Raw genomic sequence first — 57,359 nt, forward strand, 5'->3', positions numbered from 1 at the left:
GGAGGTGGCCGCGGCGTCGTCGCTGACCCGCAGCATCCTGCCCAGCAGCGCGAGGTCGCGCCGGGGGACGTCGCGGTGCGACTCCAGATAGTCGATCGCGATCAGGATCTTCACCACCGACGCGGAGCGGAACCTCCGGTGCGCGTCGTGCTGGACGGTGACGCGGCCTGTCTTCCGGTCGAGGACGACGTAGCCGGCGCGCACCCCGGCCGGCACGTCCGGCTGGGCGGGTGCCGCCGAGGCGGGGGAGGCGAGGCTCAGCAGGAGCAGGGCGGTCGCGACGATCGTCAGGGGGCGTCTCACCCGCACATGCCTACCAGATCACCGCTCTTCCCGGGCGGTCTCGGGAGACCTCGCCAGCCTGGGGGTTATCTCCCACCCTAAATGCAACTAAACCTGTAGGAATTACTGGTTTTGGTGTTATCGTCATGACATGTCGGCAGATCATCTCCATCTCGCCGTCGCGCTGGACGGCGCGGGATGGCATCCGGCGGCCTGGCGCGATCCAGCCGCCTCTCCGAAAGAACTGTTCACCGCCGCCTACTGGGCCGGGCTCGTGGCCGAAGCCGAACGAGGACTACTCGACTTCGTCACCATCGAGGACACCCTCGCCCTGCAGACCACCCGCCTCGACGGCCCCGACGGCCGTACCGACCAGGTGCGGGGCCGTTTCGACGCCGTCCTGCTGGCGTCGCGGATCGCCCCGCTGAGCCGGAGCATCGGGCTGGTGCCCACGGCCACGACCACCCACACCGAGCCCTTCCACGTCGCCAGTTCCCTGGCCACCCTCGATTACGTCAGCGGCGGCAGGGCCGGATGGCGGGTGCAGCTGTCGGGCAGGCGCACCGAGGCCGCCCACTTCGGCCGCCGCGACGTCCCGGAGCTCGGGCCCGCGCAGGCCGTCGCGCTTGAGGACCACGCCATCTACCACGAGCTGTTCGGCGAGGCCGGGGACGTCGTGGAGGTCGTGCGCCGCCTCTGGGACAGCTGGGAGGACGACGCGGTGATCCGCGACGTCGGGACCGGCCGCTTCGTCGACCGCGACAAGCTCCACTACGTCGACTACGAGGGGCCCCACTTCAGCGTCAGGGGACCCTCGATCGTCCCGCGACCGCCGCAGGGACAGCCGCCGGTCACCGCGCTGGCCCACTCGCGGCTGCCGTACGAGTTCGCCGCGCGCGGGGTGGACGTCGAGTACATCACGCCGCACGACGGCGACCAGGCGCGCGCCATCGTGGCGGAGATCCGCGAGATCGGCGGCGTCCAGCCGAAGGTCTTCGCCGACCTGGTCGTCTTCCTGGGCGAGACCCCCCAGGCGGCCAAGGACCGCAGGGCCAGGCTGGACGAGCTCGACGGCTCCGAGTACGTCTCGGACGCCGCGATCTTCGCCGGAACCCCGGAGCAACTCGCCGACCTCCTGTTCGACTGGCGCGAGGCCGGCCTTGAGGGCTACCGGCTGCGCCCCGCCGTACTGCCGACGGACCTGAACGCGATCACCCGCGCCCTGGTGCCGGAACTGCGCCGCCGCGGCGCGTTCCGCGACGGGTACGAGGCGGCCACGCTCCGCGGTCACCTCGGGCTCGACCGTCCCGCCAGCCGCTACGCAGGGAGCAGCCGATGAAGCAGGTCATCCTCGCCGCCCACTTCCCGGGGGTGAACAACCAGACGGTCTGGAGCGATCCAGCGGCGGGCAGTCAGATCGACTTCTCCTCCTTCGTCCATCTCGCGCGCACCGCCGAGCGCGGCCGGTTCGACTTCTTCTTCCTCGCCGACGGCCAGCGGCTGCGCGAGCAGCGCGGCAGGATCCACGATCTCGACGTGGTCGGCCGTCCCGACTCGCTCACCGTGCTCGCCGGTCTGGCCGCGGTCACCGACCACCTGGGCCTGGCCGGGACGATCAACGCCACCTTCAACGAGCCCTACGAACTCGCCAGAAAGCTCGCCACCCTCGACCACCTGTCCGGCGGAAGGGCCGCGTGGAACGTGGTCACCTCCTCCGACGCCTTCACGGGGGAGAACTTCCGCAGGGGCGGTTACCTGGACCACTCCGAGCGCTACGCGCGGGCCGCGGAGTTCGTGCGGACCGTGCGCGAGCTGTGGGACTCCTGGACGGCCGAGGACCTCGTCGCCGACCCCGCGACCGGGTTCTTCTCCTCGGCGAACGCGGGCGAGTTCGCCCACCACGGCGAGTTCTTCGACATCGAGGGCCGGTTCAACGTGCCGCGTGCCCCGCAGGGGCACCCGCTGACCATCCAGGCGGGGGACTCCGGCGAAGGCAGGGAGTTCGCCGCGGCCCACGCCGACGCCATCTTCTCCAGGCACGGCACCCTTGAGGACGGCAAGGCCTTCTACCGCGACGTCAAGGCCAGGGTCGTCGCCAACGGCAGGTCGCCCGACTCGCTGAAGGTCCTGCCGGGGGTCACGTTCGCGCTCGGCGACACCGACGCCGAGGCCCAGGAGAACGCCGACCACATCCGGCGCCAGCAGGTCAGCCCGCAGACCGCGATCCTGCTGCTGGAACAGGTCTGGAACCGCGACCTGTCGTCGTACGACCCGGAGGGGCCGCTGCCGGAGATCGACCCGCTCGTCTCCGAGGAGACCATCAGCAGGGGCCGCACCCGGCTGACCAGGGACCCGCTGGAGACGGCCGCGCGGTGGCGGGCACTGGCCGAGGAGAAACGGCTCGGCATCCGTGACCTGATCATCGAGGTCACCGGCAGGCAGTCCTTCATCGGCTCGCCCGCCACGGTCGCCGAGCAGATCAACGCGTTCGTGCAGCAGGACGCCGCCGACGGCTTCATCCTGGTGCCGCACCTCACGCCGACCGGGCTGGACGGCTTCGTCGACGAGGTCGTCCCGTTGCTGCAGGAACGCGGCGTGCTGCGTACCGAGTACCGCACGACCACCCTGCGCGGGCACCTCGGGCTGGAGGGCGGAGCGTGAGGTTCCTCGCCATCACGCTGATCGTCCACGGTCCCCACCCGGTCACCGGTGAGCTGAAGCCGACCAACGCGCGCCTGCGTGAGGTCGTGGACAACGCCGTCCTGGCCGAGGAACTCGGTTTCGACGGCTTCGGCGTCGGCGAACGGCACGAGCGCCCGTTCATCTCCTCCTCCCCGCCGGTCGTGCTGAGCCACATCGCCGCGCGGACGTCCAGGATCAGGCTGTTCACCGCGGTCACCACGCTGAGCCTGCTCGACCCGGTCAGGGCCTTCGAGGACTACTCGACGCTCGACCACCTGTCGGACGGGCGCCTCGAACTGATCATCGGTAAGGGGAACGGCGCCGCGCAGGCCAAGCTCTTCCACGTCACCCCCGAGGACCAGTGGGAACGCAACCGCGAGGGCTACGAGCTGTTCCGCCGCCTGTGGCGGGAGGACAAGGTGACCTGGTCGGGCACCTTCCGGCCGCCGCTGGAGGAGGCCGAGACGTGGCCGCGCCCGCTGCAACGGCCCATCCGCGTCTGGCACGGCAGCGCGACCAGCAAGGAGTCGGTCGAGCTGGCCGCCCTGTACGGTGACCCGCTCTTCTCCGCCAACGTCACCAACCCCGTCGAGCCGTACGCCGAACTGGTCCGCCACTACCGGGAGCGGTGGGAGTTCCACGGTCACGACCCCGCCGACGCCCTCGTCGGGGCGGGCAGCGCGGGTCTCTACGTGGCGAAGAACTCCCAGGAGGCGGTCGAGACCTACCGGCCGATCTTCGACGCCAGGCTGGCCCTGTTCGAGAAGGCCGGGGTCGACCCGGTCTTCCGCACGATCGAGGACGCCGTGGAGCGCAGTTCCATCCTGGTCGGCAGCCCCCAGCAGATCATCGACAAGGTCCACCGCTACCACGAACGGCTCGGGCACGAGGTCATGCACCTGTCCGCCGACGCCGACGGTCTGACGGACGAACAGCACCGGGCCAGCCTTGAGCTCTTCCAGAGCGACGTGGCCCCCGTGCTGCGCAGGGAGATCCCCAGCAGGTCCTTCCCCGGGCACGAGAACCAGCACGAGAGCCGGCACGAAAGGCAGTCATGACCTCGCTGTCCATCCTCGACCTGTCCCCCGTCACCTCAGGAGGCACGGTCGCCGACGCCCTCCGCAACACCGTGGACCTGGCCAGGCGCGCCGAGGAGTTCGGCTACCGGCGTTACTGGCTGGCCGAGCACCACTTCGCCCCGGGAGTGGCAAGCGCGGCGCCCGCCGTGCTCATCGCCCTGGTGGCCGCGGCGACCAGCACGATCAGGGTCGGCTCAGGGGCCGTGCAGCTCGGTCACCAGACGGCGCTGGCCGTGGTCGAGCAGTTCGGCCTGATCGACGCGCTGTACCCGGGCCGGATCGACCTCGGACTCGGCCGTTCCGGGCAGCGCAGGACAGAACTCCTGGCCGAGGCGGGCAGGCCGCCCGCCCCGTCGCGGCCTGCCCGCCTCGTGGACGGGCTGCTCATCCCGGAACCGTTCTCCTTCGCGGCCCTGGCCACCTCCCCGGTCTTCGCGCTGCAGTCCTCGCTGCTGCAGCAGCCGGGGGCGCGGAGCCCGGACTTCGCCGACCAGGTGGACGACATCGCGGCCCTCATCGCCGGGACCTACCGCTCGGAGGACGGCCTGGCCGCGCACGCCGTACCGGGGGAGGGGGCGGGGGTCGAGCTGTGGATCCTGGGCAGCAGCGGCGGCCAGAGCGCCCAGGTCGCCGGGGAAAGGGGTCTGCCGTTCGCGGCCAACTACCACGTCAGCCCGTCCAACGTGCTGGAGGCGGTGCAGGCCTACCGGGAGGCGTTCAAACCGTCCCGTGCCCTGCCCGCGCCGCGTCTGGTCGTCTCCGCGGACGTGGTCGTCGCCGAGGACGACGAGACGGCCCGTGAGCTGGCCTCGCCGTACGGGCTGTGGGTGCGCGGCATCCGCAGGGGCGACGGGGCGATGCCGTTCCCGACGCCCGAGCAGGCCGCGGCCCACGAGTGGACGCAGGAGGACCGTGCCCTGGTCGCGGACCGGGTCACGACGCAGTTCGTCGGCTCGCCGCGGACCGTCGCCGAGCGGCTGCGTGTCCTGCGCGACGTCACCGGCGCCGACGAACTGCTCGTGACCACCATCACCCACGACCACGCCGACCGGGTGCGTTCCTACGAGCTTCTGGCCGAGGAGTGGGCGGCGTCCGGCGGCTGACGATGCGACCCCGCCGGGTCCGCGAGGGAACCGGCGGGGCGCCCGCCGCCCGGCCTCAGCCGAAGAAGCCCGTCAGATGTCCGATGACCGCGGCGGGCCGTTCCTCGACGAAGTAGTGGCCCGTCCCGGTCAGCTCGGCGACGCGGACGTCGGTCGCCTGGGTGGGCAGCACCTGGTTCATGTGGGGGTGGAAGGCGCTGTGCGCCAGCCCGAGCGTCGGCGCCGTCACCTTCCCGTACGTCCGGTGGTCCTCGATGTCCTGGCCGAACGCCTGATACCAGCTGTTTCCGCCGCGAACGGCGTCGGGAGAGGAATAGGCCTTGGCGTACACGGCGCGGTCACGGTCGCCGATCGCCGACTTGTCCACCAGGAGGTGGTCGAATATCCAGTCGACGAGATATCGGGACCTGCCGGAGACGAGCTGCTCGGGCAGTCCCTGAACCTGGTTGAACGCGAACCACCAGGGAAAGAATGCCTGCCCCGGCTGGGGCAGCATGCGGAACTCGTAGTAGGAGTCGTCGGGGTGGGTGACGTCGAGCAGCGCCAGTCTCCGGGTCGCCTCGGGGTGGTTCACGGCGAAGCTGAAGGCGATCATGGCGCCGACGTCGTGCCCGGCGATGTTCACCCTGTCGTGGCCGAGCGCGCGCACCAGCTCGCGCACGTCCCGCGCCATGGTCTTCTTGTCGTATCCGGAGGCGGGTTTGCCGGAACCCCCCATGCCGCGCAGGTCCACGACGATGACCCGGTAGCGGGCGGCGAGCGCGGGCATGACCTTGCGGTACTCCCACCAGGTCTGCGGCCAGCCGGGCAGCAGGACCAGCGGCTCCCCGCTGCCTCCTGACACGTAGTGCAGCCGGACGCCGTTCACCTCGGCGTGCCGGCTGGTGAAGCCGCCGGGCAGGGAACGCGCCAGCTCCGCGTCCGAGGGGACCGCCGGTCCCCGCTCCGCCTGCCCGGTCTCCGCCGCGGACGCCGGGGGTACGGCGCCGCCCGTCGCGGCCAGTGCGATCGCCCCGGCACCCAGCGCCATCGCGTTGCGTCTTCCTAGCGACACCTCGGGAAATCCTCTCCTCGGCCGTTCGATGAATCCCCGATTCAGGCGGACCTTTCGGTTCCGCTGAACGCTTGGGCAGATCATCTCGTATTCGGCCGAGAAGAACACCCCCTAATCCGGGGTATTGTCCTACCCATTTAAGGGTGATACCCGGATAAATGCTGCCATTTATCCTTAAACCCTGATAACGGGGTTGTCGGGTGGAATTTCGTGACGAATGAAACAGGGTACGGCCGCGCCGTGTGGCGTGGCCGTACCCTGTTTCAGGGTTTCAGGGTCAGGTGCGGCTGGCGACGGCGGTGATGAGGGGCTGGACCAGGCGAGCGGCCAGCGGGCCGAACGCGGCGAGGATGAGGACGTAGGCGGCGGCCAGCGGGCCGAGGTCGGGGTGCACCCCGGCCGCGACGGCGAGTCCGGCGATCACGATGTTGAACTCGCCTCTCGGGATGAGCGCGATGCCCGCCCGGGCCTGGCCCGTCTTGGCGATCCCGGCCCTGCGGGCGGCGTACGCGCCGGTGAGCAGCTTGGTGACCATGCTGACCAGGGCGAGCAGCGCGGCCAGCCCGGCGACCGGGGCGATCTTGGTCGGGTCGGTCTGCAGGCCGAAGAAGACGAAGAACACCGCGGCGAACAGGTCGCGCAGCGGTGTCAGCAGCGCGTGGGTGTCCTCGGCCAGCTTCCCGGACAGCGCGATGCCGACCAGGAAGGCTCCGACGGCGGCGGAGACCTGCAGCTGCTGGGCGACCCCGGCGACCAGCAGTGCCAGCCCGACCACCTTCAGCAGCAGCACCTCCGAGTTGGGGCTGGCCACGAAGCTCTCGATGAACCGGCCGAAGCGCAGCGCGATCAGCAGTACGACGCTCACCGTGCCGAGCGCGATCGCCACGGTGACCGCGCCGCCGATGAAGCTCAGCCCGGCCAGCAGCGCGGTGAGGATCGGCAGGTAGATCGCCATGGTCAGGTCCTCGAACACCAGCAGGGAGAGCACCACCGGCGTCTCCCTGTTGCCGATCCATCCCAGGTCGGAAAGGACCTTGGCGGTGATGCCCGAGGAGGTGGCGTAGGTGACCCCGGCCATCGCCACGGCGGCGACCGGGCCCCAGCCGAGCAGCAGCGCCGCGATCGCGCCGGGCGCCGCGTTGAGCGCCAGGTCGACGAACCCGGCGCGCGCGTTGCCCTTCAGGCTGGTCACGAGTTCGTCGGCGTTGTACTCCAGGCCGAGGGTGAGCAACAGGAGGATGACGCCCAGCTCCGCGCCGACGGAGATGAACTCCTCGCTGGTCGCCAGGGGGATGATGCCGCCGGTGCCGAAGGCGAGACCGGCCAGCAGGTACAGGGGGATGGGGGAGATGCCGACACGCAGTGCCAGCGCGCCCAGGACGCCCAGTCCGAGCAGGACGGCGCCGAGCTCAAGCAGAAGGATCGCTGTGTGCACCCGCTGCCCTAACCGTGGGCCAGGATCTCGGAGACCGCGGACGTGCTCTCCGGGCTGCCGACCACGACCACCACGTCCCCGCCGTCGAGCGTGAAGTCGGGGCCGGGGCTGGCGAACACCTGGCCCGCGCGGACCACGGCGACGATGGAGGCGCCGGTGCGGGTGCGGACCCGGGCGTCGCCCATCGGCCTTCCCGCGTACGGCGTGCCCGGCGAGATCGGCAGCTGCAGGCTGACCAGGCCCTCGACCTCCCGGTGCAGGGCGTTGAGGCGCTGCACGATGCGCGGGGCGCCGAGCAACTCGACCAGCGCGTCGGCCTCCTCGTCGTTCAGCTTCACGGTCTCGCAGGCCCGGTCCGGATCGGCGGGGTCGTAGATCACCAGGTCGCGGCGGCCCGTGCGGTGGGAGACGACTCCGATGCGCCGGCCTGCCCGTGTGGTGAACTCGTGCCGTAGCCCTATCCCCGGCAGCGCCGTCTGTTCGACGTCCACTGTGCCCTTCCTCCACTTTCGCGTAAATCGACGAAATCCTGAACCTATCAACGAACGACATCGGCTCCGGTTCCACGCATAACCCCTATTACCGATTGACTTTGTGGGTTATGTGGCCGACGATGGGCGAAACCCCGCCTGCGTGACCGTGGAGGAGACCCCGTGAAGTTCCACTGGTTCCTGCCGACCGCGGGCGACAGCCGGGTCCTCACCGGCGGCGGGCACGGTCTCGGCAGAGGCCATGGCCGCCCGGAAAGCGCGGCCTTCCGCCCGCCGGACATCGAGTACCTCGCCCAGATCGCCCGCTCGGCGGAACAGCTCGGGTTCGAGGCCGTACTGACCCCGACCGGTTCCTGGTGCGAGGACGCCTGGCTGGTCACGGCCGCGCTGACCCGGGAGACCGAACGGCTGAAGTTCCTGGTCGCCTTCCGTCCCGGCCTGCTGTCGCCCACACTGGCCGCGCAGATGGCCGCGACCTACCAGCGCCTTTCCCGTGGCAGGCTGCTGCTCAACGTGGTGACCGGGGGAGAGTCGGCGGAACAGGTCAGGTTCGGCGACCACCTGCCGAAGGACGAGCGCTACGAGCGCACCGGCGAGTTCCTCTCGGTCGTGCGCGGGGCATGGAGCGGCACGCCGTACGACTTCGCGGGCAGGCACTATCAGGTCGAGGGGGCGACCGTCGCCGAGGTGCCCGACCCGGTCCCGGAGATCTACTTCGGCGGTTCGTCGTCGGCGGCGGGGCCCGTCGCGGCCGGGCACGTGGACGTCTACCTGACCTGGGGCGAGCCGCCGGACCAGGTGGCGGGGAAGATCGAGTGGATCCGCGGGCTCGCCGAGGAGCGGGGGCGCACGCTCAGGTTCGGCGTACGGCTGCACGTGATCACCAGGGACACCGAGCGGGAGGCCTGGGCGGAGGCCGAGCGGCTGCTGGCCGCGCTCGACCCGGAGGACATCAGGGCCGCCAGGCGGGCGCTCGGCCGCAGCGAGTCGGTCGGCCAGCAGCGGATGCTCGCCCTGCACGAGGGCTTCGCCGGAGGTACGGCCCGCGACCTGGAGATCCATCCCAACCTGTGGGCCGGGGTCGGCCTGGTCAGGGGAGGCGCGGGGACGGCACTGGTCGGCAGCCACGCCCAGGTGGCCGAACGGATCGAGGAGTACGCGGCGCTGGGCGTCGAGGAGTTCGTGCTGTCCGGCTATCCGCACCTGGAGGAGGCCTACTGGTTCGGCGAGGGGGTGCTTCCCCGGCTGCGCCCGGCTCTGGACGACCTGACGGCGGCCCCGGCCCGCCGCGCCCGCGTCCCCGCCCTGTGACACCCCGCCTCACGGCACTCGGCCTCACCGCCGTGGGCGGCTCGCGGAGGGCCGTGTCCGCCGTGTCCCGGAGCGTGCCCCCTGCCGGCCCCGCGACGAGGCCCGCGGTGACGGCCGCCCCGGAGGGCGTGACCTGCGGTCGGCGAGCACGTCGGCGACCGCGACCACCAGGGCGGCCAGCACGAAGCCGATGGTGACCAGCAGCGCCGTCCTGAACGCCGTGGCGTGGTCGCCGTGTGAGGAGGCGGTCACGGCGAAGAACACCGAACCGATCGCCGCGATGCCCAGGGCCGTGCCGATCCGCTGACCGGTCTGCAGCACCCCGCCCGCGGTGCCCGCCTCGGCGACCGGGACCTGGGCCAGGGTGAGCGTCTGGTTCGGTGAGATCACCAGCCCGCTGCCCAGCCCCGCCAGCAGCAGCGGCGCCGCGATCGCCCAGGCGACCCCGGGCCCGGCGTTCAGCCGTACGGCCAGCTCGGTGACGGCCAGCCCGATCACCACCATCACCAGCCCCGCGACCACCAGCGGCCTGCCGAACCTGACGGTGACCCGTCCCCCCAGCATGGAGGCGACCGCCGAGCCCGCGGCGAACGAGGTGCTGGCCAGGCCCGCCTCAAGCGGGGAGTACCCGAGCCCGTTCTGCAGGTAGATGGTGAGGATGAAGAAGATCGAGGTGAACCCGGCGAAGTAGAGCGCCGCGATCAGGGCGCCGAAGGTGTAGGACCGTCTGCCGAACAGCGACAGGTTGACCATCGGTTCGCGGCTCCGCCCGTACCGGCGCTCCCAGAGGGCGAAGAGCCCGATCGTCGCCAGTCCGGCCACGGGCAGCAGCCACCTGCCCGCGCCCCGCCACTGCTGGCCCTCCACGAGCGGCAGCAGGATGAGCACGAGCCCGGCGGCCAGCAGCAGCACCCCGACGGGGTCCATGCTCTTGCGCGAACGTCTCTCCGGCGGGCGGCGCGGGATGTAGCGGTAGGCCAGGGCGATGGCGAGCAGGCCGATCGGCACGTTGACGTAGAAGACGAGGCGCCAGCCGTCGTGTTCGCCGCCCAGGCGGATGAGCAACCCGCCCAGCAGCGGGCCGACCGCGGTCGAGATGCCGATGGTCGCGCCGAGCATGCCGAACGCCCTGCCTCGCTCGGCTCCTCTGAACAGCTGCTGGATCAGCCCGCTGACCTGCGGGTTGACGATGCCGCCCGCCACTCCCTGCACGAGCCTGGCCAGGACCAGCCAGGTCGAGGTCCTGGCGATGCCGGCCGCCGCGCTGGCCAGGGTGAACAGGGCGACGCCGAAGACGAAGACGTTGCGCCTGCCGCGCATGTCGCCGAATCGCCCAGCGGGCACCAGCACCAGGCCGAAGGTGAGCGCGTACCCGGAGACCACCCACTGCAGGTCGCTCTGCGGCGCGCCGAGGCCCGTGCGGATCGCGGGCAGCGCGACGTTGACGATGCTGACGTCGAGCAGGGTCATGAACCCGGAGACCAGGCAGACGGTCAGCGCCTTCCAGCGGCGCGGGTCGGCCTCCTCCTCCCGCCACCGGGTGGCCGGTGTCCCGCCGGACCGGGCCTTGGCGCTCATACGCCCCTGTCCCGGCCCGGCGCGGGAGTTCTGCTGCGGAGCATCATGACCGCCTTGGTTCTTGGCCTACCGTGATGGACTTTCCCCACTTAGTGCGACATACCTACCCTTTTCGGGTGGGCCAACCCGCTACCGCGCCCGGCGCGCCTGGGCCCGGTAACGGTCGAGGATGTCCTGGCGGAGGAGATGGCCGAAACCCGCGCCCTCGATGCGCAGGGCGAGTTCGTGCTCGGTCATGCCGAGCGCGGCCGCGGTCTCGGCCAGGTTCCAGCCGCAGGCGGCCAGCCGGGTCAGCAGATGACCGCGCCGGACCTGGTTCTCCGACAGGCGGAACGTCTTGAGGTAGGCGAGCCGGCCCGCGCCGTCGGTGATGAGCTCTCCGATGTGGTTCTCCTGCCGCCGCTCGAAGGACGGCAGGAAGCGGGACAGGCGGTAGCCGTCCATCTCGTAGACGCGCTGGTAGGTGTGGTCCGTCCGCAGCAGCCCGTTCGCCATGACCCCGTCGTGGAAGGACGCCCACTCCTCCTGCCGCTCACGGGCCCGCGCCCGCAGGTCGGCGAGGGAGCCGACCTGCGCGTCCACGATGCGGGCGCGGAAGTCGGGCACCGCCACGCTGTACATCGCGTAGTGGTGGATCAGCTCGCCGTACAGGTCGTGCAGGAGGGTGGTGTGCAGGGCGCGGTAGTCGTCGGGATGCGGCACCACGAACGCGGAGGCGAGGGCGTCGGCGACGTAGACCAGGACGCCGCACTGGCCGGGGTGGATCTCGAAGATGCGCAGGGCGTCCCGCAGGCCCCTGACCTCGGCGCCGGAGTAGCTCTCCTCGACGCGCGGGGAGAGCCCCTGGTCGATCGCGCGGCGCGACCACTCCTCCCACGCGATCTCCGGCCCGCCGAAGTGCAGCGACAGGTAGCCCTCAAGGGCCAGGTGCAGGGGCAGGAAGCGCAGCCGGTTCCTGCCGGTCCTGCGGGCCATGCGGCGGTGGAAGTGCAGCGGCATCCCGCTGGGCACGTGGTCGCGCTCCGCCGGTCCCCGCAGCTGGGTGCCGTACGCCGCGGCGGGGGAGCCGTCGCGTGTCCAGTCCGCCACGAACCCGTGCGGGATGTAGGAGAGGTACGCGGCCCGCGGGGTCACCTCGACGAGGCCGAACTCCTCCTCGTATATCTGGGCGGACAGCCGCAGGTCCTCGATCGGCTCCTGACGGACCAGCGGGACGAGCCGTACGCCGCCCCAGACCTGCGCGGGGCGGGTGGACAACCCGGTGAGGGTGAGAGCCGTCATGTGTCCCCCAGGAGGAAGCCTTCGACACGGCGTGCCAGGTGGGCGCGCAGCTCGGGGAGCCCGGTGCGTCCGTCCGCGAACTGGGCCAGCTCCACCAGGGCGAGGAGGTTCTCGGCGTCGCGGATCCCGGCGGTCGGGACGGTCGGCGCCAGCCGCCGCACGTCGAAGTCGGCGGCGTCGTAGACCGGGTTGAGATGCGTGACGGCGCAGGTGTGATGCGGGTCGAGCCGGGTGCGCCAGATCCGCAGCACCTCCTCCGCGAGTCCCGGCGGTGAGTTGTCCCATCCGTCGGAGACGACGATGAGGCGTTCCGGCCGGAGTTCGAGGCCGTCGAGGACGCGCTCGCCGAGGGGCGTGGCCCCGTGCGGATGGACGAGCAGCGCGTCTTGGCGGCCGGAGAGCCACAGGGGCGTGTACTCGCGGGCCAGCGCCTCCAGCAGGAAGTGACAGGCGAGCGCGACGGCGAGCGGACGCCGGCGCTTGTGACCCGACCCGTAGGTGGAGAAGCTGTCGTCGAGGACGGCGGCCACCGTCCCCCAGCTCCCGGCCTGCCCGCCCGCGGTCCGGCGGGCCGCCGCGCGCAGTGCCCCGGTCAGCTCGGTACGGCGGCGCGCGCGCTCGTCCAGGGAGAGGGAGAGCACGTACGACGCCAGCCGGGTCAGCGGCATCGTGGTCAGGTCGGCCCGCACCGCCTCGGCTCCCAGGCCGCGTGCCGACTCCTGAAGCCGCAGGCGCTCCAGCCGGGTGAGCCGGGGCGCGATGCGCTCAAGGAAGGCGGCACGCGGGATGCGGTGCTTCGCCGCGAACCCCTCCGCCACCGTGTAGGGCAGCCCGTACAGCGCGGCCTGCTCGTAGTGGGCCCTGCGCCACGTCTCCAGGATCGGCGTCGCGTAGGCGGCCCTCCTGCGCGGGGTGAACAGGAACGGCCCCAGTTCCCCCTCCGGCCGCAGGTGGGCGTGCCGGACCACGTCCTTGACGGCGCCGCGGTACTTCACCGCGTCGAACGCGAGGTCGGGGCGGGCGGCCAGCCAGTCCCGCATGATCGCCCTGGTGCGCCGGTTGTTGACCTTGGCGCGGCGCAGCGCGCGGAACAGCCCGTAGACCCGGGGCGGCGGCAGCAGGGCCAGCCGCCGGGCGATCAGCCGTCCCTCTGCGCGGCGCTGTTCCGGATCCGCCTCCGCCGCCGTGGTCAGCAGGTTTTTTGCGATCATCACGGCGTTGTGGTCGTTGACGTCCAGGGCGAGGGCGGCGGTGTACAGATCGCGGTAGTTGCCCAGCAGGTAACGGTGCAGGAAGTCGAGCGAGAGGCTCTGTTCCTCCGCGCCGGAGTGGAACTCACGCTGGCCGGTCGAGGTGATCGCCGCGTTCACGAACAGCAGGACGTCGTCGGCGGCGATCAGGTCCGCGCTGGTTTCGACGTGGGTGTCGATCGTCGCCTCCGGGTCCGATGCCGAGGCCGGCCGGGGAATGAGGGCGCGAACTGCGAATCATCGCTTCAAATGCGGGTTCCGGAAGTCGCGCCGGAGTCCCACGGCCGGCGCTGGAAGCGTAACAGCGTAATTAACGATCTATCAGCTCATTTTTCAGGGCATCTCCGGACACAGATACGGCGGGCGGTTGTGGCCGCCCGCCGTACTGTCACCCGGTTTCCTGGTTGGTTCCGGTGGATCGATCAGAACCGTTCAGCCGGTTCGGATCCTCTGCTCAGATCTTCTGCCAGAGAGCGGGGACGTTCGGCGGCTCCCAGCCGGGGTAGGCCGTGTGTCCCTGGATGCAGCGGTAGCTGGAGCCGCCGTAGGTGACGACGTCACCGGTCGCGTAGGTCTTCCAGGCCGCCCACTCGGTGCCACTCTGGCCGCCGTTCACGGTCAGGGAGATGGTGGCCGTGTGGGTCACGTTTCCGCTGCCGGTGATCGTGATGGTGTAGGTGCCGGTCGGGGTCGTGGACGAGGTGGCCACGTTGACCGTCGAGCTGCCGGGCACGGAGACCGTGGACGGGCTGAAGGACACGGTGGTGCCCGCGGGGGCGCCGGAGGCGCTCAGCGAGACCGACTGCGAGTTGCCGGAGACGAGCTGGGTGTTCAGCGTCGTCGAGGCCGAGGCGCCGGGCTGGACGGTCAGCGAGCTCGGGTTGACCGAGATCGAGTAGTCGTCCGTCGGAGGCTGGCCGCCGACCGTGAGCCTGAAGGTGGCCGACTTGGCGCCACTGGCCGCGTTGCCGTTCAGGGTGATGGTGTAGGTACCCGACGGGGTCGAGGGGGAGGTGGAGATGGTGACCGTCGAGTTGCCGGGGACGGAGACCGTGGACGGGCTGAAGGACACGGTGGTGCCCGCGGGGGCGCCGGAGGCGCTCAGCGAGACCGACTGCGAGCTGCCGGAGACGAGCTGGGTGCTCAGCGTCGCCGTGGTCGAGGAACCCGCCTGCACGGTGGCCGAGGAGGGGCTGACCGACAGCGAGTAGTCGTTGGAGGGAGCGTCGCTGACGCCCAGCTTCCACACGGCGTTCGCGATCGCGTCGGCGTTGACGTCCAGCGCGGTCACGTTGATGTTGCTGGTGGTGTCGCAGGAGGAGTGGTAGCAGCGGTCGAAGGCCTGGCCCGCCTGGCCGCCCCACTTGGCCGCCTGCGCCGAGGACTTGCGGGTCTCGGCACCGGTGAAGACGCCGCCGACCTTCACGCCCGCGTTCTTGAAGGCGGTGTGGTCGCTGCGGCCGTCGCCCTCGGTCTCGATCTCGGTCGGGATGTTCTTGCTGGCGTAGAAGTCGTTGAAGACCTTCTGGATCGCCGGAACGTCGTCGTAGACGAAGTAGCCCGGGTTGGGCGAGGCGGTCATGTCGAAGTTGAGGTAGGTGTCTACCCCGTTCGCGCCGCCGTTCTGCACGTAGTACCTGGAGCCGACCAGGCCGAGCTCCTCGGCACCCCACCACGCCAGGCGCAGGTGCTTGTTGAGGTTGGGCTTGAGGCTGGCCACGTTCAGGGCCAGCTCAAGCAGGGTGGCCGAACCGGAGCCGTTGTCGTTGATGCCGGGTCCGGCCGTCACGCTGTCCAGGTGGCTGCCCAGCATGAGGGTGGGGCTGGCAGGACCGGACGGCCAGTTGGCGATCAGGTTGTAGTGGGTCCGGCCGTTGTAGCTGAAGCTCTGGGTCTGCGTGGTGTAACCCACCGCCTCCAGCTTGTTCTTCACGTAGTTCAGCGACGCCGTGTAGCCGGAGGAACCGGACGAGCGGTTTCCGCCGTTGCTGTTGGCGATCGACTGGAACTGCTGCAGGTGCGCCTGGATGTTGCTCACGGACAGATCAGGTGCCGCGAGTGCGGCGCTGTTGCCCGCCGCGGGGGCCGCGACGGCGGTTGTGGCGCTCGCCACGGACGATGCGGCCATGGCGACGGCGGCCAGTACGGCGACCGCGCCTAACTTGACCTTGGGATTCACGCGGGGTGACTCCTCTCGGTGTCCCTTGGGGGGTTTGAGGGATGCAAGGAGCCCTGACGGTTTGGGCTGGACCAAAGCTCACACTCCGGGGACCAGGTGGAGTACCCCACGAATGTGGATAACTTGGAGATATGGTCGGCCAAACCTGGCAGGAAAGGGATATGGTCGTCTAGACCGGCGGAGAAAGCGGCACGTGGCGCCTCAGCCAGGAGGCATAGACCGGTGCGCGCCGTACCTCGGACCAGTAGGTCTTGGTCACCGCCTGAACCAGGTCGGGCCCGTGCCTGGCGATGGGGCCGTGTTCGGTCCAGCCGATCATGTGCCGGAACCGCAGCGGGGTTCCGGCGAGCGGCCGGATGACGATACCCGGATAGCCCTTGCTGGTCGCCTGGAACATGCCCACACAGCGTCCCGCGGCGATCAGGTCGATGGCGAGGCTGAGGTCGGCGGAGTAGGCGATCTTCGGTGCGAAGCCCTGCCGGGCGCAGGCCGCCCAGAAGTGCTCCCTGTGACCGGATTCGGCCAGCGCGTGCAGGGTCCAGTCCTCGCAGGCCAGATCGCGCAACTCCACCTCCTCCCGCTGGGCGAGCGGGTGGGTGGCGGCCAGGCCGACGAAGATCGGCTCGACGGCGACACCCGCGTACACCACTCCCGGGGGCGGGGTGAGCTCGTGCCCCGGATAATCTCCGAGCGTGGCGAGTTCGAGCCGCTCGGACTCCAGCAGTCCGGGCAGCAGGTCCATGGCCTCCTCGGTGCGGACGGTGATGTCCGCTCCGGCCAGCAGTTCATGGAGGCACTTGATGACATTTATCGCGAGATGGCTGGACATACAGCCCACTCGGATTTTGAGCTTCTCCGCGGCCTGTTCGGCGTAGCGCATGCCGTCACGCCGGAGCTCGTCGAAGGCCGGCAGCAGGGAGCGTGAACGGACCAGCACCCACATGCCGAGCTGTGTGGGCCGTGCTCCTTCCCGGCCCCGCTCGAACAGCGGTCCACCGAACATGCGTTCGATGCGTCGCAGCTGTGTGGCGAGCGCAGGCTGCGACATCTTGAGGGCTGCCGCCGCCTTGGAAATGCTGCCCGAGTCGGCGATCGCACAGATCGCCCGTAAATGACGCACTTCTAGGTCCACACCGGAAGGTTAATAGTAAAGAACCTTTCCGGTAAGGCCCAACTTTGTTGCGCGCCGTTTTCGTGGGCCGTATATCGGCGTCTGTGCAGCGTGTGGCGTCGGGGGGCCGCATACCAAATCGCATATGACGGCTCGATATGGAGTCCCTGTAAGGAACAAAAGGGACATTTTCACAGCCTGTCAGGCTGGTGAACGGCGTTGGACCCCGCCCCGGGGACGGATGGGACCGGATGAGGGACGGGCGTCTCGGTGAGGCCGATCCTACGGTGCAGGCGGCGAAGAGGCGCGGGCGCCCACCAGTTGGCTCTTCCCGTCAGCCGCATCAGGGCGGGCACCAGAACCGCGCGGATCACCGTGGCGTCGACCGCGACGGTCAGCGCCATGCCGATGCCGAGCTCCTTGAGGAAGACGACCCCGCTCGTCGCGTAGGTGGCGAACGACAGCGCGAGGATCACCGCGGCCGCGGTCACCAGCGGGGCGCCGCGGGAGACACCGGCCACGACCGAGCCGCGCGGGTCGCCGGTGCGCTCGTACTCCTCCTTGATCCGGGCCAGCAGGAGGATCTCGTAGTCCATCGACAGGCCGTAGGCGACGCAGAACATCAGGATGGGGATGCTCGGCTCGATCGAACCGGTCGGGGTGAAGGCGAGCGGGCCCGCCAGGTGGCCGTCCTGGAAGACCCACACCAGTGCGCCGAACATCACCGACAGGCTCACCAGGTTGAGCAGCGAGGTCTTCAGCGGGGCGACGACGCTGCCGGTCATCAGGAAGAGCACGACGAGGGTCACCAGCACGATCAGCGCCGCGACCAGCGGAAGACGGCCCGCGACGCCGTCGTGGTAGTCGGTCATCTCGGCGGGTGAGCCGCCGACGAGCACCTCGAAGGGCGCGGGCACCGCGCGTACGGCCCGAATCAGGTCGCCCGCGCCGGACTCCAGCCGCGCGGAGGAGGCCACGACGGAAAGCCAGGTTCCGCCACGGCCGTCGTGCGCGGTGAACCGCGCCGGGGCGGGGTCACCGGTCCTGCGCCCGCCGCCGAAGGTCCCGGCGGCCGAGTCGACGCGCACCACGCCCTCAAGCCGCGACAGGGCCGCGGCGTACGGCCCGGCCGCCGCGGCGTCGCCGGTGGGGGCGACGACCCGCAGGGCGTCGGCGTCCTCGGCGGTGAACCCCGTGCGGACCTGGTCGTACAGCAGGCGCGCCGGGGCCGAGGCGGGCAGCACCCGGTCGTCGGGCGCTCCGAAGCGCAGGCCGAGGAACGGCGCGCCGAGCAGGCCGAGGACGAGCAGCGCGGCGCCGCCGGAGATCAGGGGGCGCCGGGTCACCGCCAGCGCGGCGCCGTACCAGAGGGAGGAGGAAGAGGGGGCCGGTCGGCGGCGCTCGACGCGGGAGCCGAGCAGGACGAGCGCGGCGGGCAGCACGACCAGCGCGGCGGCCACGGCGGCGAGGACGACCGCGATCCCGGCGTAGCCGAAGGAGGCGAGGAAGGGAAAGGGGAAGACCAGCAGCACCGCCAGGGAGGCCGCGACGGTCAGGCCGCTGAACAGCACCGTACGGCCCGCGGTGCGCACGGTCGTGGCGACGGCGGCGCGGACCGGCGCGCCGCCGAGCCGCTCCTCCCGGAACCGGAAGATCATGAACAGGCCGTAGTCGACGCCCAGGCCCATGCCCATGACCAGGCAGACGTTGGCGGCGAAGGTGGAGACCTCGGCGAAGCCGAGCACCCCGCGCAGCAGCGCCAGCGATCCGGCCACGGCGAGCAGCCCGGCGCCGAGGGTGAGCAGCGCGGCGGCCAGGCGCCGGTAGACCCACCACAGCGCCAGCAGCACCATCGGCACGATGATCAGCTCGGCACGGGTGAAGTCGCTCCGCGACTCCTCCATCACCTGGCGGAACACCTCGTCGCCGCCGCCGACCTCGACCCTGACCGGGCCGGACGGGCCGGTGAAGGCCCGCGCCAGGCCGGGCAGGACGTCACGACGCACGTGGTCGGCGCTGCCGGGCACCCAGGCGAGGACGAGCGCGCCACGGGCGTCGCGGCTGCGCAGGGTGTCCTGGCCCGTGGTCCAGTACGACCAGACGTCACCGGCGCCGGGGTGGGCGGCGAGCCTTCGGGTGAGGTCGCGGCCGGCCGCGGCGACGCGGGAGTCGTCAACGGTGCCCTCGCGGGCGGTCACCAGGAGCGTGACGTTCGGCACCCCGGTTCCGAAGCGCTCGGCCAGGACGTCGCGGGCTCGCGTCGACTCCGAATCGGGTGCCTCGAACCGGTTGAGGGACAGCCGCGTCATGGTCCCCGAGGCCAGGAGGGCCGCCACGACGGCGGCGATCACCCCGGCCGCGACCAGCCATGCCGGGCGCCTGGTCACGAGACCGGCGAGTCTGCTGAGCATGGATTCCCCCGTTGAAGTATTTTTACGAGTAGTCGCTCGCATCAAGCGAAGATTACGAGTGATTGCTCGTGTTTTTCAAGCGGGGTTCGAGAGAAAGGAGGCCGATGGCCGAGACGACGGAGGATCCACGGCCGCGCAGACGGCAGGCACGCGGGGAACGGCGCATGGCGGAGATCCTCGCCGCGGCGGCCACGGTGTTCGCCCGGCTGGGGTACGAGGCCGCGACCACCAACAAGATCGCGGCGGAGGCCGGGATCTCACCGGGCTCGCTGTACCAGTTCTTCACCAACAAGGAGGCCATCGCGCGGGCCCTCGTCCAGGACTACCTCCTGGAGCTGGGACGGGCTCACCGTGGCGCGCTCGACCTCACCGACCCCGCGGGGCTCGGTCTCGTGGAGCTGGTCGACCGGGCCGTCGATCCGATCGTGGCCTTCAACCTCGCCCATCCCGGCTTCAAGGCGCTGTTCGCGCGCCCCGACATGCCGCCCGAGCTGGCCGCCGCGCTCGCGCCGCTCCAGACGGCGTTGCGGGCACGCGTCGAGCAGATCATCGGGGAGCTGGCGCCGCACCGGGACGGTACCGAGCGCGCCCGTGCCGCGCTGACCTGCGTGCACATCGTGCAGGGGGTGATCCCGCTGATCACCTCGGCGGACCCGGCCGAGCGTCCCCCGCTGACCGGGGAACTGAAACGGGCGCTGTGCGGCTACCTGGAGTCGCTGGTCGCGCGCCCGTGACCGCTCACTCCGTGGCGTGCCGGTCCGCCGGGCGTTTCACAGCGGGGTCGGCGCTCAACGGTGATCGGTGGGCCGAGCCTGTTCCACAGACGGTTGCGGTAGGAGGGGCGCAGCGGCCGTACGCTCCGTCCGCTCAGGTGGAGATCCAGCTCCGCCGACACGTATATCTTGTCGGCGTTCGCCGTACCGGTGCCGCCGGATGCGTCAGGAGAGTGATGCCTCGCCGGTAGCCGGGCTGTCCCCGTGTGGCCCCGATCCACGCCAGTGAGGATCGGAGCCGCGCCCACGCCGTCATGCGCGGGCGGCGCGGATCGGCCGCGGAGCGACTTGTTCCTGGTCACTCGCCGTTCTTGGCGAGAACCGCGCTCGCGTTGGCCGTCCACTTCTGCGTGGTCTGCTGAGCGGCGGCCAACTTCTCCTTGTTCTTGGCCACGATGAGCTCCTCGTAGGCGATCCGCACGGTCTTGTAGACGCCGGTGAGATTGACCTCCTTCTGGCAGGTCGCGTCGATGCCGGCCACTCGCTTCTCCTCCGCGTCAGCCGGGGTGGAGGCATTGCGGCTGGCCCACCGGACGTCGTGCCGCGGGACCACGGGGCTTTCGTACCGCAGACCGTTTCTGGACATACACGTCTTCCAGGCGGAGACGGCCTGCCTCACCCTGCTGTCACCCATGGCCGAGATGCGCGAGTCCACAGCGAGCGCACGCGAGTCGACAGGAAGTTCGGCGGTGTCGCCGTAGATCTTCGACTTCGCCTCCCCGGCGCAACCGCCTGCGGGAACGGTGTGGCCTGACTTCGTCCTCGGGTCGCGACCGTCATAGGCGGCCATCTGTTCCTTCGACGGCCCGTGCTTGGGCCTGACCTTGCTGAGCCTGGCGATCTCGGGTGCGACTTCCGGTCGTGGATATCCCTTGTCGGCCGCGGTGGCAGGGTCGAGATAGTCGAAATAGTCATATTCGTTGAAGGAGGTCTCGTCCCACGAGCGTACGATTCCATCCTCCCAGTCCGTGAAACCGATCGCCCGCATACATGAGTTCGCTGCGGCGTCTCTGGCCAGGCTGAGGTTCCTGAGTTCCTCCATTGACGGCAGATACGGATCCAGCGGCATGGGGATCCGCTTCCCGTTGGTGACCTGGAGAACGGATCCTATCGTCGGCTCCGGGGTCTTCTCCGGAGGAGAGGGGAGAGGTGAGCCTTCCGAGGAGGCCGGGCCGGGAAGCGTCGCCGACGGAGAGGACGATGATGTCGTGACGCTCGATACCGAGGTGTACTGCTGTGCGCGTTCCACACCACAGCCGGCGACAGTGAGACCGACGATCACCCCGAGAGAAACGACGCTGGTTCTCTTTCCGATGGGAGAGGTGGTGAAATTTCTCATTGTCCGTTCCTCTTCCAGTAGCAGTTGATGTGCTCGGACATGTAGCCCGAGTAGCCTGTAGGGGTGCAGGTGTCTTCTGTGTAAAGGGTGGTTTGATCGTATCTGGCCACCACCAACACGTCGTGATAGGGGTTCCCCTGGCAGCCGGCTCTGTTTATCCAGGCTGAGAAGTAGCGGTTGTATACCGGAGACCAGATCGAGCGGTAGTCCCACATCTGATAGTAAGTGTCGACCCTGTTGTACTGGTCGGGGAAACCACATGCGAGCCCGAAATCGTCATTGTAGGGCCTGTCGGCATGTCCTAAAACTTTGCTGCTGTTGTTGTTGACTATCAAATAGTAAGGGTTCCACAGTTTGAAGTCCGACCAGAGCTGGTTCTGGGAGGCCGCGTCGTAGGGCCATACGATCACCCGCGCCCCGTTGTCCAGGGATGAGCCAAGAACCTCCAGATAGGTTCCGGTGGAGTTACTTTGCCATCGATACGTGCCATCGGCATGGGCAGGTGATGACGGAACCGCGGAGGACGCGAGCATGGCTGCGAGCGTTGCCTTCGTCAAGAGCCCGACGACCCTTCGGGCGCGTGCGAACCTACTTCCCACATGAACTCCTTCTGTATCCGCCCAACGATCGGCGGCTGGCGCTCGGCGGTGAATGTGAAAGCTCTCGAACAGTGATCTATGTCATGGACGCACATCCATACTTCGATGTGCCACGAAATTTCCACCCGGATCTGGCGTGAAATTTCAGTCCTATGGGACTGGTCGGAGGGCGGAAAACGGCCGCCGGTCCGGGAGGGGCGACGGGCAGGCGCCGGCGCGAAGACCCGGGGCGGCATGCCGGAAGGCCGCGCCATGGCAGATCCAGGTCGTCCGATCCATCTGCTGGGCAGGGGCCGGAGATGATTTCGGTGCACCGGACTCCTGTAGTGACGCCCGGCCGGAGTCGATCTGATTCTCAAAAAGTCACAACCTTGTGAATCAAGGTCGGTGGTCGAGAACGTTTTGTCGGTCCGTCGGGGTTTCTTCTGGTGACGTTTTTGTGTCGGAGGCCGATGTGCGACCTGTTCCGCTCCTCTTCCCGAGGGTTGATGGATCCACTCCTGTTCGCCTTTTTGGCAATTACCGAGAACACGGTCGAACGTTGCCCTAGTCGGAGCGATGCGGCTCGGCGATGATCATCTTTATGATGCATCACGGAGTTTGTGGACGCAAGATATTTTTCTAGTCAAGTCCTGTTGATCTAGGGTTGTCCGTGTGATAGCTGTGATCGTCGGGGTGATTTTCCGTGACCCCCATCCCCTTACTCTGGCGGTATTAAATGTTGCGGACCGTGTTCAACGGGATTGCTCTCAACATGTTTTTGGCCGCGGCTCTAACTCTTCAGGCGATGTCTCCACTGAATGGTGCCGCGGCTGAAACGTTAGAAAATCGAAATCCAGAAAGAACGATTTCCCAATCGACCCCCGACTCCTCCGCCGAGCTCGCGTATGTGACGCCTGAGCAGCGGGATCGTGTTCTGCCGAAGGGGTGGCAGGAGTCGAAGGACGTCGCCTTGGCCACGGCGGGCGACTCCACCGGGTTCCATGTGCTGGTCGCGAAGGAGAGCGATGGCTATCAGTGGCGTACGGTCGCCACACTCAGCGAACCCGGAATGGACACCGATCAGTGGATCGGCAACGCCTGCCTGACCGGTGCGGGAACCCGGGTGATGGCCGTCTACGCTCCACGGCATTTCACCAACCGGCCCGAACTCTTCGCGAGGGGAGCCTTCGCCGCGGTCGTCGACATCGGCACCGGCGAGGTCACCAAGCTCAGAGACCAGGTGACCCTGGCGTATTTCAACCCGGGCTGTGGCGCGGGTGACGCCGTCGCGCTCACCCAGGGGGCCGACGAGAATCACCGCACCAGCAGGTTGCTCCGCGTGGAGACAGGAGCGGGTAAGTCCACCGATCCAGTGGTGGTCCCGGGACAGGTCACCTCAGCGGTCCCCTACGGGGACGGGTACGTGGCTGCCAGGAACGCGGCTCTCGTCTCGGTCTCCAGGGCGGGGAAGACGAGGACACTGACCAAGGCCGGTTCTGTCCCGTTCGACATCCGGGTGGACGACCAAGGAGGTGTCGTCTTCGCCGAGGCGGACGCGGGCCGTATGACGGTCCGCTATCACCGCGACGGCACGACCCAGACCCTGGCCACAGGCGACCTCGGACGGTTGTCGGTCCACGCGGGAGGCGGCGGCAGGGTCTTCCTCGTCGGTGAAGCGGACAAGGTCCGGAGCCTGCCCGGCACGGTGACCGTCCTTGACGCCCCGGCTGACGGCCAGGTCTCCTCCCGGGGAGGACTCGTGGTCACCGCCGCCGCCCGGCGTGGCCTGCGTGGAGGACTTCGCGGAGACCCGAAGGACACCGGAATCGACGGGGTCGGCGGGAACAGCGCGGCCCCCGAGCCCATCGACGTGAAGGCGGAGGTTCCCGCGACACAGGCGAAGCTCGACTTCGAGGTGGCACCGGAGGCGAGGACGACACCGAAGATCAGCACGGGAAGGCTGGCGAATCCCAGGCTCGCTCAGGCCATGGGGCAGAAGGCGACCAGAAGAGCAGGTGCGCCCCTGGCCGCGGAGGACCCGGTTGACGTAGGTCACACGTGCTCGGTGCCGCGGAACGATCCGAAGCTCCAGACGTATCAGCCTCACTGGCGTCAGGTGGAGTGGGCGGTCGACCAGCTGGTGCAGAAACGGCTGACGCTGACCCGGCCGGCGAACTGGAAGGGGTCGGGGCTGCCGGCCTGGTCGCCGCAGGCGATGTTCCCCGCCGAGGACCTCCAAGGCGGCGGACGGGTCCCGACGAACATCATGCTTGGCATCCTGGCGCAGGAGTCGAACCTCTGGCAGGCGCAGCGGCGCGTTTCCGAGGGCGAGACAGGAAACCCACTGGTGGGCAACTACTACGGGGTCAACATCTACGACACCGACCCCGCCAACGACTGGACGATCGACTTCTCCGATGCGGACTGCGGGTACGGCATCTCCCAGCAAACCGACGGGATGCGTAAAGCCGGTTCGGAGCGAACCGGTGAGGTCGCCTGGCCGCCGGACAAACAGAAAGCCGTGGCCCTCGACTATGTCACCAACATCGCAGCCGGCCTGCGCACGCTGACCCAGAAGTGGAACCAGATCCGCACTGACACCGGCGGGCAGATGATCGCCAACGACGGCAGCTCCTCGAAGCTGGAGAACTGGTACTTCGCGATCTGGGCATACAACTCCGGCTGGCATCCGAAGGCGGATGCCAATGGCAACGACGACAAAGGTAAGCCGAACAACGGTGCCTGGGGTCTCGGCTGGACCAACAACCCTTCCAACGCCTTCTGGAAACCGGGTCGGCATCCGTTTCTGGACGGCAATGCTTATGCAGATGCGTCCACTCCGCAGTACTGGCCCTACCAGGAGAAGGTGCTGGGCTGGGCGGCCTGGCCCATCACCAAGACCTACTGGGACACCGCCGCGGGCAAGTATCAGGACCAGGCCGGATACAACCCCTCCTGGTGGAATCACACCGATTACCGTTCCGCGATAATTCCGGTGATCCAGAAAGCGAACCTCTTCGTCGTCGACTTGAGTGCGTTCTGCGTCGCACCGGGCGGCTCGGGCGCGGAACACAACAACTGTCAGCCCGGTACCGTCAACCAGGAGAATCCAGCCGCCACTCCGGCCGGTACGTGTCTGCGCGCGGACCTCAAATGCTGGTGGCATATTCCGAAAGCATGGAAGAGCTGCCCGGCCCAGTGCGGGAACGAGGGCACCATCCGCTACTCGGACGCCTCCTGGGCATCCACTGAGCGCGAAGAACCACGAGACTTCTGGTATCCGTGCCTGACCCCCGGGCTGCCGTCCGGCGCTCTCATCGTTGATGACGTCCCCCGTACGGCTCCCGCCGTACGTGGTGGCTGTGACAACAGCGGCTGGACCAACTCGGGAACCTTCACCCTCGAATTCGGCAGGGACGCCAAAGGAAAGGCACCCGCGAAGGCGGACTTCCAGCAACTCGGTAACGGTTTCGGCGGCCACGAGTGGTTCGCCTACACCCGCAACGCGGCCCACAACGGAGCGGTGATGCGGGTCACCGGCACCTGGACGCTCGACCAGCCGGTAACCGGACTCAGGCAGATCTTCGTCCACCTGCCCGACCATTACGGGTACACCCGCCAGGCACGCTACGACGTGCACACCGCACAGGGCATCAGAGCCCGGGTGATCACACAGCGTCCAGTCAAGGCGAACCCAGGACAGCAGGCCAACCGTTGGGTCTCGCTCGGTGTCTTCAACTTCTCCGGTACGCCCAAGGTCTCGCTGAGCACCCTCAACGGCAACGGCACCGGGGACGAGAGCGTCGTCTTCGACGCCGTCGCCTTCGCTCCGGCCTCCTGCCCCTGACGCCCTTTGGAGACGGTGTAAATCATGAGATTTTTCCGCGCCCCCCGGCGGAAAGCGGCCGCCATCGCGCTGGCCGCGGTTCTGTCGGCCGTGTTCCTTCCCTCGGCCTCGCCACAGGCCAATGCCACGACCGGCGCGCGCTCCGGCCCGGGAAGCGCTCCGGCGAAGACGTCGCCGGCCCCTGACGACCCGAAGCCCTATCACCGTGTTGAACGCAAGGAGAGCGCGCTCCACAAGGAACTGACCGGGAAACGGGCCGACTTCGGTCCTGCTGACCCGCTCTCCCAGGCATGGGCCAAGCACAAGATATCCACCGAGGAGTACATCGACCTCTCCCTGAAACGCGTCGCGAGACCGGGAGACCTCCCGAAGGAGTACCGTCCTGCGGCCGAACTGCCCTCCTCGGCGGGACTCGCGCTCGGCTACGCGCTCTCGATGCATGACAAGAAGCGGGAGAACGCGAACAGACTGATCGATGCATCAGGCCTGTCGGTGACGTCCGAACCACCTCAGGAAAACGCATCGGCGTCCGCCCGGAACGCCGCCTCCGCGTGGCCGGACTGCGACGCGGGGGACTACTCGTACCTGTTCCACAATTTCGACTGTAAGAGAACGCTCAATCTGTCGAGGCAGATCAACGTCTACTACAGCGTGGACGGGCTCAAGCCGCTCGATGGCGTCCCGGCCGTCGACCTCAACACGAACGGCGTGCCGGACGCCATAGACACTTTCGTGGGATCCCTTTCCACGGCATGGGCCGCGTACGAGTCCTGGGGATATGGCTGGCCGTCGAAGCCAGTTCACATATTCTTCGGCTTCGACGAGAACAACAACCCGGGACTGACACTCCCCTTCGGCGACAGCCTCGAAGACGGCGTGATCATGATCCTTCCCTCAGATCCCGGGCCTGACAGATACACCTACCTCGCCTACCACGAGCTTTTCCACGCGACTCAGTACTACTACCTGCCTCTCCTCAGCGTTATCGTCGACCTGCCCTCGGTCAACTGGTGGATGGAGGCGACGGCGGAATGGGCCACGCACCGGATGTACAACCTGGTCAATCCGTCCGCGCCGGGCTGGGACATATACAGCTACGCGCTCGATGAGTTCCTCGGCAACCCGGAACGAGCCGTCAACGCGAGTACCTGGCCCTGGCAGGCGCACAAACGGCAGTACGGTGCCTTCCTCCTGGCCCAGTACCTGACGGAACAAACCGACATGGATTTCGTCCGCCACACATGGGAGGAGATCCCCTTCGACCTTCCCATCAGTTCGATAGCCCAGGTCGTGGAGGGCTACAACCTTCAACTACCGATCTTGCTCCAAGGGTTCGCTCTGGCGAACTACCGGCTGACTGCCGACGTGCCCGATCTAAACCGTTTCATCGGCTCCCCGGTGGGATACCGCGACCCCCACGCGACAAGTCGGTGGAGCTCTGAGCTCGCGCCTTGGCTTGGACGGCCGAAACGGTCCAGCGAGCAGGCTCTGGCCTGGGGAAGATCCGCCAACGGATCGGTCGAGGTCTACCCCGGCGGAACGACCTACCTGGAGTTCACCGGCCCCTCCAGCGGGCAGAGCAGGCTGACCCTGCAGTTCGGGGCGCAGTCGATCCCGCAGATTCAGTTCCGATACTTCCTCGTGACCTGGCCCGCCACGGCCGGAAAGCCATCCGCGACGCCGTCCCGGTGGAGTCGTCTGGACCCCAGGGAGGACACCAGCGGACAAGTGAGCATTGCGGTCGCCCCCGGCGAGGTCGCGACGCTGATCGCGACACGCACCGACCTGGCCCCCGAATCCGGCACCGCTGACTCCTACGTGAACGTGGCACAGCTCGACTGGAACGCGACCATGACCGCCGAAACCGCGGCCCAGCCCAATAACGCGCTCAACACCATGTGGACGAACCAGGCGACTTCCGCCAAATGCGCCGACTGGAGCGGTGGGGATGCGGTGCAGTCCACTCGCTTGCCCAGCGGCAAACGGGCCTGGTTCTTCTCTGACACCTTCCTCGGGGACCCGGCCAAGCGAGGTGCCGGGAACGAGACCAGCTACATTCGCAACTCCATGGTCGTTCAGGACGGATCCACCCTGCGTACCGTCACCGGAGGAAGCACCTGCAAGGAAACCGACCCCAGCACGGACTTCTGGTCACGTTACGCGAAGACCCCGGTGGGCGAGGGCGGCCAGTACTGGACGGGAGACTCGAAGGTCCTTCCCACCACCGACTCAAAACACGAGGTGGTCAAGTTCTACTACGAGGGAACAGGAGACCAGGACACCCGCGGTGCCTACGCGCGGCTCCCGGTCGACGCCCTGGAGACAGACAATGTTCTCCAGGTCACTCCCGCCAATCTCGATGACTGCTCGGTCAGACCCCCGTACCCCATTGTCTGGGGAGCGTCGCTCGTCGACGATGGTGGCTACACCTACATCTACGGCTGGGAAGCCGACGGGACCAACGCCGAGAAGTCGCTGTTCCTCGCCCGCACCTCGCAGACGACCGCCTCGGCCTTCACCAACCAGGCCAACTGGAATTACTACGCCGGGACCGGAAGTGGCGGAGCCGCCCAGTGGGTGGAGTCGTGTTCCGCCGCCAAACCATTGGTCCCGAAGACCGAGGTGGACTTCAGTGTGATCCGGCTCAACGGCCGATTCTGGCTGGTGCACCACACCCCCGCGGCCCAGACGCCCGGAAAGATCGTCGCGGTTCCCTCCTCGACCGCATGGGGTTTCGGATCGGCCCAGGTGGACCTGTACACGCCGCCGGAGACACAGACGAACCCCAAGTACGCCGCGGTGTATGGAGCCAGGGTCCATCAGAACATCCTGTCCGACACGGGCAAGGTCTCCATCTCCTACACCGTCAGCACGAGCGCGACGAACGTCGCGTGCTGGGCTCGCGGCTACTACTTCCCCGACAACCAGTACCCGCGTTTCGTCGATGTCCCGACGACCGCGTTCTTCTCCACGACGGTGCCCTGACATCCTGACTCGATACGATCGCGGGGCGACCGGTCGGACCCGTGAGGGCCTTCCGGCCGCCCCTGGGAAGGAGAACGAGGTGAGGACATCGGCATCTGGCGCTCGAAGACGTGCCCTGACGGGCGTCGGGCTGATCATCCTGGTATGTCTCCAACTGAGCGCCTGCCAGATCGGGCGGGATGAGCTTTTCACGATCACTAATGGGACCGGGGAAACGGTCGTCGTGACATGGAACGGAATCGTGTACGCGACGCTCTCTCCGGGAGAAAGGAAGCAGAGCGCGTTGCCCGGCGACTGCCCGGCTGGGCCCTCGCCGCGTAACGACCTCTCGGCCGTATCGGCCAGTGGCAGGCGCTACGACTACGAAGGGCCGGTCTGCAACGGGCGCACCTGGTCGGTGGGCTCGGCGGAGAGCCGCTCCCCGAGCGTGTTCCCCACCTGAGGCAGGCCTCGGCACAACGCCGGCCTGGCGCACGGGCGCGGGAGAAAAACTGGACGGGCCGCTCCTGTTTAACCCGGTGACGAGAGCGCCGGACCGCTCCGATTGATCGTTTTGACGGAGTACGGCGCGGAGCACGGGCGGAATTTTCTGTCTCCCGCCCATGCTGTGAGTGCTCCGGTCACCAGGGCCCCTCGGCCGGATTCGCCGGGGACACGATAGGCGGAGGACGGCCCGTAGGTTCTCCGGCTGTCGATTCCGCGTTTCGCGCCGCTCACTCCGTGGCGTGCTGCCAGTAGGGGTCGCGGTAGAGGACGACGGTGGTGCCGCGCAGGAGTTCGTCGGGGGCGGAGACCAGGACGAGTTCGCCGTTGGCCTCAAGCCCGCGCAGGACGTCGCGGACGCGGGGGCCGACCGGCAGCCGGCCGACGGGCAGTTCGAGGGTCGCGCGTACGGCGTCCGCGACCTGGGAGAGCCGGAAGGGCTCGGTCAGCGGGGTGATCAGCTTGCGGACGAGCTCCACGGTGATCACGGCTTCGGCCTCGGCGTAGGCGAGTTCCCAGCTGAGCTGCGCCTTGCGTTTGCCGGTTCCCGCGCACGAGGTGCAGGGCTGGGAGAAGTTCGGGGTGATCTGCTCCGTCGTGGTGCCCAGGCAGGTAGTGCACTGGTTGGTTTCCATGGCGTGCAGTTCGGCGGCGTCGCGGTCGGCCAGGTGTTTGCCGCACAGGCACAGGTAGCGTCTGAACCCGCCACGAACCACGAGGAGATCGTCGGCGTCGTCCGGAATCTCGTCCCACAGCGTGGTCATGGTGTGTTTTTTCATGATTTTGTGACTCTATCCACCTCAGCTCGTCTGACGCAGTTCAACGGGGACCACCCGCGTGGGCGTGTTCCACAGCCATTCCTCGGTGATGTAGGTCGCGGTCAGCAGCGTCATCAGGGCCAGGGCCCGCTCCGTCGAGGTGGACGGGTGCGCCCCGCAGTCGCCGAACCGGCACATCCACAGCTCGACCGGACTGTCGTCGCCGAGCTGCTCGTGCACCGACGGCCTGGCCACGCTGACGCCGTCCCGCCATATGTCGATCGAGCCGCTGGTCAGCGGAAAGCCCCCGGCGAGGACTCCGCCGCCCGAGGTGACGCGGCGGGCGACGGCGTCGTGCACCGGCAGTATGCCCTCGGCCTGGAAGAGCACGACGCCACCGCCGGGAGGGCTCGCGATCCGCACGGTCTCAAGGGGGGACTCGCGCTCGGCCAGCCGCAGCTCCCCGCCCCTGATCGGCGGGCACCACTCGGGCACCGCCCCCAGGCGGCGGACCACCTCCTCCTCGGTGACGCCGCCGACGAACGCGATGCAGAACTCCTCGTGGTAGTCCTCGTAGGAGAACATCATCTCGTCCACGGTCTCCTGGATCTCCCGCAGGTTCGGGCCGATCCGGGGAGCGCCGGGCAGGTGGGCGAAGAGGTCGGCCAGTTCGGTGAAGAGCGCCTGGAGGCCGGGGGAACGTCCGGCGATGCACGGCCTCCACGGGTCGGCGCCCGCCGCCAGCAGCAGCCTGACCGCCTCGTCCTGGCCGTGCCGTACGGCCTCCCAGAGGGGGGTCACCCCGTCGCCGTCGGTCGCGTCGACCCGCGCCCCCGCGGCCAGCAGCAGCCCGATCACCCGGACCGCGCCCTCCTGGGCGGCCTGGTGCAGGGGTGTCGAGTCCAGCCAGGGAAGCCGTTGCCCGGGGTCGAAACCCTCGGCCAGCCGTTCGCGGATCTCCTTCAGGTTCGTGTCGCTCCACGCGCCGGTGATCTCACTCCACTCGATGTCGCCCACTGTCACCCCATCTCTTCGCGATGACAGGATCAAATCACTCGAAGGCGACATTTTCGATCAAACCCATACGTGACAACCGGTCAGAGATCCGAGTCGTCTCCGGCAGGCGGTGCCGGGGGGTCAGGGCGAGAACGTTGTGACAGGCGGTTTCGAGGTCCACGCGGTGGCCGACCGAGACGAAGACCGGTTTGACGCCGTCCCGGGTGCGCAGCACGCGTCCGACCACCTCGCCGTCGAGGACCAGGTCGCTCCACGATCCCCGCGTGGTGCCCGGAGCCGAGTACGAGCCGACGAAGGCGGTCTTCCCGACGCCGATCGTGGGCAGGCCGGTCAGCACCCCCAGGTGACAGGCCAGGCCGAACCTGCGGGGATGGGCCAGGCCGTACCCGTCGCAGACGACGAGGTCGGGCGGAGCGCTCAGCCGTCCGAGTGCCTCGACGAGCGCGGGCATCTCCCGGAAGGCGAGCAGCCCCGGCACGTAGTCGAAGGCCACCCGGCCGCCGACGACGACCTGCTCGACGACCTCCAGCGTCGTCCCGTCCAGTACGGCCACGGCCGCCGAGAGCCGTTCTCCCTCGTAGGCCACGTCCACCCCGGCGACCCTGGCGGGCCGCAGCGGGCCGGGACCCGTCAGGTCGACCAGTGGCCGCAGCTCGTCCTGGATCGCCTCGGCTTCGGCGATGGTGCGGGGCGTTCGTGCCTTCATATACACATGATCGCTATTTTTGACGCGTGACGCCGTACTCCAGGGCGGGACATCCCAGGACGCGAGGGAGAGTGACATGTCAGTTCTTGTGGCGTTCAGCGTGACTCCGATCGGCACCGGGGAGGACGTCGGGGAGCTCGTCGCCGAGGCCGTACGGGTCGTACGCGCCTCGGGACTGCCGAACCGGACGGACGCGATGTTCACCACCGTCGAGGGGGCGAACTGGGAGGAGGTCATGGCCGTGGTGCGGGACGCGGTCGCCGCGGTCGAGGCCCGGTGCGGACGGGTCAGCCTCGTGCTCAAGGCCGACATCCGCCGGGGCCGGGACGGCGGTCTCGACGCCAAGGTCGCCACCGTCGAGGACTATCTCGCCTGACACCCCGCGGGGGAGGAGTGGCGCCGGACCGTCGAGCGGACCGTGGTCACCGTCAGCAGCAGGGTCACCAGCGAGGCCACCGCGAGCAGGGCCAGGCTCAGGCCGTAGGAGCCGAGCCTGCCGTAGTCGAGTCCCATCACCAGTGGCGGGACGAACCCGCCCAGGCCGCCCGCCGCGCCGACCAGGCCGGTGATCGAGCCGACCAGATCGGCCGGGGCGACCAGGGTGACCAGGGCGAAGGTGGCCCCGCTGCCCGTGCCGAAGGCCGCGGCCATGGTCAGGAAGGCGACCGTGCCGGTGAGGGCGAGGGACGGGGTGAACGCCTGCGCCGTGGCGCAGACGGCGAGCACGGCGAAGACCGTGACCAGGACGGGAAGCGGTCCCGAACGGTCGGACAGCCAGCCGCCCAGGGGACGCGCCAGAACCGCGACGAGCACGAACCCGGCCATCCTGCGGGCGGCGTCCGCCTGTTCGAGGCCGTAGGCCGTCTGCAGGTAGACCGAGAACGCGACGTATCCGCCGAAGGCCACCGCGTACAGGACGGACGCCTGCCAGGTGATCGGCAGCCGCAGCGCGGCGGCCATGCCCGAGGGCGCAGAAGAGGGCCGTGCCCTCATCGGGGTGCGGGCCGTACGCCCGGGAGGGTGCCGCAGGACGAGACAGGCGACGACGGCGTAACAGGCCAGCACGCCCGCCGTGAGCAGGAAGGGCGCCGCGGGACCGCCCGCCTGGGTCAGCCCGACCGTGGTCGGGGCGCTGATCGCCGTGCCGCCCATGCCGATCCCGAAGACGCCGACGGCCAGGCCACGGCGCTCTGGCGGGAACCAGGAGGCGACGAAGGGCACGCCGACGGCGAAGATCGTCCCGGCGACGCCGAGGCAGAGCCCGCCGGCCAGCAGCGCCGCCAGTGACCGCTGCCCGGCCAGGCCGACGAACAGGACCGGCGGTACGGCGGCGGCCGAGACGAGCGGGAAGGTCACCCTGCCGCCGAGCCGGTCGGTGAGGGCTCCGACGGGAATCCGGCCGAGGGAGCCGATGACCACCGGAACCGCCACCAGCAGCGCCTGCTGGGAGGCCGACAGGGAGAGCGTCCGCTTGAACTGCGGGCCGAGCGGGCTGAGCAGCGCCCATGCCCAGAAGTTCACCGTGAACCCCGTCGTGGCGACCGCGAGCATCAGCGCGGGGCGGCGAGCGCGGCCGCTCGCATCGGTCCGTACATCGTTCGATTTCATCGCCCATCCTTGTTGCGCTGGTTTGTGCACAGATGAGGTGGTCGTGAATCCCATCATTTCTGACGAGTGAACGTGTTCCTGGATAATCCGGACCGCACTGTCCGGTGGAGAAGGCCGGCGGATCGCCGGGGCGGAGCGTATCAGCTGGAATGAGGCCACGCTCCCCCCGCAAGGACCTTCACCTCCAAAAAGGACGCCGAAAGGCCGAAGGTCTCCGCGGCCGTACCGGGAACACCGGCCGGGGCTTCGCGAGTTAGGGGATCGGAGTCGTTTCTGGAGTGTTGTGAGGGTGTGGGCGAATGGCGGGAAACGGGCGGGCCGGGCGTCTGGTCGCGGGCGGGCTGGCGCTGGCGGCCGTGGGGTGGGCGCTGCGGGACGTCCCGGCCGCGCTCGGCGGCGGGGCGGCGGGCGAGCGGCTGGAGCGGATGCGCCGCTCACCGAGGTTCCGTGACGGCGCCTTCCACAACTCCGTCCCGGGTACGGCGATGCCGAGGGGCGACCTGGTGAAGCTCCTGGGCGAACTGCTTCGCGACCGTGACGGGCGCCGCCCTCCGGGGCGTGTCCCGGTGGTGGGCTCCCCCCTGGTCCCGCCGTCCGAGGACGGTCTCAGTGCCCTGTGGTACGGCCACGCCACGACGCTGGTCGAGATCGAGGGGCGGCGGGTGCTGTTCGACCCGGTGTGGAGCGAGCGGTGCTCCCCGGCGCCGGTCGGGGGCCCCAGACGGCTGCACCCGATGCCCGCGTCGCTGGTCGGCCTGCCCGCCCTGGACGCGGTGGTGATCTCGCACGACCACTACGACCACCTCGACATGGCGACGGTCCGCGCGCTCACCGCCCTGCAGCGGGCACCCTTCCTGGTCCCGCTGGGCATCGGCGCGCACCTGGAGCGCTGGGGTGTGCCCGGGGAGCGGATCGTCGAGCTCGACTGGGAGGAGGAGACGCGGGTGGCGGGCCTGCGCTTCGTCGCGACCGCCGCCAGGCACTTCTCCGGGCGCACCCTGAGGCGCGACACGACGCTGTGGGGGTCGTGGGTGGTCGCGGGGGAGCGGCACCGGGTCTTCTACGCCGGAGACTCCGGATACTTCGACGGCTACGCGGGGATCGGCGCCGCGCACGGTCCCTTCGACCTGACGCTCATGCCCGTCGGGGCCTACAGCCCGAACTGGCCGGACATTCACATGAACCCGGAGGAGGCGGTGCGGGCCCACCTCGACCTGGGCGGCGAGCTGCTCCTGCCCGTGCACTGGGCGAGTTTCACCCTGGCCTTCCATCCGTGGGCGGAGCCCGCCGACCGTCTGTGGCGCGAGGCCAAGGCCAGGGACGTCCGCGTGGTCGTCCCGCGTCCCGGCGAGCGGATCGACGTCGGCGACGCTCCCGCCCCGGACGGCTGGTGGGAGCTGCTGGGCGGGTGACCTTTACCCCGGCCAACCGGCCGGGGTGTGGATTTGGTAGCTTCCGGACCGTTCCATGAAGAATCTGAGAGTCTTCTGGAACGGTGCAGAACCTCATGTGACAGGTGATGCCTGGCTTACCGCTGAGAATATGATGAGTCATCCTTTATCGTTATATGGGCTGGTGACGGCCGTGCCTTCAGGCAGGGTGGCCCATGTGATCTGCCTGGGGGGACAGTGCCGGTGTTCCGCATGCGCGTGGTGAGGTCACCGATGCGATGAGCGTCGGCACCGGACCCGCGAGGCGCGCCCTCTACGACTACGAGCGGTTCAGCAGGCTGGCCGGGCCGATGACCGAGCCCGACCCCGGCGAGCCGTACCGGGTTCGCTACCGCTCGCTGCTGGCGGGCGAGCCGCACCGGGTGCGCGCGGTGCTGCTGATGGTCGCCGCGCTGCTGGTCGAGTTCACCCTGATGGTCTGGCTGCTGCTGCCCGCTCACTGGACGGAGCGTCCGGACCCCTACGGCGGGCTCCCGTGGTACCTGCCGGTCGCAGACCGGGTCATGCTCGTGGCGATCGCCCTCATCGAACTGTTCCGGCTGGTCAGCGTGGTCTCCAACGTCCACGCCATGCTCGCGGCCAGGGACCCGGTACCGGTGAGGCCGGAGCCCGGCGGCAGGGTCGCCTTCATCACCACCTGCGTGCCGGGCAAGGAGCCGCTGGAGATGGTCAGGCGTACCCTGACCGCGGCGCTGAAGATCCGTCACCAGGGCGTGTTCGACGTGTGGCTGCTGGACGAGGGCGACGACCCGGAGATCCACGAGCTGTGTGACTGGCTGGGCGCGCACCACTTCACCCGCAAGGGCGTGCCCGAGTGGAACCAGCCGAGGGGGCCCTTCAGGGCGAGGACCAAGCACGGCAACTACAACAGCTGGCTGGCCGCCCACGGCGACGACTACGACTTCTTCGTCTCGGTGGACACCGACCACGTGCCGTTGCCGGAGTTCTGCGAACGCATGCTCGGCTACTTCCGCGACCCCACGGTCGCCTTCGTCGTCGGCCCCCAGGTCTACGGCAACTACACCCTCGGCGTCACCAAGGCGGCCGAGAGCCAGCAGTTCCTCTTCCACTCCCTGATCCAGCGCGCGGGCAACCGGTACGGCGCGCCGATGTTCGTCGGCACCAACAACGCCGTGCGGATCAGGGCGCTCAAGCAGATCGGCGGACTGTACGACTCGATCACCGAGGACATGGCGACCGGCATCGAGTTCCACCGCGCCCGCGACCCGGAGACGGGACGGCGCTGGACGTCGGTCTACACCCCCGACGTACTGGCCGTCGGAGAGGGGCCGACGTCGTGGACCGACTTCTTCAGCCAGCAGCTGCGCTGGAGCCGGGGCACCTACGAGACGTTGCTGACCCAGTTCTGGCGGGCCGTCCCGCGTCTGTCGCCCGGCAGGCTGTTCAACTACACGCTGATGGTGACGTTCTACCCCATGTCCGCGCTCAACTGGCTGCTGGCAGGGCTGAGCGCCGTGCTGTTCATGGCGGTCGGCGGCTCGGGCGTGACCGTGCCGATGGACATGTGGCTCATGCTGTACGGCGACGCCGCGCTGCTGCAGATCATGCTCTACACCTGGAACCGCAGGCACAACGTCAGCCCGCACGAGCCCGAGGGCTCCTCCGGCGTCGCCGGGATGGTGATGTCGGCCCTGTCCGCGCCCGTCTACGTGGCCTCGCTCGCCGGGGCCGCGCTGCGGCGCCCCAGCCGGTTCGTGGTCACCCCGAAGGGCGACTCGGCCAGTCCGGACCAGGTCGCGACCTTCCGCATCCACCTGTGGTGGGCGGCGGTGTTCGGCGGGGGCCTGCTGCTCAACGTCTTCTGGACCGGCCACCTGCACGTGGCCATGACCCTCTGGGGGGTTCTCGCCCTCGTGATCTGCCTGGGGCCCATGGCCGCCTGGGCGTGGACCTCTAGGAGAGGCCGATGAGCAGGCTGCGCAAGAACCTGGTCGTTGCCGCGATCGTGACCGTCGTCGTGGGGGTCAACCTGCCGGCCGTCGCGGGGTTCGCCTACCGGGAGTGGCACGACTACCGGATCAACCGGGACGACTACAAGGCGAGCCACGGCCACTGGAGCTTCCTGAACATCCCCGAGCGGTTCAAGGTGAACGCCATCCACGCGGCGCTGCTGCACACCGGCAAGGTGCTCATCGTCGCGGGCTCCGGCAACAACATCGTCAACTTCGACAAGGGCACCTTCAAAACCCTGCTCTGGGATCCGGCCAAACCAGGACAGCCGGGCGAGTTCAAGCTGGTCGACACCCCCGTCGACCTCTTCTGCTCCGGGCACGTCATGCTGCCCGACGGCAAGCTGCTCATCGCGGGCGGCACGCTGCGCTTCGAGGTGCTCAAGGACAAGGTCAAACGGGCGGCCGGGCCGCTGGTGGTGAAGAACGAGAACCCGCACATCACCAAGCACCTGCCCGCGGGCACACTGGTCGCCTCCCCCGACGGGCGGCTCTACCGGATCACCTCCATGATCATGGTGCCGCCCGCGACGAAGACCGAGACCGGGGTGCGCGGCAAGGCGCGGGTCACGCCCAGTGAGACCAAGGTGTTCGCCGAGTCCGTGGCCGAGGGCGCCATCGGGGTGATCAACGCGGCCAACGGCTCCGTCAAGTACGAGATCCAGGGACTGACCACCGACAGGGAGAAGCGCAACCTGTACGCCATGGGCGGCGGTATGACGCTCGACAAGCAGGACTTCCAGGGCATCAAGGACGCCTTCGAGTTCGACCCCGTGACCGAGCGGTACACCAGGGTCCCGGACATGGCCGAGGGCCGCTGGTACCCGACGCTGACGGCCCTGCCGGACGGCAGGGTGATGACGGTCTCCGGGCTTGACACCGTCGGGAAGGTCACCAGGGACAACGAGATCTACGACCCGGCCACGAAGAAGTGGAGCCCCGGCCCCCGGCGCTTCTTCCCGACCTACCCCGCGCTGTTCCTGCTCGACGACGACACGCTCTTCTTCTCCGGGATGAGCGCGGGGTACGGTCCCGGCCAGCTGTCGATGCGTCCCCCCGGCGTGTGGGACTACCGCCACGACACCGACCGTCTGGTGTCGACCCCCGGGGCGCCCGGCGGCCTCGCGCCGGACGAGATGGAGGCCTTCACCCCGGTGCCCGGCCTGCCCGAGCCCGAGCTCAACGAGACCGGAGCCTCGGTGCTGCTGCCTCCCGCGCAGGACCAGAAGATCATGGTGCTGGGCGGAGGGCCGGTCGGGGAGCGCCAGCCCGGCCAGAAGAACGCGACCGACCGGACCGCCATCATCGACTTCGAGCAGCCCGCGCCCCGTTACGTCCGCGGTCCCGACCTCTCCCACCCCGTTCGCTACTCCTCGGCGGTACTGCTGCCGGACGACACCGTGTTCACCTTCAACGGTTCGAGCGACTACCGGGGCAGAGGGGACAGCAACATCCTACGGGCGGAGTTCTACGATCCGCGGGTCAACGCCTTCCGGCAGGCCGCCGCACCCGCCGTCGGCCGCAACTACCACGCCGAGGGCCTGCTGCTTCCCGACGGCCGGGTGCTCAGCATGGGCTCGGATCCGCTCTTCGGCAACGGGGAGGGCTCGGTCCCCGGCAGCTTCGAGCAGCGGGTCGAGGTGTACACCCCTCCCTACCTGCACAACGGCGAGTCGCGTCCGGCGTTCACCGACGGCAGGCAGCAGGTGAAGCTGGGCGGAAAGGCGGGCTTCAAGACCCCCGACGCCGAGCGCATCACCGAGGTGCGCTTCATGCGGCCCAGCGCGGTCACCCACGTCACGGACGTCGAGCAGCGCTCCATCAAGATCGACTTCACCCGGGTGTCGAGCGGCATAATCGTCACGCTCCCCTCCAACCCCGCACTGATGCCGCCAGGCTGGTACATGATGTTCGGAGTCACGCAAAAGGGAACACCGTCCCAGGCCCGCTGGGTCCACGTCCTGGACGGTCGAGCCTGAGGAGCCCGATGAACAGCTACGGCCGCGCCGCCGCCGCGCTCGCCCTCGCCCTGGCGACGGCCTGTGCGGCGGCCCCGGAGCCGTCAGCCGTACGGCCGCCCGCCTCCACCGGAAGCGGCGCGGGAGCCGCGGGGGAGGACGTCCGCTTCTACGTGGACGACGAGGGAGCGGCCGCCAGGGAGGCCAGGAGGCTGCGCGAGGAGGGCAAGACCCAGGAGGCGGAGCTGGTCGGCAGGATCGCCGAACGGCCGAACGCCGTCTGGATCGGCGACGCCGACCCCTCATCCCGGGTCGCGGCCGTCACGGAGAAGGCGGCCAAGGCGGGCCAGGTGCCGGTCCTGGTGGCCTACCACATCCCCGACCGCGACTGCGGCCAGTTCTCCGCGGGCGGCGCCGCGAACCCCGACGAGTACCGCTCCTGGATCCGCCGCTTCGCCGAGGGCATCGCCGACCGGCCCGCCTGGGTCATCCTCGAACCGGACGCGCTCGCCCACATCCTCGACAACTGCACCAAGGGCGGCAAGGCGGATGAACGGTTCGACCTGCTCAAGGACGCCGTCGAGACGCTCAAGAAGCAGCCGAGAACCAGGGTCTACCTCGACGCGGGCAACGCGGGCTGGATCAGGGACCCCGGGGCCTGGGTCGATCCGATGCGGCGCGCCGGGGTCGCCACGGCCGACGGGTTCGCCTTCAACGTCAGCAACTTCTTCACCGTCGAGGAGAGCGTCGCCGTCGCGGGACGGCTCTCCGACGCGCTCGGCGGGGCGCCGTACGTGATCGACACCTCGCGCAACGGCAACGGGTCGCCACAGGGCGCGCAGGGTGACGACGCCTGGTGCAACCCGGCGGGCCGGGCCCTGGGCACGGCGCCGACCACCCGGACGGGCCGCGAGCGGGTGGACGCCTTCCTGTGGGTCAAACGACCCGGTGAGTCGGACGGCGAGTGCCACCGGGGTGAGCCCGCTCCCGGAACGTGGTTCCATGACTACGCACTGGAGTTGGCTCGTAACGCCAAGTAGTCAGTGAATTCGTTACCTCCCGGATCTTGTCGGTGAAGTTCCGACTGCTGGACATTGACAACTGTTGTCAATCTTCATCGGCCTTCGGGAGTCCCCCTCGATGAACAGATGGAAGACAGTCCTCATCGCCATGGCGGTCGCCGTACCCTCCGGCGTCATGCCCGCGGCGGCCGCGCGAACCGCGGCCGCCCCGATGTCCGCCCCGGTCGTGAACGAGGAGACCCAGCCGGTCTACTCACGCGCCGACGCCCTGACGGAGACCGTGTTCGTCGAGGTCGCCGGAGTGGACAGCGACCGTGACGGCAGCCCCGACCGGGTCGCCGTCGACATCATGCGGCCAAGGGAGACCGCGTCCGGGCTGAAGGTCCCGGTCATCATGGAGTCCAGTCCCTACTACGCGGGCACCAACACCGTGGTCAACCACACGGTGGACCTCGACGCCTCCGACCCCTCGGGCATGGACTACCGCCGCAACAAGCTCGACGGCATGGGTGAGGCGATCTTCGGCTCCGAGGAGCGTCCCCCGACCTCCAGGGCGGTCGCGCCGCCCTTCCGCGGCTACTACGACAACTACTTCGTCCCGCGCGGCTACGCCGTCGTGCTGGTGGAGAACCTCGGTTCCGGGCGGGCCACCGGGTGCCCGACCTCCGGCCTGGAGAACGAGACGGCCGGGCCCAAGGCGGTGATCGACTGGCTCAACGGCAGAGCCCGGGCCTTCGACGCCTCGGGCGGCCAGGTCCGCGCCGACTGGTCGACGGGCAATGTCGGCATGATCGGCGTCTCCTACAACGGCACGCTCGCCAACGCCGTCGCCGCGACCGGGGTCAAGGGTCTCAAGACCATCGTGCCGATCGCGGCGATCTCCTCCTGGTACGACTACTACCGCGCCAACGGCGGCGTGGTCGCCCCCGAGGGCTACCAGGGCGAGGACACCGACATCCTGGCCCGTTACGTCCTGACCAGGCAGAACGCCGAGCAGGCCTGCGGCGCTCTGGTCGACTCGATCGAACGTGACCAGGACCGGGTGACGGGGGACTACTCCCCGTTCTGGGCCCGGCGCGACTACCTCAACCACGTGCGCGGGGTCCGCGCCTCCGTCTTCGCGGTCGCCGGGCTCAACGACTGGAACGTCAAGACCAAGCAGACCGTCCAGTGGTGGAACGCCCTCGCCGCCCAGGGGGTGCAGCGCAAGATCTGGCTGCACCAGGGCCCCCACTTCAACCCCTTCTCCTTCGCCGCCCGCAACGCCGAGTGGCTGCGCCAGCTGCACCGCTGGTTCGACTTCTACCTGTACGGCCTGCGCAACGGCATCCTGGACGAGCCGAGGGCCGACGTCGAGTCGGGGCCGGACCAGTGGGCCCAGTACGCCACCTGGCCGCTTCCCGGCACCCGCGACGTCCGGCTGAACCTCGGCGCGGGGACGGGCGGCCGCAACGGCACACTGAGCCCGCGGCGCTCGCACGGCCGCGCCGTCGAGTCCTTCACCGACCAGGGCGGTCGCACCGCCGGTCAGCTCGCCCAGGACGTCGCCACGACCGATCCGAACCGGCTGGCCTACCTGTCGGAGCCGGTGAGCGGGCAGGTGCGCCTGTCCGGCACGCCGAAGGTGCGGGTCAAGGCGGCCTTCGCGGCGGGACGCTCGCCGTACCTGACCGCGTTGCTCGTCGACTACGGCACCGACACCCGTGCCACCGGCGGCGTGGTCTTCGGCCAGGAGCCGGTCTGCTACGGACAGGGCGTGCCGGGGGACACCGGCTGCTCCTACCTGGCCAGGCACGTCACGGAGACAGCCCCCTACAAGATCATCACAAGGGGCTGGCTCGACGTGCGCAACCGCCACTCCGCGGCCAGGACCGAACTGCTGAAGGAAGGCAGGTTCTACGACTTCGACTTCGACCTGCAGCCCAGCGACTACGTGGTCAAGCCCGGCCACCGGATCGGCGTCGTGCTCATCTCGACCGACCGTGACTTCACCCTGCGCTTCCCGGCGGGGACCAGGGTCTCGGTCGAACCGGGTGCGGGTTCGGTCACCCTTCCCCTCGTCGGGGGCCGCGGCGCCCTCGGCTGACGGAACGCGCCCTCCGGCCCTGCCGGAGGGCGCAAACCCTTGACCTTCACATCAATGTGAAGGTTTTACCCTCCTCTCGCGGTCGGCGGCGCACCATGGTCAACGATCAACCGGGCACGCCGACACCTGGACTGCGACGTGAGGGGAGCGAAACGGATGAGCGACGAGGGAAGGCGTCGGCACGGGGCGTCCGAACCCGCGCCGGCGAAGGCGGAGCCGGGAGGCGTGGTGGTCATCGGCGCGGGGCCGGGGATCGGGCGCTCGGTGGCGGCGCGGTTCGCGCGGGAGGGGCTGCCGGTCGCCCTGGTGGCCCGTACGGACAGGACCGTGAAGGCGGTGGCCGAGGCGATCGCCCCGGCAGGGGTCCGGGTGGTCGCCCTGACGGCGGACAGCGCCGACGAGACGGCGCTGCGGGAGGCCCTCGACACGGCGGCGGCCGAGATCGGCCCGCCGGATGCCGTGGTCTACAACGCGGCGATCGTCCGCCCGGACGAGCCCGGTGAGCTGTCCGTACGGGAGCATCTGGACATCTGGTCGGTGAACGTCATCGGGGCGCTCACCGCCGCCGCGCACGTCGCGCCCGGGATGGCCCGGCGCGGCGGCGGCTCGTTCATCGTCACCGGAGGGATGCCCGAGCCCAAGCCCGACTACGTGAGCCTCTCGCTGAGCAAGGCGGGGGTGCGCACGCTGGTCGCGCTGCTCGACGGGCGTTACGGAACCTCGGGCGTCCACGTGGCCAGTGTGACCGTCGGGGGCGTGGTCGCCCCGGGGACGGACTACGACCCGGACGACATCGCCGAGCACTACTGGCGGCTGCACACCCAGCCGCGTCAGGAGTGGGAGCACGAGGTCGTCCACGGGGCCTGAGGCCGCCCGAGATCGCCCGAGATCACAGCCCGGTGACGATCAGGCGGTCGCTGTCGGTGTTGCGGATCCGCAGGGGGGCGATCCGCTGGTATTCGGGGGAGTCGTTCCACGCGCGGGCGGCCTCGGCGTCGGGGAACTCAAGGACGACGATCCGGCCGGGCTCGGGGTCGCCTTCGAGGACCTCGACGGCTCCGCCCCGTACGAGATAGCGGCCGCCGTACGGTTCGAGGGTCGCCTGGACCTGGGCGCGGTACTCCGCCAGCTCCTCCTCGTCGCCGGTCGCCTTCACCTTCGCGATCACATATGCGGTCATGGGCCTCACCGTACCGGGAGGCGTTCCGCGGTCCCCGCCGCGGGGAGGGGCCGCGGAACGCCCCGGCCTTCACCGGCGGGACGTCACAGGCCGAGGGCCCGGGCGGCCAGCGCGGTCCCCCGCACCCGCGCGGTGATCTTGGCGAACGCGGTGTCGCGGGAGGTCGAGGTGTCGTCGGCGAAGGGGGAGAACCCGCAGTCGTCGCAGGTGCCGAGCTGGTCGGCGGGGATGTGGCGGGCGGCGGCCAGCACCCGGTCACGCACCTGCTCGGCCGTCTCGACCAGGGGGTCGATCGGGTCGATGACGCCGACGAAGACCCTGACGCCGGGGCGCAGGGCGCCGCCGATGAGGCTCAGCACCCGTTCCTGGTCCGGCTCACCGGCCAGCTGGACGTAGAAGTTGCCCGCCTGCAGCCGGAAGAGCGTCGGCAGCAGGTCCGCGTAGTCGACGTCGAGGCTGTGGGTGGAGTCCAGGTCGCCGCCGGGGCAGGTGTGCACGCCGATCCTGGCCCGCTCCTCCTGGCTGAAGCGTTCGAGGACCCGGTTGTTGAGCTCGACGAAGTCCCCGAGCAGCCCGCCGCTCGGGTCGAGCTTGAGCGAGAGCCGCCCCTCGGTGAAGTCGAGTTGCACGGCGTGCGCGCCCGCCTCCAGGCAGCCTCGGATGTCCGCCTCCGCCTCATCGACCAGGTCGTCGAGGAAGGCCTTGCGCGGATAGTCGTCGATGCCGTCGGCCGGGTAGAGCAGGCTCAGCGCGGACGGGGCGATGACCGCCTGCTTGACCGGCAGGCCCGTGTGGCTCCTGGCCTGCCTGAGGTACTTCTCCGCGTGCACCGCGTAGCGGAACGGGCCCGAGGTCAGGCACGGCAGCTGCCGGGTGTGGCCGTCGGCGAAGGGGATGACGGCGCCGTCGGGGCGCAGCCCCGCCAGGCCGGCGATCGGATAGGTGGCGAAGCTCGGCTTGGACTGCTCGCCGTCGACGAGGACGGGGGATCCGGTCCCCTCCAGGCGTGTGATCGTCTCCGCGACGGCCTCGGCCTGCCGTGCGGCCAGTTCCTCGTCGCCGATCCGGCCGTCGGCGTGTCCGGCCAGCGCGGCGAGCAGTTCCGGAGGCCGGGGGATGCTGCCGATCGGTTCGGTGGGGATCGTCATGCCGCGAGCGTAGATAACGATGCGTGTTCCATCAATCACTCGTCGGTGGAGATGATTACACCCCGAGATGTGGAACCTCCGCCCACGGATGTGGAACATCCGCGCACCTGGTCCCGCTCACGGCGCGTCGCCGTCCCGCCCCTGAGGAACGGCGGGCGGTACGGCCCTGCCGGTCGTCAGGTCGATGACGCGGCCGTTCCCGCCGGTCGCGGTGAGCGCCGCGGCGAACAGGACGAGCTGGTTGAGGAGCTTGAGGAAGACGAGCATCGCGGCGGCGCCCGCCACGACCTGGTAGGCCGGGTTGGCCGCGGTCATGCCGATGTAGAGCTGGCCGAGGGACTTGAGGATCTCCAGCCCGACGGTGATGAGCAGGGCCGGGCCGATCGCCCTGCGCGGGGGCAGCCGCAGCCTCGGCGGCCCGCTCAGCAGGGCGAACGCCAGCAGCGTGTTCACCCCGAGCCCGATCAGGAAGGCGGTGGCCGACAGCAGCCACTTGGCCGGGGCGTCGTCTGTGCCCACGGTGTGCGCGACCAGCCAGCTCAGCATCTCCCCGGTGACGAACGCCAGGGTGAGAGTCAGGGAGAGCAGCAGTCCCAGCCCGGCCAGCACCCCCAGGTCGATGAGCTGGCGCAGAAGGAGCACGCCCGGATACTGCTCCAGGCGCCAGATGGCCCTGATCGCCGAGCGCAGCGTGTCCATCCAGAACAGGCCGGTCAGCGGAAGGCCGACGAGGGCGATCATCCCGGCCGTGCTCTGCGCCTCACGCAACGCCGCCACGTCCAGGCGCGGGAAGTTCTCACTCAGATAGTCCTGTACGGCCCGCACGACCTCCGGCGTGTCCAGGACGTGCCCGATGATCGCGAAACCGAGCAGGCCGAGCGCGAAGACGGCGAAGAACGAGTAGTAGGTGAGCGCCGCGGACAGGCGCCCGCCGTCCACCTGGTCGTAGCGCACGGCGGCGCGCGCCAGATGGTCGAGCCATCCGTGGCGGCGGCGGGCCCGTGCCCACGCCTGGGTGATCCTTCCGGACAGGCGCCCGGTGAAGCTGACGACCGTCATGACAGGGCCTCGCCCCGGGGCCGTGCGGCACGTCCCAGGGGGTGTGGCCAGGGGCCGGATGTCACGGAACGCGACGGAATCATCCCGGAAGTCTGGCAGAAGCCCCGCTCCCAACGGCACCCCGACACCCCGTCGCACGCGGCCTTTCCGGGCTTTTGTCCCCTACGGCGCAGGAGATCGAGGACGTCCCCCAGCCGTTGTGCCGGGGCCGTTCGTGCTGATGGCGTGTCCCGGGTACCGGGGGCGGCCAAGGCGCGAACAGCCTCGTCCGGCGTGTCGTCCCCCCGACGGGGGGTGGGGCCAGCGCCACCACGATGGACCGGCCCGCCGGATCGAAAGGCCCGGCGCCGATCCCTAGTTTGATGAGCGTCCGGTGACACCGACCGAAGGAACACCCATGAGGAAGACTCCCCTGCGTCGCGGCCTGCTGGTGGCGGTCGCCCTGGGCGCCGTGGCGGCCCCCGCGCTGGCCACTCCCGTCCTGGCCGCTCCCAAACCGGCGTCGGAGACATCGGAGGAGCGGGTCGTCGCGGGCCTTGAGCGTCACGCCCACCCACTGCGCGGCACCCGACCGGACACGCCGGGACACGATCTGAAGGCGCTGTCGGAGCTGGTCCGTGACGCGGAGATCGTGGGAATCGGCGAGGCCACCCACGGTTCCAAGGAGCTGTTCACCCTGCGCCACCGGCTGTTCCGGCACCTGGCGACCACACAGGGCTTCACCACCCTCGCCCTGGAGGCGCCCTGGTCGGCCGGTGTCCGCCTGGACGAGTACGTGCGCACCGGCAAGGGCGACCTGCGCACGATCCTCAAGGAGGAGGGCGAGACCACCGGCGGCGTGTGGAGCACCGAGGAGTGGCTGAACCTGTACTCCTGGATGCGCGACTACAACCGCACCGCCCGCACCAAGCTCCGGGTGATGGGCTTCGACCTCAGTGACGTCCACCCGCAGCAGTACCGGCGGATCCTCTACTGGGCCGAGGAGCACGAGCCCTCGATCCTGCCCGAACTGCGCCGCCGCTACGCGAAGCTGCTCGCCCTTCCCGGTGGTGCGAAGGAACGGGTCGACGCGCTGACGGCTCTTCCCCCGGAGCGGCTCAAGGCCGTGGCCGAGGACGCCGAAGCCGCCTACCACCTGGTCGAGAAGGCCGCCAAGGTCGACCCCTACGTGCTCCAGGAAGCCCGCGTCATCCACCAGATGACCAAGGTGTACGCCTCGGAGGGGTCCGAACTGCACCTGAACCGCGACCGGTTCATGGCGGAGAACACCATGTGGTGGAAGCGGCAAACCGGTCTGAAGATCGTGGCCGCCGCGCACAACGGGCACGTGACCTACCTCTCCCCCTTCCCGCAGCACTACCCCGTCACCCAGGGGGCCCGGCTACGTGCCATGGCCGGGCGCTCCTACGTCGCCATCGGCACCTCCATCCACAGTGGCGGATTCCGGGCCATCAATCCCGACAACGGCAAGGCGGAGAACTTCGACACGGGGGCCGCGGGGCCGGACAGCAACGAGCACATCCTCGACAAGGTGCGCCATCGCGACTACTACGTGAGCCTGCGCCAGGCGGAGCGCGACCCGGCCACGCGGAAGTGGCTCGACACCGCCCGCCCGACGTTCACCGTGCCGGCCACCTACCTGCCCGACATGCTCAAGGCACCACTGGCCCTGGGCCAGGCGTACGACATCGTGGTTCACCTCCACCGCGTCAAGGCGGCCGATCCGCTGTGAGGACGCCTGAGGCTCCCGGCGCACGGAGCCGGAACGGCCGCTGAATCAGGCCGGGAAGACGCGGTACGCGAAGGGAAGGGACGCCGAGGAGGCCTGGGCCGGGGCCTCCCGGAAACAGCATGGGGGAACACCCTGGCTTGTCCCTGACTTCGGGTTCTGGCTCTGCCGCTGGTCCGTGCCGGGTCGTAGCGTGGAGACATGGGACGGATTCTGTTGATTGTGGCGGCCGTGGTGCTCGCCTTCTTCCTGCTCGGCTCGCTTCTGGGCTTCGTCGTCGGCCTCATCAAGTGGGCCCTGATCCTCGGTCTGATCGCCGTGGCCGCCGGTTTCGTGGTCAAGCTCTTCCGCTCCTCCAGCCTCAGGGGCTGACGGGGCCAGGCCCGCGGAGCCGTTCTCCTCACGGCGGTTCCGCGGGGGCAAGGAGGGCACGGGAATAAGCCGCTCTAAACGGAGATTTCCTCCGGTATGAGAGCGATCATCTACACCGAGACCGGCGGCCCCGAGGTCCTGCGCCTGGTCGAACGGCCCGTTCCCGAGCCGGGACCGGGTGAGGTCAGGGTCCGCGTGGTCCTGTCCGCCGTCAACCCCAGCGACTGGAAGTTCCGCGCGGACGACTCAGGCCCCACCTTCCCCGAGGTGGTGCCGAACCAGGACGGCTCCGGAGTCGTGGACGCGGTCGGCGAGGGAGTCGACGGGCTGCGGCAGGGCGATCGTGTCTGGATCTGGGAGGCCGCCTGGCAACGCCCGGACGGCACCGCCCAGGAGTTCGTGGTGCTGCCCGCCCGGCAGGCCGTACGGCTTCCCGGGGAGGCCTCCTTCGAGGTGGGCGCGGCGCTCGGGATCCCGGCGCTGACCGCGCACCGTTGCCTCACCGTGGCCGACGGCACGGCGGCGGGCGGTGGCGCGGGACGGCTGGCGCCGGGTGCTCTCGCGGGCCGCACCGTGCTGGTCGCGGGTGGGGCGGGCGCGGTCGGCAACGCCGCGATCCAGCTCGCCAGATGGGCGGGCGCCACGGTCGTCACCACGGTCAGCGGGCCGGAGAAGGCCGCGCTCGCGACCGCGGCCGGGGCCCACCATGTCGTGAACTACCGCGAGGGGGACGCCGCCGCCGAGATCAGGCAGGTCGCCCCGGGAGGCGTCGACGTCGTCGTCGAGGTGGCCCCCGTGGTGAACCTCACCCTCGACCTCGCGGTCCTGGCCCCCGCGGGAACCGTCGCGGTCTACGCCGTGGACGGCGGTCCCGCCGAGCTTCTCCTGCCGCTGGGGCCGGTCGCGGCGGGCAACCTCCGCTACCAGGGCGTCCTGGTCTACACGGTGCCCGAGACCGCCAAGCTGGCCGCCGTCGAGGACGTCTCGGCCGCCGTCGCCGCGGGTGCGCTGCGCGTGGGGGAGGAGGCCGGGCTGCCGATCATCCGCTTCCCCCTGGAGCGCGCCGCCGACGCCCACGCGGCGGTCGAGGAAGGAGCCGTCGGCAAGGTCGTCATCGAGGTCGGCGCCTGAGCTCTGTTTCCTCCGGGTCTGAACGGATATCTGGGGAAGGTAGGGGCAGGACGCCCGCCGTACCCGCCCCTGTCCGGCAGGTCCCGATTCCGGCCGCCGTCCGGGGGCGGCGGCCGTCGAGGAGGCAGTGATGGCGATCGCGACGGTAAACCCGGCCACCGGTGAGACCCTGAAGACCTTCGAGCCGCTGGACGAGCGGGAGGTCGAGGAACGGCTCGCGCGCGCCGCGGCCGACTTCCTGACCCACCGGACGACCGGTTTCGGGCAGCGGTCGGCCTGGATGCGCGCGGCGGCCGACCTGCTCGAAGGCGAGCTTGAGGAGACGGCCCGTCTCATGACGACCGAGATGGGCAAGACGCTGGTCTCGGCCCGCGCGGAGGCGGCCAAGTGCGTGACGGGGATGCGCTACTACGCCGACAACGCCGAGGCGCTCCTGGCCGACGAGCCGGGGGACGCGCGGGCCGTGGGGGCGCGGCGCGCCTACGCGCGCTACCAGCCGCTGGGGCCCGTGCTCGCGGTGATGCCGTGGAACTTCCCGCTCTGGCAGGTGATCCGCTTCGCCGCGCCGGCGCTCATGGCGGGCAACGTGGGGCTGCTCAAGCACGCCTCGAACGTCCCGCAGACCGCGCTCTACCTGGGGGAGCTCTTCACCAGGGCGGGTTTCCCCGCGGGCTGCTTCCAGACCCTGCTCATCGGTTCGTCGCAGGTCGAACGGGTGCTGAGGGACAGACGGGTGGTCGCGGCGACCCTGACCGGCTCGGAGCCCGCGGGCCGCTCCGTCGCGTCGATCGCGGGTTCCGAGGTCAAGAAGACCGTCCTTGAGCTGGGCGGTTCCGACCCCTACGTGGTGATGCCGTCGGCGGACGTCGAGGCCGCCGTCTCGACCGCCGTCACCGCCAGGGTGCAGAACAACGGCCAGTCCTGCATCGCGGCCAAGCGCTTCATCGTGCACGCCGACGTCTACGACGAGTTCGAGGGCCGCTTCGTCGAACGCATGGAGTCGCTGCGGGTCGGCGACCCCATGGACGAGGAGACCGACGTCGGGCCGCTGGCGACCGAGCAGGGGCTCGACGACCTGGAGAGGCTGGTCGCCGACGCGGCGGGACGCGGCGCGCGGGTGCTGTGCGGCGGGGTGAGCCCCGACCGGCCCGGCTGGTTCTACGAGCCGACCGTGCTGAGCGGTGTCACCCGGGAGATGAAGCTGTTCCTGGAGGAGTCGTTCGGCCCGGTGGCCTCGCTGTACCGGGTGGAGGACGTCGAGGAGGCCGTCGCGCTCGCCAACGCCACCTCCTTCGGGCTCGGCGCGAACGCCTGGACCACCGACGAGCGCGAGCAGGAGCGCCTCATCACCGAGCTGGAGGCCGGGATGGTCGCCGTCAACGGCATGGTGGTCTCCTACCCGCAGCTGCCCTTCGGCGGCATAAGGAACTCCGGGTACGGCAGGGAGCTGTCCGCCCACGGCATCCGGGAGTTCTGCAACCTCAAGACGGTCTGGATCGGCTGAGGGGAAAGGCGCGCGGACCGGCCCGCCAGGGGCGCGCGGCCCCAGGGGGTCGCGGGCCGGTCCGGGATCAGGGGATGGAACGGCGCAGCCCGACCGTGTCCCGCAGGACCTCGGCCGGGTCGTGGCCGTCGATCAGCAGCCTGCGCATCAGCGCCGCGACAGGCCGCATCGTGCCGGGGGTGAACCCCCGGCGGGTGACCTCCTGGGTGCCGATGCGCAGACCCCGCATCGGCTCGCCGGGAGCCTGGTCGGGCAGGCCGATGCCGCTGAGGTAGACGCCGCCCTCGGCCAGCCGCCGGGCCGCCTCGTCCCCGCCGCCGAACGCCGCGGCGTCGACCGCGACGTGGTGGGAGACCGTCCAGCCCAGGTCGGCCGCCGCCACGGAGAAGCCCTCCTCGGTCAGCGCGGCGGCCAGGGCGTGCGCGTTCGCGATACAGGCGTCGGCGTAACGCGGGCCCCCGGCGGCGTGCTCGGCCGCCGTCACGGCCAGCGGGGCCAGCCGGGAGGCGTCGTAGTTGGCGGTCAGCCCGGGGTAGGCGGCGGCGGAGACCCGGTGGGCGAGGTCCTCCTCACGCGTCACGACGGCCGCCCCGGGAGGGCCGCCGAAGGACTTGTAGGTGGACATGGTCAGCAGGTGGGCGCCCTCCAGCAGAGGGCGCTGGAAACGACCGCCCGCGATCAGCCCGGCCACGTGCGAGGCGTCGTAGAGCAGCACCGCCTCCACCTCGTCGCACGCCGCCCGCACCTGTGCGACGTCGTGCGGGAACAGCATCAGGCTGGCCCCGATCACCACCAGGACGGGCCGGTGCTCGCGCAGGAAACCCGGCAGGGCGTCGTGGTCGATGCCGAACCCGGCCGCGTCGTAGGGCAGGTCGACGACCCGCAGGCCCCGGATTCCGGCGGCGCCCTGGACGTGGTGGCTGGCGTGCCCGCCCGCCGCCTCGGGCAGGACCGCGATCGTGTCGCCGGGGACGGCGAAGGCGGTGTAGCAGGCCAGGTTGGCCAGGGTCGCGCTCTGCAGCCTGACCTCGGCGAACTCGCCGCCCATCAGGGAGGCGACCCCCAGCGGGGCGAGCACCTCCAGCACGTCCAGCTCGTCGAGGCCGGTCTGGAACTTCTCCCCGGGCCAGCCCATGGAGGGACGGCAGGCCGCCGACAGCTCGTGGGCCGCCCTGGCGCGCTCGCTCATCGTGTTGGTGCCCGCGTAGAGCACGACGCCGTCCTCGTCGAGCCTGCTGCGGTGTCCGGCGAGCGCCGCGCCGACCGTCCGCACGACCTCGTCGAGCCCCAGGCCCTCGGCCGCGGCCTCAAGCTCCGCCAGACGTCGTTGCGCCCTGGGCGAGGCCCACGGGGCGATGCGGCTGCGCTCCTGCACGGCGGTCTCCCTTCACGAGACCCTCTCACTGAACGTGCAAGCGACGGTACGGCCCGCGCCCCGGCCAGTCATCGTCCTGCCAGCGGAGACCTTTCATACATCTGTAGGATTCGACGGTGATCGGCGATGAAGTCCAGGATCTCCTCGATTCCCTGGCCGCGACCGTGGGACGGGGCGTCGCGGTGGACGATCCCGAGGGCCAGGTCGTCGCGCACAGCGTCCACCACGGCGAGGTCGACCAGGTCCGCGCCCAGGCGATCCTGTCCCGTTCCGTCCCCGCCGAGGTCAGCGCCTGGCAGGAGGCCCACGGCGTGGCCACGGCCCGCGTTCCGGTCAGGGTGCCCGCGAACCCGGCGCTGGGCATGGCGGCCAGGCTCTGCGTTCCTCTTCTCCACCAGGGCAGGCGTGTCGGCCTGCTGTGGATCATCGAGGGGAGGACGCCGCTGAGCCAGGAGGAGGAGGCCGGGGCCGTACGGGACGCCGCCGCCATCGCCGCCCTCCTCGACGGCGGAGGAGGGTCGGGCACGCTGCGGGGGTTGCTGACCGGCGGGATACCCGCGGCGCGGGCCGCCGCGGTGCTCGGCGAGGGGCCGCTGCGCCTGCTGGCCCTGCGCGGTGAGCGGGGGGAGCCGGGCCGGGCGGTCGAGGAGGAACTGGCCGGGACGCGGCGCCCTCCCGCCTTCACGGTCCTCGACCGGCACGCCGTACTGCTGCTGAACGGCGGGCAGGACGCGACCGCGCTGGCCGGACGGCTGGTGGCCCGTACCGGGGGCGCGGCGGGGCTCAGCGCGGTGCACGCCGGGCTCGGGACCGTCAGGCGCGCCCACCGGGAGGCGGTCGCCGCGGCCAGGGCGGCGGTCGCGGAGCCCGCGCTCGGGCCGGTGGCGAGCTGGCCGGACCTGGGCGTCTACCGGCTGCTCGCCGAGCCGGGGCGGATCTCCCCCGGACCGCTCCACGAGCATCCGGCCCTGGCCGCCACCCTGGAGACCTATCTGGACAGCGGAGGGGACGCGCAGGAGACCGCCAGACTGCTCCACCTGCACCGCACGAGCCTGTACTACCGGCTGACACGGATCGAGGAGATCACCGGACGCAGCCTGAAGGACGGAGCCGACAGGCTGGAACTCCACCTCGCGTTGAAGCTGGCACGCTGGAACGCGGTGTAGCGGCCGGATAAACCGGGCAAAGCTGTGCAGGTGCGGCAGTTGATCAGTGAGCTTGTCAGCGTTCTGGTCGTTGTCGGCCTCATCGGCCTGGCGGCGCTTCTCGTCTCCGTGGTCGTCCTCGTCGCGATGGTGACGCTGGCCGCCTCCACCCTGCGCGGACGCGGCGGGCCGGCACGACGCCGGCGCTGAGGGCCCCGGTTCACCTTGCCCTGGCGTGCTCCTGCTCTCGCCGGGCGTCTCCCGGCAGGGAACGGTCCACCCCGTCGTGCCGCACGTGCTCCTCGTCGAGCAGCAGCGACAGCCCCGGGGCGTCCTGGACGAAGCGCAGGTTCTTCTCCAGGCAGACGACGGATCCCCGCTCGGGGCGGCTGGTGAAGCGGATGTCGTCGGCCAGCGCCCTCATGATGAGCAGGCCGCGGCCGTGCTCCGAGGTCGGCGAGGGAGCCCGCGTCCCGGAGAAGTCGAACCCCTCGCCCGTGTCGATCACCTTGATGACGCAGCGGTCACTGAAGAGCTCGGTGCTCACCATGTAGTCGTCGCTCGGGATGGCGTGCTGGATCACGTTGGAACACGCCTCCGAGAGCATGAGCAGGATGTCCTCGCGCACCTGTGGCTCGACCCCCAGGGCGCGGAGCGCCGCGTCGAGCAGTTGCCTGATGACCGGAACGCTAGCCGCGTCACGCGGCAGGCGGAGCGTGATTGTGGCCTCCACGGTCCCTCCTTCACGGTTGCCCGCTGAGAGCCCTGCCCCAGCCCGCCCGTCCTAACCGGGACGAACGGCATCTCCTGAATCGCCCGTCCCGGAACGCCTGGTCTTGCGCCTGCGCAGACCGGAGGCGACCAGCCGGGTGAGGAGCTCCCGGGAGGAGACCGGCTGCGCCCCGAGGGAGACGGCGCGCTCGTAGACGGTCTCCGGGACGTCGTAGTGGTCGCGGTCGAAGGCCCTGGCGGGCACGCCGAGCCATTCGGCGAAGGCGTGCAGCTCCTCGGTGGAACTGTCGCTGACCAGGTGGGACCAGAGCAGGCCGCAGGGACCCGGCCAGGCGGGCGGGTCGATGAGGACGCTCACCGGCGCAGCAGTTCGAGCGCGACCTCAAGGGCGGCGTCCCTGCGCTCGTCGTCGCTGATCTCCTCGTCCCTGAGGAGGAACCAGGAGGCGTGCAGGGCGAACAGCGACATCGAGTTCCTCAGCCGGGTCGCCGTGGGATCGCCGGGCTCGACGAGGATGGTGAGCATCTCGAACATCTGGTGGCGGACCCGCTCCATCGTCGGGTGGCCCTTGAACGAGGCCTGGTTGCGCTCTATGAGACGCATGATCTCGTGGTGCCTGCCCCGGCGCAGGTCCTCGGCGTAGCGGCGTACCAGTTCGCGTCTGGTCTCCTCGGTGCGCGGCTGGGACTTGGCCCACTCGATCAGCTCGTCGAAGGCGTACTGCCGGGCCTCGACGAGACTGGTGATGATCTCGTCCTTGCTCTTGAAGTGGTAGTAGAGGGCGGCCTTGGTCACGCCGAGCGCCTCGGCGATCTCGCGGAGTGAGGTCGCCTCGTAGCCCTGTTCGATGAACAGTTTCAGGGCCGTTTCCTGGATGCGAGTCCGGGTGTCGGCGTTTTCGCTCATGGTTCCCTTTGCGGTGGAATTAACTTGACGGCCGGTAAGTAGGCGCCCTACATTTCCCATCATATCCGACACTAGCCGGTCGGCAAGTAAGCAAGATCCACTAGGGGGCAACGAAAGTGAAGGAGACCGCGACCGCGCCGGCGCGGCAACGTGAGGTCATGGTGGTGCTGCCGGGCCTCATGCTGGCGATGGTCCTGGCCATGCTCGACAACATGATCGTCGGTACGGCGATGCCACGCATCGTGGGGGAGCTCGGCGGCCTGACCCACCTGTCCTGGGTGGTCACCGCCTACGTGCTCGGCACCACCGTGTCGACCCCCATCTGGGGCAAGATCGGGGACCTGTACGGCAGGAAGAACATCTTCCTCGCCTCCATCGTGATCTTCATGATCGGTTCGGCGCTCTGTGGCATGGCCGGTTCGGAGATGCTGGGCGGCACCGCGGACGGCATGAACCAGCTCATCGGCTTCCGCGCGCTCCAGGGGCTGGGCGCGGGCGGCCTGATGGTCAACGCCATGGCCATCATCGGCGACCTCGTCCCGCCCCGTGAGCGCGGCCAGTACCAGGGCATCATGGCCGGTGTGATGGCGCTCGCGATGATCGCGGGACCGCTCGTGGGCGGCTTCATCACCGACAACCTCAACTGGCGCTGGGCCTTCTACGTGAACCTGCCCGTCGGGTTCGTCGCGCTCGCGCTGCTGGCCGTCACGCTCAAGCTGCCGAGATACCGCACCGAGCACCGCATCGACTGGGTCGGCGCGGTCCTGCTCTCGGTCGGCATCACCGCCCTGGTCCTCATCACCACCTGGGGCGGCAACGACTACGACTGGAACTCGCCGCAGATCATCGGCCTCGCCGCGGGCGCCGTGGTCAGCCTGGCCCTCTTCATCGTGGTCGAGCGCAGGGTCGTCGAGCCGATCATGCCGCTCAACGTGTTCCGCGACCGCAACTTCAGCCTGATCTCCGTGGTCGGCTTCCTGCTCGGCTTCGCCATGTTCGGCGCCATCAACTTCCTGCCGCTGTTCCAGCAGACCGTCCAGGGCGCCTCGGCGACCAACTCCGGCCTGCTCCTGCTGCCGATGATGGGCGCGGCCATGGTGGTCTCGCTGTTCGTCGGCCGGGCCATCACCAAGACGGGCAAGTACAAGATCTACCCGGTCCTCGGCGGCGTGATCATGGCGGTCGCCATGTGGCTGCTGTCCACGCAGACGGTCGACACCCCCTCCTGGCGTACCGGCGTCTACATCGCGGTGCTGGGCCTGGGCATGGGCTTCCTGATGCAGACCACCATGCTGATCGCGCAGAACAGCGTCGAGCAGAAGGACCTGGGCGTGGCCAGCAGCGCCTCGACCTTCTTCAGGTCCATCGGCGGCTCGTTCGGCGTCTCCCTGTTCGGCGCCATCTTCACCCACCAGCTCACCGCCAACCTGACGAGCAAGCTGGGGGAGGCGGGCGGGAAGCTCGCGTCGAGCGGAGGCCAGTTCAACCCCGCGGCCCTGCACGAGCTGCCGGCCGGCGTGCGCACCGGATTCCTTGAGTCCCTGGCGTCGTCGATCGGCTCGGTGTTCACCTGGGCGATCCTCTTCGCCGTCCTGGTGCCGCTGGCGGCGGTCTTCATCAAGGAGATCCCGCTGCGTGGCGGCTCCGACCAGGGCGCGGACGAGTCGACCCCGGTCGCGGTGCTCGACTGAACGGCGGGGCGAGACTTGGACGGCGGCGAGCAAGACTTGGACGGCGGCGAGCAAGTTCTCACCCAGTGATCGCCAAGTCCCTCCTCCCAGACTGGGTGGCATGAACACAACGACGACAATCGTCACCGCCGCCGGGTACACCACCCGGCGGCCGGGGACCGGCGACGCGGTCGAGATCCACCGGCTGATCTCCCTGTGCGACACGCAGGTGATCGGCAAGGCCGACATGACCCTCGACGACGTCACCGACCAGCTGAACGAGCCCGACTTCGACGGGGAGAAGGACGGCTGGGTCGTCCACGACACGTCGGGCCGCCTGGTCGCCTGGGCCTGGGTCTGCCGCAAGGGCACGGGCGACAACATGGACGTCGACGTGGTCGTGCACCCCGACGCCGCCGAGCTCACCGGCGCCCTGTGGGACGCGGTCACCGAACGGGCGGCCGAGATCGCCGCCGAACTCGGCCACGACAGGGCCGTGGTGGACATCGCCCTGTACCGGGAGGACAGCGGCAAGCGGGCCCTGGCCGCCGCCCGGGGCTTCGTCGCCGCGACGAGCTTCATCCGCCTCCTGACCGACCACGGCGCCTCGGTCCCCGAGCCCGCCGCCCCGGCCGGGGTGACGGTCCACCACGGGACGAGCGAGGAGGTACGGCGTCAGGGCCACGCCGTACAGCAGGAGGGCTTCGCCGAGCACTTCGGGTTCACGCCCAAGGACTACGACGAGTGGTTCGCCGACCTGGACTCCTCGGCCAGCACCGACTGGGCGCAGCTCATGGTCGCCAGGGTGGACGGCGAGCCCGCCGCGATGCTGCTGGGCACCGACGCCTTCGCCGGGGACGAGAACTCGGGCTATGTCCGCCAGCTCGCGGTGCTGCCCCGCTTCCGGGGACGCGGCCTGGGCCGGTTCATGCTGCGCCGGGCGTTCGCCGCGGACGCCGCGCGCGGCCGGGTCGGCACCTACCTGCACGTGGACGCCAACAACAGCACCCCCGCCCTGGACCTGTACCTCTCGGTCGGCATGCGGCAGGTGCTGGCCATCGACGTCTGGCGCAGGACCGTCTGACCAGGCCTCCCCGCGGGCCGTACGGCCCGGCCCGCGGGACGGGACCTCAGCGCCGCAGCAGCGGCAGCGCGCAGGCCGCGGTGACCAGCGTCGCCGCGGCCAGGACCACCCCGACGGCCGTCATCGACGCCCCGCCCAGGTACAGCGTGCCGAAGGTGGCCACCCCGACGACCTGGCCGAGCTGGGTCACCATGACGAACAGCCCGCTGGCGTCCGAGGCGTGCTCGGGCGCCACATGGGTGAGCGCGATCGTGAGCACCGGGCTGAAGACCGCGCCCATGCCGAACCCGGCGACGGCCTGCGTGATCCACAGCAGCGGCTGGCCGTGGTCGCCACCGCTCAGCGCGAGGGCCAGACCCAGGTAGCCGAGCGCCGCCACGACGAGCCCGGAGACGACCATGGGCCGCCTGAACCGCTCGGGGACCCGCCGCCAGTTGAGGCTGGAGACGGTGAACGCGGCCGCGGCGGGGACGAAGGTCAGGCCGGCCCGCAG

Annotated in this window: 48 protein-coding genes (2 of these 48 running past the window's edge); 24 read left to right on the forward strand and 24 right to left on the reverse strand. The window is 69.7% G+C overall.

The features are described 5' to 3' along the window. Nucleotides 1-303, reverse strand: partial view of a hypothetical protein gene (locus ACIBVQ_RS32900; protein WP_399182254.1) — the beginning only. The gene continues 591 nt to the left of window position 1, outside the view; the window shows 303 of its 894 coding nt (coding positions 1-303); it begins with the start codon at nucleotides 301-303; its stop codon lies off the left edge, out of view. Nucleotides 304-433: 130 nt separating this feature from the next. Between ACIBVQ_RS32900 and ACIBVQ_RS32905 the strand changes: the two genes are divergently transcribed. Genes ACIBVQ_RS32905 through ACIBVQ_RS32920 form a run of 4 tightly spaced genes read left to right on the forward strand, consistent with a single transcriptional unit; the run spans nucleotide 434 to nucleotide 5,146 of the window. Continuing rightward, nucleotides 434-1,621, forward strand: coding sequence for an LLM class flavin-dependent oxidoreductase (locus tag ACIBVQ_RS32905; RefSeq protein WP_399182256.1), 1,188 nt, complete (start codon nucleotides 434-436; stop codon nucleotides 1,619-1,621). After that, on the forward strand, nucleotides 1,618-2,943 hold the full coding sequence (locus ACIBVQ_RS32910; RefSeq protein WP_362915769.1) for an NtaA/DmoA family FMN-dependent monooxygenase: 1,326 nt from the start codon (nucleotides 1,618-1,620) through the stop codon (nucleotides 2,941-2,943). Before ACIBVQ_RS32905 ends, ACIBVQ_RS32910 begins: the two co-directional genes overlap by 4 nt. Continuing rightward, the gene (locus ACIBVQ_RS32915) at nucleotides 2,940-4,022 is read left to right on the forward strand and encodes an LLM class flavin-dependent oxidoreductase (protein WP_399182259.1); all 1,083 of its coding nucleotides are present in this window, start codon (nucleotides 2,940-2,942) and stop codon (nucleotides 4,020-4,022) included. Before ACIBVQ_RS32910 ends, ACIBVQ_RS32915 begins: the two co-directional genes overlap by 4 nt. Beyond that, on the forward strand, nucleotides 4,019-5,146 hold the full coding sequence (locus ACIBVQ_RS32920) for an LLM class flavin-dependent oxidoreductase (protein WP_362777527.1): 1,128 nt from the start codon (nucleotides 4,019-4,021) through the stop codon (nucleotides 5,144-5,146). The genes ACIBVQ_RS32915 and ACIBVQ_RS32920 overlap by 4 nt, the downstream gene beginning before the upstream one ends. A gap of 55 nt (nucleotides 5,147-5,201) precedes the next feature. Here the strand turns inward: ACIBVQ_RS32920 and ACIBVQ_RS32925 are convergent, their stop codons facing one another. The 3 genes from ACIBVQ_RS32925 to ACIBVQ_RS32935 form a co-directional block, all read right to left on the reverse strand. After that, the gene (locus ACIBVQ_RS32925) at nucleotides 5,202-6,200 is read right to left on the reverse strand and encodes an alpha/beta hydrolase (RefSeq protein WP_352013021.1); all 999 of its coding nucleotides are present in this window, start codon (nucleotides 6,198-6,200) and stop codon (nucleotides 5,202-5,204) included. A 277-nt stretch (nucleotides 6,201-6,477) separates the two neighbouring features. Further along, complete coding sequence (locus ACIBVQ_RS32930) at nucleotides 6,478-7,635, reverse strand: cation:proton antiporter (RefSeq protein ID WP_399182261.1); 1,158 nt, start codon at nucleotides 7,633-7,635, stop codon at nucleotides 6,478-6,480. Between the two features lie 8 nt (nucleotides 7,636-7,643). Beyond that, complete coding sequence (locus ACIBVQ_RS32935) at nucleotides 7,644-8,126, reverse strand: cation:proton antiporter regulatory subunit (RefSeq protein ID WP_352013019.1); 483 nt, start codon at nucleotides 8,124-8,126, stop codon at nucleotides 7,644-7,646. A gap of 162 nt (nucleotides 8,127-8,288) precedes the next feature. Here ACIBVQ_RS32935 and ACIBVQ_RS32940 point away from each other — a divergent pair, with 162 nt between their 5' ends. Continuing rightward, nucleotides 8,289-9,437: an LLM class flavin-dependent oxidoreductase gene (locus tag ACIBVQ_RS32940; protein WP_399182263.1), complete on the forward strand. Its 1,149-nt coding sequence runs from the start codon at nucleotides 8,289-8,291 to the stop codon at nucleotides 9,435-9,437. Between the two features lie 24 nt (nucleotides 9,438-9,461). Here ACIBVQ_RS32940 and ACIBVQ_RS32945 read toward each other — a convergent pair whose 3' ends face one another. The 6 genes from ACIBVQ_RS32945 to ACIBVQ_RS32970 form a co-directional block, all read right to left on the reverse strand. Beyond that, nucleotides 9,462-11,015, reverse strand: a complete 1,554-nt coding sequence (locus ACIBVQ_RS32945) for a DHA2 family efflux MFS transporter permease subunit (RefSeq protein WP_362777533.1) — start codon at nucleotides 11,013-11,015, stop codon at nucleotides 9,462-9,464. A 129-nt stretch (nucleotides 11,016-11,144) separates the two neighbouring features. Beyond that, entirely contained in the window at nucleotides 11,145-12,296 is a 1,152-nt protein-coding gene (locus tag ACIBVQ_RS32950) for an ARPP-2 domain-containing protein (protein ID WP_399182265.1), read from the reverse strand. Further along, complete coding sequence (locus tag ACIBVQ_RS32955; RefSeq protein ID WP_399182267.1) at nucleotides 12,293-13,666, reverse strand: hypothetical protein; 1,374 nt, start codon at nucleotides 13,664-13,666, stop codon at nucleotides 12,293-12,295. Before ACIBVQ_RS32955 ends, ACIBVQ_RS32950 begins: the two co-directional genes overlap by 4 nt. Nucleotides 13,667-14,000: 334 nt before the next feature. Further along, nucleotides 14,001-15,725, reverse strand: coding sequence for a M28 family peptidase (locus ACIBVQ_RS32960; RefSeq protein WP_362777539.1), 1,725 nt, complete (start codon nucleotides 15,723-15,725; stop codon nucleotides 14,001-14,003). 169 nt (nucleotides 15,726-15,894) lie between these two features. Further along, entirely contained in the window at nucleotides 15,895-16,857 is a 963-nt protein-coding gene (locus ACIBVQ_RS32965) for a LysR family transcriptional regulator (RefSeq protein WP_352013013.1), read from the reverse strand. Between the two features lie 170 nt (nucleotides 16,858-17,027). Then, entirely contained in the window at nucleotides 17,028-19,247 is a 2,220-nt protein-coding gene (locus ACIBVQ_RS32970; RefSeq protein WP_399182269.1) for an MMPL family transporter, read from the reverse strand. A 104-nt stretch (nucleotides 19,248-19,351) separates the two neighbouring features. Here ACIBVQ_RS32970 and ACIBVQ_RS32975 point away from each other — a divergent pair, with 104 nt between their 5' ends. Then, a complete protein-coding gene (locus ACIBVQ_RS32975) occupies nucleotides 19,352-19,981 on the forward strand; it encodes a TetR/AcrR family transcriptional regulator (RefSeq protein WP_399182271.1) in 630 nt (209 codons plus the stop codon). 337 nt (nucleotides 19,982-20,318) lie between these two features. Here the strand turns inward: ACIBVQ_RS32975 and ACIBVQ_RS32980 are convergent, their stop codons facing one another. Both ACIBVQ_RS32980 and ACIBVQ_RS32985 read right to left on the reverse strand, forming a co-directional pair. After that, a complete protein-coding gene (locus ACIBVQ_RS32980; protein ID WP_399182273.1) occupies nucleotides 20,319-21,359 on the reverse strand; it encodes a hypothetical protein in 1,041 nt (346 codons plus the stop codon). Continuing rightward, entirely contained in the window at nucleotides 21,356-21,958 is a 603-nt protein-coding gene (locus ACIBVQ_RS32985; protein WP_386190354.1) for an RICIN domain-containing protein, read from the reverse strand. Before ACIBVQ_RS32985 ends, ACIBVQ_RS32980 begins: the two co-directional genes overlap by 4 nt. Nucleotides 21,959-22,688: 730 nt before the next feature. Between ACIBVQ_RS32985 and ACIBVQ_RS32990 the strand changes: the two genes are divergently transcribed. The 3 genes from ACIBVQ_RS32990 (at nucleotide 22,689) to ACIBVQ_RS33000 (ending at nucleotide 29,214) form a co-directional block, all read left to right on the forward strand. Next, the gene (locus tag ACIBVQ_RS32990; protein WP_399182275.1) at nucleotides 22,689-25,787 is read left to right on the forward strand and encodes a hypothetical protein; all 3,099 of its coding nucleotides are present in this window, start codon (nucleotides 22,689-22,691) and stop codon (nucleotides 25,785-25,787) included. Nucleotides 25,788-25,811: 24 nt separating this feature from the next. Next, complete coding sequence (locus ACIBVQ_RS32995; RefSeq protein ID WP_399182277.1) at nucleotides 25,812-28,772, forward strand: hypothetical protein; 2,961 nt, start codon at nucleotides 25,812-25,814, stop codon at nucleotides 28,770-28,772. Nucleotides 28,773-28,995: 223 nt separating this feature from the next. Continuing rightward, nucleotides 28,996-29,214, forward strand: coding sequence for a hypothetical protein (locus ACIBVQ_RS33000; protein WP_386190351.1), 219 nt, complete (start codon nucleotides 28,996-28,998; stop codon nucleotides 29,212-29,214). Between the two features lie 271 nt (nucleotides 29,215-29,485). Here ACIBVQ_RS33000 and ACIBVQ_RS33005 read toward each other — a convergent pair whose 3' ends face one another. Genes ACIBVQ_RS33005 through ACIBVQ_RS33015 form a run of 3 tightly spaced genes read right to left on the reverse strand, consistent with a single transcriptional unit; the run spans nucleotide 29,486 to nucleotide 31,736 of the window. Then, on the reverse strand, nucleotides 29,486-30,034 hold the full coding sequence (locus ACIBVQ_RS33005; RefSeq protein ID WP_352013010.1) for a hypothetical protein: 549 nt from the start codon (nucleotides 30,032-30,034) through the stop codon (nucleotides 29,486-29,488). Nucleotides 30,035-30,055: 21 nt separating this feature from the next. Further along, entirely contained in the window at nucleotides 30,056-31,036 is a 981-nt protein-coding gene (locus ACIBVQ_RS33010; protein WP_352013009.1) for an ankyrin repeat domain-containing protein, read from the reverse strand. Between the two features lie 28 nt (nucleotides 31,037-31,064). After that, nucleotides 31,065-31,736, reverse strand: coding sequence for an endonuclease V (locus ACIBVQ_RS33015; RefSeq protein WP_362915752.1), 672 nt, complete (start codon nucleotides 31,734-31,736; stop codon nucleotides 31,065-31,067). Between the two features lie 76 nt (nucleotides 31,737-31,812). Between ACIBVQ_RS33015 and ACIBVQ_RS33020 the strand changes: the two genes are divergently transcribed. Continuing rightward, nucleotides 31,813-32,112 (forward strand): MTH1187 family thiamine-binding protein, encoded by a 300-nt coding sequence (locus ACIBVQ_RS33020; RefSeq protein WP_362777551.1) that lies wholly within the window; start codon nucleotides 31,813-31,815, stop codon nucleotides 32,110-32,112. Here ACIBVQ_RS33020 and ACIBVQ_RS33025 read toward each other — a convergent pair. Then, nucleotides 32,100-33,344: an MFS transporter gene (locus ACIBVQ_RS33025; protein WP_399182281.1), complete on the reverse strand. Its 1,245-nt coding sequence runs from the start codon at nucleotides 33,342-33,344 to the stop codon at nucleotides 32,100-32,102. The two genes, ACIBVQ_RS33020 and ACIBVQ_RS33025, sit on opposite strands and share 13 nt — an antisense overlap. A gap of 299 nt (nucleotides 33,345-33,643) precedes the next feature. On the opposite strand from ACIBVQ_RS33025, the gene ACIBVQ_RS33030 reads away from it, so the two are divergent. The 6 genes from ACIBVQ_RS33030 (at nucleotide 33,644) to ACIBVQ_RS33055 (ending at nucleotide 42,698) form a co-directional block, all read left to right on the forward strand. Then, complete coding sequence (locus tag ACIBVQ_RS33030; RefSeq protein WP_362777556.1) at nucleotides 33,644-34,756, forward strand: MBL fold metallo-hydrolase; 1,113 nt, start codon at nucleotides 33,644-33,646, stop codon at nucleotides 34,754-34,756. Nucleotides 34,757-35,013: 257 nt separating this feature from the next. Then, complete coding sequence (locus ACIBVQ_RS33035) at nucleotides 35,014-36,726, forward strand: cellulose synthase catalytic subunit (protein WP_362915748.1); 1,713 nt, start codon at nucleotides 35,014-35,016, stop codon at nucleotides 36,724-36,726. Next, complete coding sequence (locus tag ACIBVQ_RS33040; protein ID WP_399182284.1) at nucleotides 36,723-38,744, forward strand: galactose oxidase-like domain-containing protein; 2,022 nt, start codon at nucleotides 36,723-36,725, stop codon at nucleotides 38,742-38,744. Before ACIBVQ_RS33035 ends, ACIBVQ_RS33040 begins: the two co-directional genes overlap by 4 nt. Before the next feature lie 8 nt (nucleotides 38,745-38,752). After that, nucleotides 38,753-39,763: a glycoside hydrolase family 6 protein gene (locus tag ACIBVQ_RS33045; RefSeq protein WP_399182286.1), complete on the forward strand. Its 1,011-nt coding sequence runs from the start codon at nucleotides 38,753-38,755 to the stop codon at nucleotides 39,761-39,763. Nucleotides 39,764-39,863: 100 nt separating this feature from the next. After that, nucleotides 39,864-41,831 carry a Xaa-Pro dipeptidyl-peptidase gene (locus ACIBVQ_RS33050; protein ID WP_399182288.1) on the forward strand — a complete coding sequence of 656 codons (1,968 nt, stop codon included), beginning with the start codon at nucleotides 39,864-39,866 and terminating at the stop codon, nucleotides 41,829-41,831. A gap of 156 nt (nucleotides 41,832-41,987) precedes the next feature. Beyond that, nucleotides 41,988-42,698 carry an SDR family NAD(P)-dependent oxidoreductase gene (locus tag ACIBVQ_RS33055; RefSeq protein WP_362915742.1) on the forward strand — a complete coding sequence of 237 codons (711 nt, stop codon included), beginning with the start codon at nucleotides 41,988-41,990 and terminating at the stop codon, nucleotides 42,696-42,698. A 22-nt stretch (nucleotides 42,699-42,720) separates the two neighbouring features. Here the strand turns inward: ACIBVQ_RS33055 and ACIBVQ_RS33060 are convergent, their stop codons facing one another. The 3 genes from ACIBVQ_RS33060 to ACIBVQ_RS33070 form a co-directional block, all read right to left on the reverse strand. After that, nucleotides 42,721-43,011, reverse strand: a complete 291-nt coding sequence (locus ACIBVQ_RS33060) for a DUF1330 domain-containing protein (RefSeq protein ID WP_362777568.1) — start codon at nucleotides 43,009-43,011, stop codon at nucleotides 42,721-42,723. An 83-nt stretch (nucleotides 43,012-43,094) separates the two neighbouring features. Beyond that, nucleotides 43,095-44,159, reverse strand: a complete 1,065-nt coding sequence (locus ACIBVQ_RS33065; RefSeq protein WP_386190346.1) for a cobalamin-independent methionine synthase II family protein — start codon at nucleotides 44,157-44,159, stop codon at nucleotides 43,095-43,097. A gap of 117 nt (nucleotides 44,160-44,276) precedes the next feature. Continuing rightward, a complete protein-coding gene (locus ACIBVQ_RS33070; RefSeq protein ID WP_399182291.1) occupies nucleotides 44,277-45,218 on the reverse strand; it encodes a YihY/virulence factor BrkB family protein in 942 nt (313 codons plus the stop codon). Between the two features lie 397 nt (nucleotides 45,219-45,615). Here ACIBVQ_RS33070 and ACIBVQ_RS33075 point away from each other — a divergent pair, with 397 nt between their 5' ends. The 4 genes from ACIBVQ_RS33075 (at nucleotide 45,616) to ACIBVQ_RS33090 (ending at nucleotide 49,954) form a co-directional block, all read left to right on the forward strand. After that, complete coding sequence (locus ACIBVQ_RS33075) at nucleotides 45,616-46,950, forward strand: erythromycin esterase family protein (protein WP_399182293.1); 1,335 nt, start codon at nucleotides 45,616-45,618, stop codon at nucleotides 46,948-46,950. 198 nt (nucleotides 46,951-47,148) lie between these two features. Beyond that, nucleotides 47,149-47,319: a hypothetical protein gene (locus tag ACIBVQ_RS33080; protein ID WP_352012995.1), complete on the forward strand. Its 171-nt coding sequence runs from the start codon at nucleotides 47,149-47,151 to the stop codon at nucleotides 47,317-47,319. 96 nt (nucleotides 47,320-47,415) lie between these two features. Further along, nucleotides 47,416-48,450, forward strand: a complete 1,035-nt coding sequence (locus ACIBVQ_RS33085; protein ID WP_399182295.1) for an NADPH:quinone reductase — start codon at nucleotides 47,416-47,418, stop codon at nucleotides 48,448-48,450. 130 nt (nucleotides 48,451-48,580) lie between these two features. Then, the gene (locus ACIBVQ_RS33090; RefSeq protein WP_399182297.1) at nucleotides 48,581-49,954 is read left to right on the forward strand and encodes an NADP-dependent succinic semialdehyde dehydrogenase; all 1,374 of its coding nucleotides are present in this window, start codon (nucleotides 48,581-48,583) and stop codon (nucleotides 49,952-49,954) included. 67 nt (nucleotides 49,955-50,021) lie between these two features. Here the strand turns inward: ACIBVQ_RS33090 and glyA are convergent, their stop codons facing one another. Continuing rightward, complete coding sequence (glyA, locus tag ACIBVQ_RS33095) at nucleotides 50,022-51,329, reverse strand: serine hydroxymethyltransferase (RefSeq protein WP_399182299.1); 1,308 nt, start codon at nucleotides 51,327-51,329, stop codon at nucleotides 50,022-50,024. Nucleotides 51,330-51,445: 116 nt separating this feature from the next. Between glyA and ACIBVQ_RS33100 the strand changes: the two genes are divergently transcribed. Together ACIBVQ_RS33100 and ACIBVQ_RS33105 are read left to right on the forward strand one after the other, a co-directional pair. Continuing rightward, complete coding sequence (locus tag ACIBVQ_RS33100; RefSeq protein WP_352012991.1) at nucleotides 51,446-52,495, forward strand: helix-turn-helix domain-containing protein; 1,050 nt, start codon at nucleotides 51,446-51,448, stop codon at nucleotides 52,493-52,495. Nucleotides 52,496-52,534: 39 nt separating this feature from the next. Further along, the gene (locus ACIBVQ_RS33105; protein WP_362777641.1) at nucleotides 52,535-52,684 is read left to right on the forward strand and encodes a hypothetical protein; all 150 of its coding nucleotides are present in this window, start codon (nucleotides 52,535-52,537) and stop codon (nucleotides 52,682-52,684) included. 10 nt (nucleotides 52,685-52,694) lie between these two features. On the opposite strand, the gene ACIBVQ_RS33110 is transcribed toward ACIBVQ_RS33105, so the two are convergent. From ACIBVQ_RS33110 to ACIBVQ_RS33120, 3 genes are read right to left on the reverse strand one after another with little or no spacing between them, the layout of a single operon-like run. Next, complete coding sequence (locus ACIBVQ_RS33110; RefSeq protein ID WP_399182302.1) at nucleotides 52,695-53,207, reverse strand: ATP-binding protein; 513 nt, start codon at nucleotides 53,205-53,207, stop codon at nucleotides 52,695-52,697. A gap of 51 nt (nucleotides 53,208-53,258) precedes the next feature. Then, nucleotides 53,259-53,564, reverse strand: a complete 306-nt coding sequence (locus ACIBVQ_RS33115; RefSeq protein WP_399182304.1) for a DUF4031 domain-containing protein — start codon at nucleotides 53,562-53,564, stop codon at nucleotides 53,259-53,261. Next, the gene (locus ACIBVQ_RS33120) at nucleotides 53,561-54,112 is read right to left on the reverse strand and encodes a helix-turn-helix domain-containing protein (RefSeq protein WP_352012987.1); all 552 of its coding nucleotides are present in this window, start codon (nucleotides 54,110-54,112) and stop codon (nucleotides 53,561-53,563) included. The genes ACIBVQ_RS33115 and ACIBVQ_RS33120 overlap by 4 nt, the downstream gene beginning before the upstream one ends. Nucleotides 54,113-54,228: 116 nt before the next feature. Between ACIBVQ_RS33120 and ACIBVQ_RS33125 the strand changes: the two genes are divergently transcribed. Both ACIBVQ_RS33125 and ACIBVQ_RS33130 read left to right on the forward strand, forming a co-directional pair. After that, entirely contained in the window at nucleotides 54,229-55,803 is a 1,575-nt protein-coding gene (locus ACIBVQ_RS33125) for an MDR family MFS transporter (protein WP_399182306.1), read from the forward strand. A gap of 100 nt (nucleotides 55,804-55,903) precedes the next feature. Then, nucleotides 55,904-56,866, forward strand: a complete 963-nt coding sequence (locus ACIBVQ_RS33130) for a GNAT family N-acetyltransferase (protein WP_352012985.1) — start codon at nucleotides 55,904-55,906, stop codon at nucleotides 56,864-56,866. A 46-nt stretch (nucleotides 56,867-56,912) separates the two neighbouring features. Here ACIBVQ_RS33130 and ACIBVQ_RS33135 read toward each other — a convergent pair whose 3' ends face one another. Further along, nucleotides 56,913-57,359, reverse strand: partial view of an MFS transporter gene (locus tag ACIBVQ_RS33135; RefSeq protein WP_399182308.1) — the 3' end only. The gene runs 933 nt beyond the window's last position; the window shows 447 of its 1,380 coding nt (coding positions 934-1,380); its start codon lies off the right edge, out of view; its stop codon occupies nucleotides 56,913-56,915.

The sequence above is a fragment of the Streptosporangium sp. NPDC049376 genome (assembly GCF_044466505.1).
In the GTDB taxonomy this organism is placed as follows: domain Bacteria; phylum Actinomycetota; class Actinomycetes; order Streptosporangiales; family Streptosporangiaceae; genus Streptosporangium.

Coding starts and splice junctions, on each gene's coding strand:
- ACIBVQ_RS32905 (WP_399182256.1), top strand. CDS start 434: ATGTCGGCAGATCATCTCCATCTCGCCGTCGCGCTGGACGGCGCGGGA.
- ACIBVQ_RS32910 (WP_362915769.1), top strand. CDS start 1,618: ATGAAGCAGGTCATCCTCGCCGCCCACTTCCCGGGGGTGAACAACCAG.
- ACIBVQ_RS32920 (WP_362777527.1), top strand. CDS start 4,019: ATGACCTCGCTGTCCATCCTCGACCTGTCCCCCGTCACCTCAGGAGGC.
- ACIBVQ_RS32945 (WP_362777533.1), bottom strand. CDS start 11,015: ATGAGCGCCAAGGCCCGGTCCGGCGGGACACCGGCCACCCGGTGGCGG.
- ACIBVQ_RS32950 (WP_399182265.1), bottom strand. CDS start 12,296: ATGACGGCTCTCACCCTCACCGGGTTGTCCACCCGCCCCGCGCAGGTC.
- ACIBVQ_RS32970 (WP_399182269.1), bottom strand. CDS start 19,247: ATGCTCAGCAGACTCGCCGGTCTCGTGACCAGGCGCCCGGCATGGCTG.
- ACIBVQ_RS32975 (WP_399182271.1), top strand. CDS start 19,352: ATGGCCGAGACGACGGAGGATCCACGGCCGCGCAGACGGCAGGCACGC.
- ACIBVQ_RS32980 (WP_399182273.1), bottom strand. CDS start 21,359: ATGAGAAATTTCACCACCTCTCCCATCGGAAAGAGAACCAGCGTCGTT.
- ACIBVQ_RS32995 (WP_399182277.1), top strand. CDS start 25,812: ATGAGATTTTTCCGCGCCCCCCGGCGGAAAGCGGCCGCCATCGCGCTG.
- ACIBVQ_RS33005 (WP_352013010.1), bottom strand. CDS start 30,034: ATGAAAAAACACACCATGACCACGCTGTGGGACGAGATTCCGGACGAC.
- ACIBVQ_RS33015 (WP_362915752.1), bottom strand. CDS start 31,736: ATGAAGGCACGAACGCCCCGCACCATCGCCGAAGCCGAGGCGATCCAG.
- ACIBVQ_RS33020 (WP_362777551.1), top strand. CDS start 31,813: ATGTCAGTTCTTGTGGCGTTCAGCGTGACTCCGATCGGCACCGGGGAG.
- ACIBVQ_RS33025 (WP_399182281.1), bottom strand. CDS start 33,344: ATGAAATCGAACGATGTACGGACCGATGCGAGCGGCCGCGCTCGCCGC.
- ACIBVQ_RS33030 (WP_362777556.1), top strand. CDS start 33,644: ATGGCGGGAAACGGGCGGGCCGGGCGTCTGGTCGCGGGCGGGCTGGCG.
- ACIBVQ_RS33035 (WP_362915748.1), top strand. CDS start 35,014: ATGAGCGTCGGCACCGGACCCGCGAGGCGCGCCCTCTACGACTACGAG.
- ACIBVQ_RS33040 (WP_399182284.1), top strand. CDS start 36,723: ATGAGCAGGCTGCGCAAGAACCTGGTCGTTGCCGCGATCGTGACCGTC.
- ACIBVQ_RS33045 (WP_399182286.1), top strand. CDS start 38,753: ATGAACAGCTACGGCCGCGCCGCCGCCGCGCTCGCCCTCGCCCTGGCG.
- ACIBVQ_RS33050 (WP_399182288.1), top strand. CDS start 39,864: ATGAACAGATGGAAGACAGTCCTCATCGCCATGGCGGTCGCCGTACCC.
- ACIBVQ_RS33055 (WP_362915742.1), top strand. CDS start 41,988: ATGAGCGACGAGGGAAGGCGTCGGCACGGGGCGTCCGAACCCGCGCCG.
- ACIBVQ_RS33060 (WP_362777568.1), bottom strand. CDS start 43,011: ATGACCGCATATGTGATCGCGAAGGTGAAGGCGACCGGCGACGAGGAG.
- ACIBVQ_RS33065 (WP_386190346.1), bottom strand. CDS start 44,159: ATGACGATCCCCACCGAACCGATCGGCAGCATCCCCCGGCCTCCGGAA.
- ACIBVQ_RS33070 (WP_399182291.1), bottom strand. CDS start 45,218: ATGACGGTCGTCAGCTTCACCGGGCGCCTGTCCGGAAGGATCACCCAG.
- ACIBVQ_RS33075 (WP_399182293.1), top strand. CDS start 45,616: ATGAGGAAGACTCCCCTGCGTCGCGGCCTGCTGGTGGCGGTCGCCCTG.
- ACIBVQ_RS33080 (WP_352012995.1), top strand. CDS start 47,149: ATGGGACGGATTCTGTTGATTGTGGCGGCCGTGGTGCTCGCCTTCTTC.
- ACIBVQ_RS33085 (WP_399182295.1), top strand. CDS start 47,416: ATGAGAGCGATCATCTACACCGAGACCGGCGGCCCCGAGGTCCTGCGC.
- ACIBVQ_RS33090 (WP_399182297.1), top strand. CDS start 48,581: ATGGCGATCGCGACGGTAAACCCGGCCACCGGTGAGACCCTGAAGACC.
- ACIBVQ_RS33120 (WP_352012987.1), bottom strand. CDS start 54,112: ATGAGCGAAAACGCCGACACCCGGACTCGCATCCAGGAAACGGCCCTG.
- ACIBVQ_RS33130 (WP_352012985.1), top strand. CDS start 55,904: ATGAACACAACGACGACAATCGTCACCGCCGCCGGGTACACCACCCGG.